Raw genomic sequence first — 54,531 nt, 5'->3', positions numbered from 1 at the left:
TCGCTTTAACGGTAAAAGATGGTTCTTAAATGAGCAGGTTTTTACTCAACCTGCTTGACGTGGGGAGTCATACCAACGCCTCTAACTGGCCTTCACCCGGCATCGGGTCAATCAGTACGACGCCTTTGGCGGTGTTTAACAAACCAATATTGGTCGCATAGGCCGGTGTTACTATATAAGCATCCGCTGAACGTTTAGTAACGCTAATATCTGCCGCTGCGGCAAAACTGAGCGCAGGATAGATTAACGCGATAAAAAATATGATGGTTTTCATTCAGATCCCGTTATTTAAGTAAAAGCTCAGCAACACAACCTAACCTGCTTTGCCTGGTTTGCCAATAACCTGCTATTGGCAAGGCTGCGCTTAAGCATTAACAGCCACGCCGCTTTGGGCTACACTGTCGCCAGTTTATGTTTTGCTAATTTAAGCCTCTAGGGTCAGGTCTTGCCTTTTGCTATCCACCCTAAAACTCAAAAAGACCTGACCCTAAAATTGGTTTTTGTGACCGGAACGAAATTGAGCGCATTGTTAGATGCACTCATTTACTTAGCCAGCCCAGCAAGGCGCCGAAAGCCACACCCAGTAGGCTGAACAAAGGCGATGATAGCCAACGATACTCTCTGTTTTGTTCTATCGTTCGCCGTGCTTCATTGTTTGAAAGATCTGAATTTTGACTGACACCTAATACCGCAATCACGCACTTGTCGCGTGCAGTGCATTGTTATGCGATGGCAAACCGTCACTGACAAGTCTGCCGTACAACGCGGAATCGGAGACAATACCATTAATTTCCCATCGTTGTCTTAGTAAACCCTCTCGATAAAATCCTAGTTTTTCTAATGCTTTTGCTGAGGAGTAATTGTCTGGGTCTATCTCAGCTTCAATTCGTCTTAGACCCAGTGTAACGAACCCATATTGGATCAATGCTTCCCCTGCTTCATTAATATAACCTTTACCCCAGCAAGACCGACCCAAGCCAAAGCCTATCTCAGCTCGCCTGGAATCTTTGTCATAACTGAATAACATGCACTTTCCGGCCAGTTCACCTGTAGACTTCAGATATACACCAAGGACAAGTGATTCCTGCCGCAACATCGCACTGTTGCTGTTATCTACGAAATCATAAGCATCTTGAATCCCCTTCCAGGGCTCTGTATTCCAGTATCTCATCACCTCAGGATCAGAGAATATTTCTAACAAGCTCTTTGAGTCGTCAACCGTTAAAGGTTTCAAAACCAATCTATCAGTCTCTATGACTGGAAAAAACAAACCTTCTGCCATCTATCCTCCATTTTGAAAGGCACAGTGCCGCGCCAACAAACGAGTAGCGCAGGCCACCTAACCTAAAACATTGCGCAGTAATTACTAAAGCTGTATCAAATGCAAAATGCTGAGCGTTAGAACACCCTACTGCAGGTTTTGTTACGTGTTTTCTTTGCTTTAAGCTCCGAGTAACGGGATTTACTGCTTGGGGCTTTGTTACTTGGGCCTAAGAGTTTCAATAAATTGCGCGTCTACCCAGAATATATCAACGTTATCATGGTTGTCTGGGGTCATATTTCGATTGAAAAACAGATACTTCCCATCCGCCGTTACGCTGGCAACGGCTTCCCAGCCGGCGGTGTTTATCTTGTCGCCCAAATTTATCACCTTTCCCCAGGACCCATCTTGCTGTCTATAAGTAATATACAGGTCAGAATCACCATAACCACCGTCTCTTTTACTATCAAATATCAGATAGGATTCGTCTGCGGCGATGAAGGGATGAAAACTTTTTCCACTATTGATCTCTTTCCCCAGCAGCTTGGGTGCTTCATATTTGCCATCTACCCATCGTGAATATCGGATATCACCGGTAAAATCTCGTTTGAATTCATCAAAATAGTAAGTCCCTTTTGCAGATGCCGATAGCCTCATAATAGCCAGGTTATCAAAAGGCGCGCCAAGGCTTTTTATATCCGACCAACCTTGCGCTGTCCGTTCTTTATAGCGTTTACCCAAATGCATAATGCTGCCATCAGGCGAGAAAAGCGGAGTACCTTGCCTGGCTGAAAAAACGGCTTCCTGCCATCTGTTGTCGATACGTTTAAAAACAACAATTTCCTGCTTTTTGTTTTCCTTGCTATTCCGAATAAAATAAAACTCGTTCAGATCAGGCGTGAAGACGCCACTAACCTCCCAACCTGCGGTAGAGACAATACCGGGTGCAAAAACTTCCGGCGTCGAACCGGGTAGTTTTTGCCCAAGGTAAGGGCCGATTAGCGCTGGAGATTCGTTTTCCGCATAACTTTGGCCAACGATAAATAAAGCTGAAAACACCAGAGCCGCTGACATATAAGTTCGCTGCATAATTTATCCTTATTAAAAGCGGGTTGATATAGCATTTAACCTAATCAAACTGGCTCTAAAATACCTGACGTCTTGATGAATTTCGGATGATTTTATGCTGATCGCGGTAACTCAAGCCCCGTATGCTGTTCAAGCAGGGCGATCTCTTCTGCTGTTGCGCTGTTGTTTAATTCGAGCAGATTAAAACCGCCGCGCGAATTGAAGATGGTTGCCTGGTCAGCCTTCTCACTTCTGGTCATGCAGTAGTTAAGAACGGCTTCCTGGGTAAAAGGCCAAAGGGATGTAAACTGACCATCTTTGTGCAATTGGATGTAAGTTTCAAACCAGCGATGCCATTGTTCAAGAAAGTAGCCTTCCGCTACCGGAGCAGTAATGATGTTAAGCAACTCGTCTGTATTCATGTCACATCCAGATTGTAATTAATTATCGGTCAACATGGTCAATTATTGGTTTTTAATTGTACGGCTGATGTCTGATGACTTTAGTCTTCAGGATCACAAGATATTGCGCTAACCGATGCTGAGATTTTTTTTCATTCTGACAGCAATTTGCTCTGTGCTGATTGCTGTATTTGATACTTCGATGTCTGTTACATTTGAAACACAGATCGTACCATCGAACTTTACTTCCCGGTAAATTTCCACTGGTCTGGAACAGACACAATAAGCCAGAAACTCTTCATCGCCATCGGTAACAAAACTGTAGAAGATGGTATCAACGAAGTTGTGAAGCTTTACCGGTTCGTTGGAGTAAAAAGAATCAATATTAACAGTAACGCCGGTTCCGGTGGCATCTTTTACCAGTTGCTTCAGCGCACCGGCATAAAGAAGATCGTCGGGTATTTCAACGTCTTCAATTTTTCCTACACTTACAGTACTTTTCATTGCTTATTCACTTTTAAATGCATTCATACAACAGGCTCTTACCAGAAGGTTGGAACATCTCTGAGTGTATACCGGTCAGGGAGCTCATCGGTAACTACCAGCTGCAATAAAATAGCCATTGCCACCGCTATGATCGCTATGCGCATGGGTGTTGAAAATATAACTGACGGGCTTAGCAAAGATACTATTTACCAGCGTATTTAACGCATCCAGCTGGTGTTCACCCGGCATCGGGTCAATCAGTACCACGCCTTTGGCGGTGTTAAACAAACCAATATTGGTCGCATAGGCTGGTGTTAATTTATAAGCATCTGCTGAGCGTTTAGTAACGCTAATGTCTGCCGTATTGGCAAGGCTGCGCTTAAGCATTAACAGCCACGCCGCTTTGCGCTAAACTGTCGCCAGTTTATGTTTTGCTAATTTAAGGTACACCCAATGAGCTTTCCCAGCATTGAACATCTTGTCGGCCAAACCCGCTTGGTCAAATTGCAGCGGATGGCGGCACATACCAACAGCACTGTACTGTTAAAGCTCGAAGGCGATAATCCGGCGGGTTCAGTAAAAGATAGGCCGGCGCTGAATATGATAGTGCAGGCTGAAAAACGCGGCACGATAAAGCCCGGCGATCGCATTATTGAAGCCACCAGTGGTAATACCGGCATAGCGCTGGCGATGGCAGCAGCGATTAAAGGCTATAAAATGACACTGATTATGCCGGATAACGCTACCGAAGAGCGTAAAAGCGGTATGCGCGCTTATGGTGCTGAGCTTATCTTAGTCACCAAAGAGCAAGGCATGGAAGGCGCGCGTGATTTAGCTTTGCAAATGCAGGCCGACGGCAAAGGCATAGTGCTGGACCAGTTTAACAACCCGGATAACCCGGCGGCGCATTATGCCAGCACCGGGCCGGAGATTTGGCAGCAAAGCCAGCAGCAAATCAGCCATTTTGTTAGCAGCATGGGCACTACCGGCACCATTATGGGTGTATCGCGCTTTTTGAAAGAGCAAAACAGCGCAATTCAGATTATTGGCCTGCAACCGGCTGAAGGCGCCAGCATACCGGGCATCCGCCGCTGGCCCGAGGCTTACCTGCCAGGCTTTTTCGATAAAAGCCGGGTTGATCAGATTATCGATATTGCACAAGACGATGCGCTTACCGCGATGCGCCGTTTAGCCCGTGAAGAAGGCATCTTTGCCGGTGTCAGCTCTGGCGGCGCGGTGCATGCCGCGATTAAACTGGCCGAGCAACATGATAATGCCGTGATCGTGGCGATAATCTGCGACAGAGGCGATCGCTACCTGTCGTCCGGTATTTACTAAGCCCTTGTTTGTCTGCCTGTCTGCCTGCGTAATTTGGCCTTAGCGCCAGATTACGCTATCCTTATAAGCCCTTCTGCTTTAAATCTGATACAAAATAAGGATTTACTATGCTCTCACTTCGCAGTATCAGTCTGATTGCTGCCGTTGGGCTATGGCATTTTTCTGCCCAAGCTACTGAAACCGACGATATTAAACAACAACTGGCGACGCTAAAGGCGCAAATTGCTGCGCTGGAACAACGGCTGGCCGAACAGGAAGCGGTAGTGGCCAAACAAGCGCCGACAGCAGAGCCTGCCACTGAGGCCGGTAGCATTGATAAAGCTGACAAGACTGAAGAGGGTATCCGCTTAGGCGGCGCTATCCGCACCAATTACAGCCATACGTCATACAGCGACGGCAATAAAAACCGTGGCGGCGACTTTGCCTTTGATATTTTCCGCTTGAATTTAAACGGCAGCATTGGTGATGTGCTGCTTAATGCCGAGATCCGCTTTTTTGATTATATGACGGCCGTTAAGTATGCCCATGTTGGCTACCAGTTAAATGATGACTGGCAGGTGCAGGCCGGCATTACCCAGGTGCCTTTTGGTAACTGGCCGTATAACTCGCACAATTGGTTTTTCAGCACCAACTATTATATCGGCCTGGAAGACGACCATGATTTAGGCTTGCTGTTTAAACGCCGGCTGGCAGATAACTGGCAGCTGGATTTGGGCTTTTTTAAAAACGATGAACTGGGCGGCGTCGAGGGCTATGTCAGCAGCCGTGCTGACCGTTACTCTTATGATGTGGTCGGTTTCCGTCAGAGCGACGACGGTATTTATGACGACCCGGCGCAGCCACTGGGCGAATATAACACCCTGGCCGGCCGTTTTGCCTATCAGCTTGAGCACAGCACGGATTTTACAACGGAGCTGGGTGTCTCTGCGCTGGCCGGTGGCCTGCATGATGGCCAGCGCCGTGCCGGCAGTTACAACGCCTGGGCGCTGCATGTAAACAGCCATTATCAGCGCTGGAACCTGCAACTGCAGCATGGTGAATACCATTACGACATCGACGATATCGATCGTATTGCCGTGGGCGCTTACGCCTTTTACGACAGCATAGCGGCCAAAGCGAAAACCAGCACGATTAACCTGGCCTATAGCCTGCCGGTCAGCTTTGGGCCAGTCACCGCGCTGCAGTTTTATAATAACTATGGCCTGGTATACGACAAGTCGGATAACAGCCGCGATACCATGATGAACGTCACTGGGGTATCGGTAGCGGCCGGCGGCTTATTTACCTATTTTGATTTAGTGCATGCGAAGAATCAGCCCTTTGTGGGCGGCAGCGCCGCTGGCGACAGCAGCGAAACCGAGCGCCGCTTTAACATTAATATTGGCTATTACTTTTAACGCTGCTCTGGCTAAGCGGATAAGGATAACAAGATGAGCGCAAACAAAGATCCGATGATCCCCGACGGCGACGTCAACCCGATAGACACCGATTATCAGATTGGCCAGGACAATATCCTGGTCAAGGTCGGCCCCTTTGGCCTGGATATCCATAACCGGGTATTTCTTATCTCAGCATTAGTGGTCATTCTGTTTGTGCTGCTGACGATCAGTTTTCAGCAACAGGCTGAGCCGGTATTCAGCAGTCTGCGGGCCTGGCTTACCGCCAACCTTGACTGGTACTTTATTTCTGCGGCCAATGTGTTTGTGCTGCTGTGCCTGGGGCTGATTATTTCGCCACTGGGCAAGGTGCGCCTTGGCGGCACTGAAGCCACACCGGATTTTAGTTATCTGGGCTGGTTTTCAATGCTGTTCGCCGCCGGCATGGGCATAGGGCTGATGTTTTATGGCGTGTCTGAGCCGCTGTCACACTTTGGTAGCGCCCTCGGCGGCACCAGTGTTACCTATGGCGTGCGCACCGATTGGGCACCGCTGGCAGGTGCGGCCGGTGATGCCGCCGCTGCCGAGCGGCTGGCAATGGCCGCGACTATTTATCACTGGGCGCTGCATCCGTGGGCGATTTACGCCATACTGGCGCTGGGCTTAGCGCTGTTTTCCTTTAACAAAGGCTTACCGCTGACCATCCGCTCAGTGTTTTATCCGCTACTCGGTGAGCGGGTATGGGGCTGGCCCGGCCATATTATTGATATTCTTGCCGTATTTGCCACCTTATTTGGCCTGGCCACCTCGTTAGGTTTAGGTGCCTCGCAGGCGGCGGCCGGTTTGCATTACCTGTTTGCCCTGCCCGAGAGCCTGACCACGCAAATCCTGTTGGTAATTGGTATTACGTTAATTGCGCTGGTGTCAGTGGTCGCCGGGCTGGAAGCCGGCGTAAAACGCTTGTCTGAAATTAATATGCTGCTGGCGGCGCTCTTGCTGCTGTTTGTTATTATTGTCGGGCCAACGCTGGCCATCGCCACCGGCTTTGCCGCTAACCTGGCCGCTTACCTGCAACATTTACCGGCACTGGCTAACCCGCTGGGGCGTGAGGATGCTAATTTTGCCCAAGGCTGGACCGCCTTTTACTGGGCCTGGTGGATCAGCTGGTCGCCTTTTGTTGGCATGTTTATCGCCCGGGTTTCACGCGGGCGCACGGTGCGTGAGTTTTTAATTTCGGTATTACTTATTCCGTCTCTGGCCTGCGTGCTGTGGATGACCGTCTTTGGCGGCACGGCTATCAGTCAGCTGGTGCAACAAGGCTATGAAGCGGCAGCCAATGCTGCGCTGCCGCTACAGCTGTTTAGCATGCTCGACGCCCTGCCCTGGGCTCAGCTAACGTCGTTTATTGCCATCATTCTGGTGGTGGTGTTTTTTGTCACTTCATCCGACTCGGGCTCGCTGGTAATAGATACCATCGCCGCCGGTGGCAAGGTGAACGCCCCGACACCCCAGCGGGTATTCTGGTGTTTATTTGAGGGGCTGGTGGCCATAGCGTTAATTCTGGGAGGCGGCCTGGTGGCGCTGCAGGCGATGGCGGTGTCAACCGGCTTTCCGTTTAGCCTGGTATTGCTGGCAGCCTGTCTGGCGGTAGTAAAAGGCTTAATGTCTGAACCGCGCGCAGTCTGAGTAATACACCGCTATGGACATAGAACAAATTGAAATTCTTGAATTTCTAAAACGCCATCCGCCGTTTGCGCAACTGGACGACAGCCAGCTGACGGTGTTGGCGCAGCGTATCGATGTGGCGTACTTTAAAGCCGGCAGCGAGATCCTGCGCTTTAACGAGCCACTCACTGCACTGTACCTGATCCGCAGCGGTGCAGTAGAAACCTTCCGCCGCAATGGCGACTTATATAACCGCTTAAGTGAGGGCGGTATTTTCGGCGAACAGGGCTTGCTGCGTGGCGGCAAGGTACGTTTTCCCGCTACGGCGCTTGAAGACACGCTGATATATCTGATCCCCGATACCGACTTTCAACAGCTGTTTGACAGCAATGAGTTTTTTGCCGATTACGTTGAAGTGGGTGACACCGAGCGGCGTAAATCAACCAAAGCCGCCAAGCAGGCCGAAGCCGACCTGCACAGCGCCCAAATAAGTACCTTGCTGCAGCGCGAGCCGGTTTGCCTGGCGGCCAGTGCCAATGTCTGGCAGGCCGCGCAAACCATGACAGAACACAGTGTGTCCTGCCTGTTAATCCTGCATGATAACGACGCTGAACCGGGAACCCTGGCCGGTATTATCACAGACCGCGACATCCGATCGCGTCTGGTGGCGCCGGGGCTGAAATCTGAAACCGGCGTCAGTGCTATTATGACGGCAAACCCGGTTACTATTACACCGCAGCAATATCTGTTTGAGGCCATGATGCTGATGCTGCGCCACAATGTGCATCATCTGCCGGTAGTGCGCCAGGGCAAGCCTATTGGCGTACTGGCGCTGTCAGATATTATCCGCTACGAATCGCAAAACAGCCTGTTTGTTGTCAGCAGTATTTTCCGCCAGCAGTCGGTAGCAGAGCTCAGCGCCCTTAGTAAAGATGTTAAGGCCTGCTTTGTACGGATGGTGAACGAAGATGCCAACTCACAGATGATAGGCAGCGCTATGGCCGCCATTGGCCGCAGCTTTAAGCAGCGCCTGCTGGAGCTGGCCGAGCAGCAACTTGGCCCGCCGCCGGTGCCGTATTGCTTTTTAGCGCTGGGCTCAATGGCACGCGACGAGCAGCTTATTGTTACCGATCAGGACAATGCGCTGGTACTGGATAACCGCTTTGACCCCGCGCTGCACGACGGCTATTTTCAGCAGCTGGCGGCCTTTGTTTGCGATGGCCTGGCGCAGTGCGGTTACAGCTACTGCAGTGGCAACATTATGGCGACCAACCCACAGTGGCGCCAGCCGCTAAAGGTATGGCGGCAATACTTTACCGACTGGATAGAGCAGCCCAGCGCCGAGCGCCTGCTGCACGCCAATATCTTTTTTGATCTGGACGCCGTTTGGGGCCAGAGCCAGTGGGCTGACGAGCTTAATCAGCTGATCACCGGCAAAGCCCGCAGCCGGCCACAGTTTCTGGCCTGTATGACCCGTAATGCGTTGCAACGCACGCCACCACTGGGTTTTTTTAAAGACTTTGTGATGGAAAACGATGGCCGGCACAATAACAGCTTGAATATAAAACGCCGCGGCACAGCGCCAATGGCCGATCTGATTCGCGTGCATGCACTGGCGATTGGCTCGACGGCAACCAACTCCTTTGAGCGGCTGCGCGATATTATCGCCGCCAGGGTGCTACCAGCGGGTCGGGGTGAAGATTTACGCGATGCCTTTGAGGTTATCGCCATGAGCCGCATCCGCCAGCAGGCGCTGGCGCTTAGCGGCGGTGAAATACCGGACAACAACCTGATCCCCGAGCGCTTATCCGAATTTGAGCGCAAACATTTAAAAGAAGCGTTTTCGGTGCTGAGCAATGCCCAGAAATTCGCCAAATTTCATTTTCGGGCCTGAATATGCTGTATCTGGGCCCCACGTCATTACAGTCACCGGCCAGGCATCCTGGCGCTGAGCGCATCACAGACTGGCAACAGTATTATCAGCAACAAGCCGCCAGCAGCAGTAACAGCCTGCTGCGGCAGTTTTATCAGGCCGGTATGCTAGCAGGCGATACAGCAATAAAAGATGTACCGCTGCTGGCGCTGGATATTGAGACCACCGGCCTGGACCCCGCCAACAGTGGCATTGTCAGCCTGGGGACAGTGCCGCTTAACCTGCAGCGGATATACAGCTCCCAGGCCCGGCAATGGCTGGTAAAACCGCGGTTTGCCCTTAGCGATGAGTCGGTTACGCTGCACCGCATCACCCATTCCGATATCGCTGGCGCGCCGGATTTGAGCGACATTTTGCCGCAGTTATTACAACAGCTGGCCGGCAAAGTGGTGGTGGTGCACTATCGCGGCATAGAGCGGCCGTTTTTACAGGCTGCCGTTAAAGCACGTTTGGGCGCCGGACTGTTGTTTCCGCTGATCGACACCATGCAGCTAGAGGCACGGCTGCACCGCCAGCAGCCACTCAGTTTCTGGCAAAGGCTGCGCGGCCAGCGGCCGGTGTCTATCCGTCTGGCCGACAGCCGCCTGCGCTACGGCTTGCCGCCTTACCGGCCGCACCATGCCGTCACCGACGCCTTAGCCTGTGCCGAGCTGTTACAGGCTCAGCTAAGCCGCTATTACCGCGCTGACACGCCGCTAAGCCAGCTGTGGTGTTAAGCCCGGCGTCCACTTGCTTTTATGCCTCTGGCTTGGCATAGTGCGCAAAAGCCCAAACAGGTCAGACCACAATGAGCCAACACAAGCCAAATAAATTGCAGCGTATTGTCAACAAATGCTATCAGTTACCGGTATTTATGCAGGCTTTTGCCTTAAGTACGGTATTTGGCCGGGTGATTAAATTCGCCGGTACCGCCGGTGTGGAAGTGCTGGAGCTTAAAGGCGCCCGCTCGGTGTTGCGGCTGAAAAACCGTAAAAAAGCACAAAACCATATCGGTTCAGTACATGCTGCCGCCACTGGTTTGCTGGCTGAATCTGCCACCGGTTTTTTGGTTGGCATTCATCTGCCCGACAACAAGCTGCCGCTGCTAAAACAAATGCAGATTGACTATATCAAACGCTCGAGCGGTGACTTAACGGCAACCGCCACCCTCACCGACGAGCAAATCGCGGCAATGCACAATGAGGATAAAGGTGAAGTTATGGTAGCGGTCACTATTACCGACAGCGCCGGTATTGAGCCGGTCAACGCTAACATGACCTGGGCCTGGGTACCGAAAAAGCGCTGACATTGATATCAGCGCTTAGCAGCCCCCTATTACCAAGCTATTGCCGGTCGGTTAGCTGATAATCAGCCGCCGGGCTAAACACACTATCGTGCACCAGCTCTTCTTTCAGGTAAGTAATGTCGTACAGGTAATGGAATAGCGGCTTTTTACGCCATTCATCCAAAATTTTCTCTTTTTGCTGGTTCACAAAGCCTGACAGCATACTCTTAGCGGCATCGCCCAAACCGCCGGTCAGATCGACGCCGTTATTTTGCGCCGCGCTACTGCGCTTTTCCTGACAGGCCTGAGCATTACGATACCATTCCATTTTGATAGAAAGCGGGTAGCCTTTAATTTTACCCAGCTCTTTTAAAAAGCGGTTGTACTGCTCTTTATCCGTATTTTCAATATCACCGGTTACGGCAGCCACGGCCATATAAGCCTCTTTGCCCAGCAAGCGGATTAACGGATTATCCGTAGCGTTTTGCGCATAGCCGGTTTGAAATTCGCGCTGCACCTGCCATGCCTGCTGCATTTCAGCCTGCGGCGTGGTGGTCCAGAAGGTCATCTGTGCCAGATTGGTGTCTTTTTTCGCGCGGCTATCCTGCATCACGACTTGCCATTTAACCTGGTATTCTTCTGCCAATACGTTGGCGATAGCCCTTTGCTGGCCGGTTTTCTCAACGCTAAAGTCGTTGCTAACCAAATCAACGGTACAGCCAAGAGATTCATAACTTTCGTATTGCTCATCTTGCTCTGATGACGCCTTTAGATCGGCAAAACTAAAGGTGGTACAACCGGAAAGCGGGCATTCGCTGTATTGTTTTTTATCATGATCCAGCAAATAGCTCAGCTGAGTATCAATGCGGGCAATCTGGCCGGTATGGCTATTGGCCCAGCGCATCAAAATATTATTGTACTTGGTATCATGATCCAACCGGCGGCGGTCTGAGCGGGTATACACCGTTTGTTTACCATTAAACTCGGGCAAATATAAGCCATTAATATAGTAATCGGCTTTCATTACCATGGTCGGGTTTTTCGGTGTGCTATCAACCGTTTTAGTGGTAGAGGCACAGCCACCCAGCGCAGCAGTCAGTGCTATGCACAGTAAGCTGGTTTTCATACTCCGTTGCATATTTACATTCCCAGTTCAAAAACAACGCCGAATTATAACAATGCAAAACAATGCTGCAACGGTTAAATATCATATTACTCGCGGTTAGCTGAACCTTTATCACGCTCAAGTATTTTCGGCAGCTTGCGATGCCGCTCTTTAGCGGTATTAATGGCATCACTAAAGGCAGACGCCAAAATACCGGTGGGCACGGCAATAATACAGACACCGGTAATTGCCGTAACACCGGCCAGAAAGCGCCCCAATGCCGTGATCGGGTACACATCGCCGTAACCAACAGTGGTTAGCGTTGCGATAGCCCACCAGGCACTGCGTAAAATAGAGCCAAACGCCTCGGGCTGGTGTGGTCCTTCCACCAAATACAGCAGTGTAGAAGAGATCAGCAGCAGCAGGCCGGCAAAGATGGCGCTGACCAACAATTCATAGCCTCGGCTACGCACCGCTTCGATAATGCATTCCATTGCCATCGAGAAACGGCCCAGTCTGGCCAGTTGTAACACCCTAATCAGCAACAATAAACGCAGTAAAATACCGCCATTGCCCAGATAAACCGAAAAGGCCACCATCACCGCCATCAAATCAGCTATGGCAACCCAGGACAGAACATAGCGCCAGCGACTGCGTACTTTATCATTTTCAACACAGGTCCAAACCCGGGCGCAGTATTCCAGCAAAAATAGACTGCCAAAGGCCAGCTCAGTTAAACGAAACCAATGTTCGTTGCCCTGGTAAATTTTCACCTCGGTTTGCAACACTGCGGTAATAATGCCAACAATAATAACAAAGGTAATCAGAGCATTAAGCGGTGTAAGGCCCTCGCGCGGGTTAAGCTCGGGGTCAAGTTGCAGCGCTAGCTTTTGCCGCCAGCTATGGCGAGTTGTTGTGTCCATCGGTCGTTTTGGCACCCTGATTTATTATCTGGCTTAAGCCTGATGCTGTTTTTATAATACGCTACCCTGATTTGATGAGCTAACGCTTTGTCTTACGAATATCTGGCGCTGGCTGCCGCCGCCTGCTGGGCCTGTGGCAGCCTGATGTCGGCCACCGCCTCTACCCATTTAGGGGCCTTTGCCTTTACCCGCTGGCGTATGCTGTGCGCGGCTATCATGCTGTGGCTGATTGCTGCGGTTAGCGGCGGCTGGGTAACGCTGGCCATCGACAGTCTGGGCTTATTAGTTGTATCCGGCATTATCGGTATTTTTATCGGCGACACCGCCCTGTTTGCCGCGATGAACCGCCTGGGCCCGCGCCGCGCCGGCGTGTTATTTGCCAGCCACAGTCTGTTCTCGGTCATACTGGCCTATATCTTCCTTGGCGAAACCCAATGGGGCTGGACCTTAGCCGGCAGCAGCTTACTGATCAGCGGCGTAATGATTGCCATCTTTTTTGGTAAACGCAAAACCGAGCTACACGCCTGGGAGGCTAACCAAAGCCAGCTAAAAAGTGGCGTCGCGCTCGGCCTGTTGGCCGCACTGTGCCAGGCGGTAGCCACCTTAATGCTAAAGCCGCTGATGGAAACCGAAATTGATGCCGTAGCCGCATCGGCGGTACGGATGAGCACCGCCTTTGTATTGCATCAGCTGATTTTTATGCTCGGCTTTAAAGTGGCCCGCGCTTATTTACCGATGAATAAGAAAGTGTTTTTACTGGTGCTGGCCAATGCCGCCCTGTCGATGGTGCTGGGCATGACCTTAATACTGCAGGCTTTAAAATACGGCGATGCCGGTATGGTGGCGGTGCTATCTTCTGTCAGCCCGGTGCTGGTACTGCCGCTGCTATGGCTGGTATATAAACGCAGCCCGGCTATAGGCGCCTGGCTCGGGGCTGCCCTTACCGTGCTGGGTACCATCCTGATACTTAACTAAGCCGCTACCGCTATTCAATATTTATCATAACTTTATCGGCACGCTTTAGATTGTTGCTACCTATAGTGTTGTCGTAGCCAGAGCTACAATCTTAAGCACAGATAAAGGAATTTAATATGGATGAGTATATTGGTGTCATAAAATTATTCGCTGGTAACTATGCACCTGTTGATTATATGTTTTGTAACGGACAAGAACTGCCTGTTTCACAATACCAGGCGTTATTCTCAATTTTGGGCTTTGCCTTTGGTGGTAATGGCTCAAGTACTTTTAAACTGCCAGATCTGCGTGGCAGAGTACCATTAGGCGCAGGCACCGCGGTTACCGGCACAAACTATGCGCTGGCACAAAATGGCGGCCAGGAGACAGTGGCTTTGAGCCAAAATCAAATACCTGCGCATACGCATACCGCGGTAACCCAACCCATTTCATTTACCGGCTTAACCGCAACAACGACAGTAAATGCAGGCACGGCGGGTAACGCAACTAACGATCCTACCGCGGCTTACTGGGGTAAATCACCTGCTAGTGGGCCAGCGCAGGCGCAAGACTATACCGACAGCAAAAATGTCACTATGGCGTCTGATGCAGTGCAAGTGCAACTTAGTGGAGCACTGGGCACCGCCAACGTTGATGTCGGTGCTACAGGTGGTGGTGCTGCGCACAACAATATGCAGCCCTTTCTGGCATTAAACTACATTATCTGTGTTAACGGAGTATATCCACCGCGCCCTTAATATTACACGCTGAGAGCCGGAAAACTGCGGCTCTTCGCCCTTACTCCGGTGAAACCAACTGAATACAAGCTGAACAGTACTTGCTAAAAGTTTAAATTAAAACAACACTTAGCCAATAAACAAAAAGTTGAATTTTATGCCCCAGCAGTTCCATTTTATTTCCGGTTTGCCTCGTTCAGGTTCAACATTACTTGCTGGCATTCTCAAACAAAACCCGCGCTTTCATGCAGCAATGAGCAGCCCCGTTGCTGGTTTGGTGAATGGCGCTTTAGAACAAATGGGCGCCGCCAGCGAGTCTTACTCATTCTTTACAGCAGCGAAACGTAAGGCGATATGCCGTGCTTTGATCGACGCCTACTACGCCGATACCGAACAGGCCGTCATTTTTGATACTAACCGTAACTGGACCGCCAGGCTGCACCAACTTGTAGAGCTAGTTGATGATTTTAAAATAATTTGTTGTGTGCGCAACCCGGCCTGGATTATGGACAGTTTTGAGGTGATTTACCGTAAAAACCCGTTTGACTACAGCCGGATGTTTACCCCCGCTACGCGGCAAACGGTTTACAGCCGCTGCGAAGCATTAATTAACGCCGCAGGTGCTGTCGGCTCAGCCTGGACCGCATTAAAAGAAGCTTATTATGGCGAATACTCCGATAGATTACTGTTGGTAGATTATGATTTGCTATGTCAGCACCCTGCGCGCTCGCTGGAACTCATCTATCAATTTCTTGGCGAAACACCGTTTAAACATAATTTTGAACAGGTGGATTACGAAGAAAGCGAATTTGACCAAAAGCTGGGCGTTAAAGGGCTGCACACGGTGAGGAAAAAAGTTGATTTTAAACAACGCCGCAGCATTTTACCCCCCGATTTATTTGTGAAATACCAAGATATGGACTTCTGGCAAGACCGGGCCGGCACGGCTGCCAACATTATTGCCGGTAAAAAAACCACTAAGCTCGCCACCGCAGAGACGGGAACATCATCGCTATGAAGAATCTTATACTCACTGGTTTGTCATCCGTACTGCTGCCTTTCGCTGGCTATGCCGCACAATTTACTGGCAGTTACCAGCGCAGCTACCTGAGCGCTGCAGCGCCTGCTGCAAACGATGTGCCTAGCAACGGCATTAGCCAGAAACCGTTGCCTGCTTTAGCGACTAATGTCACAACAGACACTGCTAATATGCAGCTTGAACTGCAGCAAGCCATGCCGGTAGAAGAGCTGTTTGTTGTTGATGCCGCGCTTAATGCCGCTGACAAAGCCATTTTGCGCAGAGCCATTAAACCGGGAGTGGCATGGGTTGAACTGGATCACTCAAGCTCCGGCTTAACGCAGCTGCAACAGGCGCTGGCCGCATATTCTAATTTGGCGACGGTACGTATATTTTCACATGCTACCGCCGGTGCGTTGTCGCTGGGCGGCAGCCACATTGATGCCAACAGCTTAATGCAACACCCCGATACTTTTAAGGCGCTTAATAATGCACTGCGCACAGGTGGTGATTTACTGTTTTACGGTTGTGAACTGGCAAAAGGGGTTGATGGCGAGCAGTTTATTGATCTGATAAAGAACAACACCCATATCGATGTGGCCGCATCCACTAACCTGACCGGTAATGCCGCCTTAGGCGGTGACTGGGAGCTGGAAATTCAAACCGGAGTTATAGATGCCACCCCTTTAGCCAATTCCGTGGCGTTAAAAGATTTTACCAGCATACTGCCATTTACCGGTGTCATAGATTTCAGTCATTATAAAGCCGGCAGCGGTGCCTACAACGACGGTGGTAGTTACCTTGCAGATGCGCAGTTTTATGAAAGTGGGGCTAAAAACTATCTGTTGACCGTCAATGGCGCTGACCGAGGAACTTACCGTTGGCCAGGTGGTTATGTAGTTAACGCTCAGGATTACGAAACAAGCATTACGCTGGAGTTCACCAACAACGAAACTTTTACGCCAACGTCTATTTCGCTTTATAACTTCAGTGGTTCGGCCCGCACCTTCTCTCTCACAACGAGTAAGGGCGGCTCCGTCAGCAGTGGCTCAGTAGGTCATTTGGAATGGAAATCCAATATAGATATATCAAGTTTGCCGGACGATGTGACCTCGGTAACGATCACCGGAAGCGGGCCTTTCTGGCTGGGAATCGATGATTTAGCAGTATCTAATCTTCAAACGCCCGATGCCACCCCACCCGTTGTACAAAGCATTAGCCTGTCTGGTGCACCGGCAGCGGCCGCTACATCAGTTACCTATACAGTTACGTTTAATGAAACGGCCAACAATATCAGCAGCGATGACTTCCAAGTAACCACCGTATCCGGCACAGCGGCAGGCACTGTCAGCGCGGTAAGTGCGTCCAGCGGATCTTCTGTCGATGTTACCGTAACGGGCATTACCGGCACAGGTGCTATCCGGCTGGATTTAAAAGCCAATACCAACATCACGGATAACGCCGGTAACGGTAACAACACCAACGGCTATGTTGCTGCGTTTACTTCAGGTGCTACACACACCGCTGACAGGGATGCACCTGCTGCGCCGTCTACTCCGGATCTCGCGGCAGGTTCTGACAGCGGCAGTTCATCAACCGACAATATTACTAATGACAATACGCCCACCTTTACCGGTACGGCAGAGGCCAATTCGACCGTTAGTGTCATTTCGTCGGTGTCCGGCACTTTAGGCACCACCAGCGCCGATGGTGCTGGCAACTGGTCGTTTACGGCCGGCGCCATGGCCTCAGGGGCTCACACTATTACCGCAACGGCAACAGATGCAGCAACCAATACCAGTGTGGCCTCACCTGGTTTGGCGATTACTATTGATACCACGACACCAGCAGCACCTTCAGCGCCGGATCTTTCTGCTGCCTCCGACAGTGGCAGTTCAAACACCGATAACCTGACCAACAACACAACCCCAAGCTTTACCGGCACCGCCGAAGCCAATTCGACCGTTAGCGTGATGTCATCGCTATCCGGTACACTGGGCAGCACCACAGCGGATGGTTCTGGCAACTGGTCCTTTACCGCAGGTGCGATGAGCGCCGGTACTCATACTATTACCGCAACAGCAACAGATGTATCGGGGAATACCAGTGGGGCATCTTCGGGTTTAGCTATTACTATCGATACGACAGTACCCAGCGTGGCCTCCGTCAGCGTACCGGCAAACGCGACTTACAGTAGTGGCCAAAACCTGGACTTCACTGTTAATAGCAGCGAAAACGTTACGCTAGACACGGGTGGCGGTACACCGCAACTTGCTCTGACCATCGGCGCTACCACGCGCCAGGCAACTTACCTAAGTGGTAGCGGCAGCTCGGCACTGCTGTTTCGTTACACTGTACAGGCCGGCGATAATGATAGCGACGGTATTGCCGTAGCAGGCAGTATTGATACTAACGGTGGCACGGTGCGCGATGCTGCAGGCAATGCTCTGAACACGACACTAAATGCGGTGGGTGCAACGGCTAACGTGTTGGTAGATGCGGTAGCACCGACGGTTTCAAGCGTCAGCGTGCCGGCCAATGCTACCTATAGCAGCGGCCAAAACCTGGATTTCACCGTTAACAGCAGCGAAAACATTACGGTAGACACGGGTGGCGGTACGCCGCAGCTGGCATTAACCATTGGGGCTACCACGCGCCAGGCGACTTACCTAAGCGGTAGCGGCAGCTCGGCACTGGTATTTCGCTACACCGTGCAAGCCGGCGATAGCGATAGCGATGGTATTGCTGTTGCCGCCAGTATTGATACAAATGGCGGCACGATGCGCGATGCTGCAGGCAATGCTCTGAACACGACATTAAATGCGGTGGGCGCTACCACCAGCGTGCTGGTAGATGCCGTTGCGCCAACACTGCAAACGCTTAACCCGGCCGACGGTGCCAGCAATGTGGCTGTCGATGCCAACTTTGTCATGACCTTTAGTGAAAATATCGCCTTAGGTGCTGGCGACATTGTCATTTACGACTCAGCTGACACCCCGGTAGTGAGCATAGACGTGGCTGCCAACGGCGGCCAGCTCAGCATTACTAACAACGAGCTGACCATTAACCCGACGGCAGATCTAAACGAGAACACCAGCTATTACATCCAACTGGCCAATGGTGCCATTACCGATTTAGCCGGTACGCCGTACGCTGGCCTTGCGGACAATACCAGCTGGAACTTTACGGTGGCGGATATTACACCGCCAACGGTCACTGCTATTACGGTTAACGGCGCACCGCTGACAACTGCTGAGAGCATGCAATTCACGGTAACCTTTGATGAGGTGCCCGCGAACGTGACTGTGGCTGACTTTAGCCTGACGCTAAGCGGTGCCACTGTATCAGCGAATATCGCCAGCGTATCTGCGGTAAACGCCAATAGCGTGACCGTAACGATTGACCAGATCAGCGGCACTGGCACCTTACGGTTGGATGTGATTGCCAACTCCGGCATCACCGATGCACTTGGCAACGGCAATGGCACTAATGGCTTTGTACCCGCCTTTAGCAGTGGGGAGCTTCATGCGGTAGACCGCGAGGCACCGGCCGTGCCGGCAAACCTGACACTGGACGCAGCCTCTGACTCCGGCGTGCCGGCAGATGCTATCACCAACGACAACACCCCAACCATCAACGGCACCGCTGATGCCAATGTCACGGTAGCGCTCAGTTCCAGCCTTGATGGTGCCATCGGCAGCACGACCGCCGATGCGAACGGCGACTGGAGCCTGACCCCGGCGATGGCTTTATCAGACGGCAGCCATAATCTGACAGCCGTTGCCTCTGATGCTGCCAATAATACCAGCGCCGCTTCTGCTGCTTTAACCCTAGCAATCGACACTGTTGCCCCCAGCGCAAGCCTGGTTTTTGCAGACAGTTCGCTGGTTGCGGGAGATACCTCTCTGGTCACTATTACCTTTAATGAGGCCGTTACCGGCTTTAGCAACGATGATCTGACGGTCGCCAACGGCAGCCTGAGCCCGGTCAGCTCGTCTGATGGCGGTATTAGCTGGAGCACTACCTTTACCCCGGCGGCTGACACAACCGCCGCTACTAATGTGATCAGCCTGAATATGACGGCTGTCGCAGACATAGCCGGTAATGCAGGCAGCGGTAGTACCAACTCGGCCAACTACAGCATAGACACCCTGCGGCCAACTGCCAGCCTGGTGATGGCCGACACTGAATTACTGGCCGGTGAAACATCACAGCTGACGATTACCTTTAGCGAGGCCGTCAGTGGTTTGACTAACGATGATCTGAGCGTGCTTTTTGGCAGCCTGGATGCCGTTACATCCGCTGATGGTGGTATTACCTGGACCGCAACCTATACGCCGGATGCGGATACCTACGAGTTAAATAATGCCATTACGCTGGACACCAGCGGCGTGACAGATGCGGCCGGTAACACTGGCAGCGGCAACAGCAGCTCGAACGAGTTTACCGTAAGAACGCAAAGCCTTACCCTGCTGGTAACCAGTGATCTCGATATTAATGACGACGAAACCACCGCCGTCACCCTGGTCGATGATGAAGCCGACGGGAACGGGTTGAGTCTGCGTGAAGCCCTGTTCTGGGCGCGTGCCGGCGATACAATCACCTTTGACCTGGACAACAGCACAGCTGGCAAGCAGGGCGGCAACATTAGCCTTAACGGCACTGAACTTGCCATTAACCACAGCGATCTCACGATAAATGGCGACCTGGACACTGACCAACGGCCAGATATCACTATCTCTGCCAACCATAGTAGCAGGGTACTGGCGATTGGCAGTGGCCTGAGCAATATCGACATCAATGGCCTCACGCTGACACAAGGCACGGTTAGTGGTGGTGGTGCAGGCATCGCTATCGGTAATAACGCCAGCGTGACGCTGCGCAACGCCGTGATCTCTGATAACAACGAGACCGCTTTGGGTGGCGGCGGCATTTATGGCGCAAGCGTTAACCTGACACTGGTTAATACCAGCGTCGTTGGTAACAGCAGTACCAGCTTTGGCGGCGGCTTGAGAATCGTCGGTAACGCCAGTAACCTGACTCTGATTAACAGCACAGTGTCTGGCAACACCACCAGCGGCGCCAGTGCACACGGTGGCGGTATCCAGTTTGACAGCACAGAAACCCTGACGCTGGTCAACACCACGATCAGCGGCAATGCCGCACTGGGTGCAGGCGCCGTAGGCGGCGGTCTGCGCGTCACCAGCGGCACGGCGAATCTCTACAACTCAACGCTTGTCGGCAACGCGGCCGCCAGCGCCGGTGGCGGGTTATCCGCCAATGGCACCGATACGGTTATTAACAGCGTTATTGCCGGTAATACTGCCGGGGCCGATGCCGCAGCCGGGGCTGCCGGTTCTGCGCTGGCCAGCGGCGGCGTGCCGGATGATGTTAACGGCACTATTGAGATAGCCAGCCACAGCTTCTTTGGCAGCAACGCCATTATCACAACTGACACCTCAAGCCTGAATAATCAGGGCACCAGCGAGCTGCTGTTAACTGACCTTGCCGATAACGGTGGTGTTGTCCTGACGCACCAGCCATTAGCTGGCAGCGCACTATCTGATGCCGGCAGTACAGCGGCATTACCGGCAGATAGCTACGATATTGACGCGGATAGCAATATAGCTGAAGCCCTGCCTCTGGATGCGGTAGGCGCCGCCCGCATTGCCGGTGCCGCAGTCGACATCGGTGCAGTAGAAGGCAATCGCGCTCCGGTTCTGTCAGACCTGGCCGGGGGGAACACCTTTATTGAGGCAGGCAGCCCGGTCGTAATAGATAACGATATCACCGTAACCGACGACGAGCTGGATATTCTGAACGGTGGTAACGGTAACTACAGCGGTGCGTTTGTGACAATAATGCGCAGCGGCGGTGCCAACAGCACCGACAGCTTCAGTTTTGCTGATGGCAGTGGCATGAGCCTGGTTGCTGGCGAAGTACTGAAAAATGGCCTGGCCATTGCCAGTTTTGATACCTCAAGCGCGGGCCAGTTGCTGTTAACCTTTACCGATGCCAATGGCGAGCTGCCAGAACGTTCTGACGTTAATGCCATCATGCAGCAAATCACCTACACCAACAGCTCAAACGACCCGGATACCAGTGTGGTGCTGGATTGGACTTTTACTGATGAAGCTGGTGCGCCGGTAACGGAAACAGCGTCGGTCAGTATCAGCCTGAAAAATGATGCACCTGTGCTGACGGCAACCGGTGGCGCCGTCACCTTTACCGAAAACGGCGCTGCAGTGGATTTGTTTAACAATCTCAGTATCGACCTGATTGAAGCCGCACAGAGCGTTATTGGCTTGCAGTTGACCGTGACCGGCGTAAACAACGGCAGCGCGGAAATATTAACCATTGATGGCAGCGACATAGCGCTGACTCAGGCTAACTCGCTAACCACCGCCAGTAATGCACTACAGGCCAGCGTTGTGCTGACCGGCAGCACGGCCACCGTCAGTTTAAGTCACGCCACCGGTATCAGTAGTGCCCTGACAGAAGCTATTTTGGACGCGATAACCTATCGTAATAGCAGCCAGGATCCGAACCCGCTTAGTCGCGTTGTGACGTTGAACAGTCTGCAGGATGACGGCGGCACCGCCAACGATGGCGTTGATAGCAGCATGCCTGCTATTGTGACAACGGTGACCATTAGTGCAGTAAATAATGCGCCGACCATTTCCGGCATAGCGGCAACTCTGGTTAATCAGAATACCCTGTATAGCTTTACCCCCTCGGCAGCTGATGTTGACAGTAACTCGCTGACGTTCAGCATCGCTAATCAGCCCGCCTGGGCCAGCTTTAACAGCGCCACAGGCACCTTACGCGGCGTACCTGCGCAAGCCGATGTAGGGGTTAACAGCAATATCGTGATCAGTGTCAGTGACGGTGAGCTAAGTAGCAGTTTGCCAGCATTTAGCCTGACAGTTATTGATGTTAACGATGCGCCAACCATTAGCGGCAGCCCGGCAACCACCGTGGCGCAGGATGCACTTTACAGCTTTACACCAACAGCCAGTGACATCGACACCGGCGATAACCTGACCTTTAGCATCAGCAATAAGCCGGGCTGGGCCAGCTTTAACAGCGCCAACGGTGCCTTAACCGGCACACCGGGCAATAGCGATGTTGGCACAACAGCCGGTATCGTCATTAGTGTCAGCGATGGCAGCCTAAGCGCTACACTGCCAGCGTTCAGCCTGACGGTGACGAATGTTAATGATGCGCCAACCATCAGCGGCTCTCCGGCAACCACCGTTGCGCAGGATGCCCCGTACAGCTTTACGCCAACGGCCAGTGATATTGATACCGGCGATAACCTGACCTTTAGCATTAGCAATAAGCCGGGCTGGGCCAGCTTTAACAGCGCCAGCGGTGCCTTAACCGGCACACCGGGCAATAGCGATGTTGGCAGTACTGCCGGTATTGTCATTAGCGTATCTGATGGCAGCTTAACTGCAGCATTGCCGGCATTCAGCCTGACAGTGACGAATGTCAATGATGCGCCAAGCATCAGTGGCTCACCGGCAACCACCGTATCGCAGGATGCCCAGTACAGCTTTACGCCAACGGCATCTGACCCCGACGACGACACCCTGAGCTTTAGCATTAGCAATAAGCCCAGCTGGGCCAGCTTCGACACCGCCACCGGCGCCTTAACCGGCACCCCGGCAAAAACCGATGTTGGCACCACTACTGGTATTGTTATCAGCGTGTCGGATGGCGAATTTACCGCCAGCCTCGATGCCTTTAACCTGGAAGTCGTTAATGTTAATGCTGCACCACTGGCGGTGGACGATAATTTCACCCTGCTGGTGAGTGACAACCACAGCTATCTGCTGGATGTGCTGCTAAACGATACCGATCCGGACGAAGACAGCCTGACGATTACGACCGCCAAAGCCAGTATTGGCCTGGTCAGTATTCAGGCTAATAAACTGCTGTTCACTGCGCCGGACAACTTCAGCGGCACGGCTTCATTTAGCTATCGTATCAGCGATGGTGAGCTTAGCGATATGGCGCGGGTAACACTGCAAATTGCAGGCAGCAACCAGAATGCACCGGTCATTACCGCACCGAGTGACTTAACCGTGGATGCTACCGGCTTATTTACCAAAGTCGATGTGGGTGTAGCAACGGCGGTTGACAGCACAGGCAACCGGCTGGCGGTATCGCTGGTTAATGGCATACCGCTGTTCTCCACGGGTCGCCACGAGCTGTACTGGCGGGCAACAGATGCCAGCGGCCAGAGCAGCACTGTGACCCAGTTGCTGCAGATAAACCCACTGGTGTCGTTAAGCAAACCACAAACCGTGCTTAACAACAGTACGGTGAGCTTTGACGTCATCCTAAATGGTCCGCCGCCGGCTTATCCGGTTGAAGTTGGCTATGTTGTCACTGGCTCAGCCAGCACGCTCACGGAACATGATCTGGCTGCGGGCTCAGTACAAATCGATTCCGGTCTGCGTGCCAGCATCAGTTTTAATGTGTTTGCGGACTTAACCACTGAGGCAGAGAAACAGATTGTTATTACACTGGATGACAACCTGAATCTGGGCGTCAATGCCAGCACCACTATTACGGTGACCGAAGCAAACCTGGCCCCGGTAATACAGCTGGATGCTCAGCAACAAGGTGAAAACCGGCTAACGCTGAGTAAAACCGCTGGTGTGGTAACGGTGTCCGCTCAGGTCTTTGATGCCAACCCGGCAGACACGGTTTCCCTGCAATGGCAAGCTGATGCTGCACTGCTGAATACCTCGGCAGACACATCTCAGTTTGTCTTTGACCCGGCTGACCTCAGCAGCGGCGTCTACCGTATTGCCGTTACCGCAACAGATGATGCGCCGCAGCCGCTCAGCCGCACAGCTGAGGTGTATCTGCTGGTGCAGGATACCCTGCCTGTACTGGATGACAGTGACAGCAACAACAACCTGATCCCGGATAATGTTGAAGGCTTAGGTGACAGTAATGGCAACGGCATAGCTGACTATCTGGATCCGGGTTTTGACTGCAACGTCATTCCGGAACAGCTGGCGGCGGTAACGCAGTTTGTTGCTGAAGGTGAGCCGGGGATCTGCCTGCGTAAAGGCGCCACTGCCGTACTGAGCAATACCGGCGGCATTCAGTTAACCAGTGCCGATCTGCAATGGCTGGAACCCGATATGCAGGCCAGCAATATCGGCGGTACCTTTGACTTTATCCTGCGCAACCTGCCGGCTACAGGCGCAAGTTACGCCCTGGCACTGCCACAGCGACAACCTGTGCCAGCAAACGCGGTGTACCGCAAGTTCACCCCTGCCAATGGCTGGAATAACTTTGTACAAAATGAGCAGAACCGCTTGTTCAGTGCCCCCGGCGAACCCGGTTTCTGCCCACCGCCCGGTAGCAGCAACTGGCAACCCGGTTTAACCGCAGGCCACTGGTGTGTACAACTGACCATTGAAGATGGTGGCCCGAATGATGCCGATGGCTTAGCCAACGGTGCCATTGTCGACCCGGGTGGTGTCGCGGTTATCCTTAACAACAACCAGTTACCTGTCGCCGCAGACGATAGCTACGCCGTACAGTGGAACCAAAGCCATACACTGGACGTGCTGCAAAATGACACTGACGCCGATGCGGATACGCTGAGCATTAATCAGGCAACGGCCGCTTTCGGTAATGTCAGTATCAGTGATGATGGCCTGACGCTGTTGTACACCCCGTCGCAGGACTTTGTCGGCGAGGATAGCCTCAGCTATGCCATCACTGATGGCAATAACGGCAGTGCCAGCGCTACGGTAACTGTGACGGTGTATTACAACCGTGCTCCGGTGGTGACGAATGCCACCGCCAGTACTGATGACAGAACCAGCCTTGAGCTTGATGTGCTGGCCAACGCCAGCGATCCGGATGGCGATACGCTGGTGATCAGCAGTGCCACAGCCCAGCACGGCAGCGTATCCGTTACTGCAGCGCAAACGCTAAGTTACACGCCGCAACCTGGCTTTGATGGTACCGATACGGTTAGCTTCACGCTAAGTGATCAGCGTGGCGGCAGCGTCAACGGCACCGTAAACATTACTGTCACAGCATATGAGGTGATTACCGTGGTCAACAAATCGTCTGGTGGTGCGCTATATGGCTGGCCACTGTTGTTACTGGCCGCTTTGGCGGTTATGCGCCGGCGTCAAAACGTGCTAAAACCGCTATTAATCCTGGCCGCACTGTTTAGCTTCAATAGCCAGGCTAACTGGTCGGTTGAGGCATTATTCGGCAACAGCACGACCCGGCAGTCAACTGCCGAGGTTAGCCGCCTGCTGCCGGCAGACGCCGAACTGCTGCAATACGATAACAGCGGCAACAGTTGGGCGCTGGGCCTTAGCTATTACTTTACCCCCAGGCTGGCGGTGCAGGCGCATTATGTCGATTTAGGTGATGCCAGTGTCAGCATCCGTGGTGACAGCCTGACACCGGCGCAGTTTCATCAAACCGTGTCTGATATTGGCCCTATGCTGGCCGAAGGGGTGCGTAGCGGTTTGTCATATCACCTATGGCAATATGCCGGTTGGTCAGCGACAGTGCAGGCCGGCGTTTTTGCCTGGGACAGTGAAACTCATAGTCGCGCCGGCAATAACCTGATCCAAAACAAAGCCAGTGACACCGACCTCTACTGGGCGCTGGGAGCCCGTTACGCGCTGGACCAGCACCTTGCCTTACAGGCGATGTTTAACCGCTATCATCTGCAGGGCAATAAAGCGGACAATGTAATGCTGGGCGTCAGTTATCACTTTTAACCGTACTGAAGGCGCCTCTGGGCGCCTTTACTTTATCTGTGCCACGATATCGTTAATACTGACGTCAGCTTAGCCCAGCATACTGTCAGCCGGAGGCACTTATGAATTACCTGAACAAACTCAGCCGGGCACAGCGGCTGCTGGCGCTGCTATTCTGTATAGCGGCACTGGCGGCGGGCATATATTCCGGTGTGTTGCAGCAACGCGCGCTAAATCCATTATTCGCCCCGCTGGATACGCAAGCTCGCCAGGCGCTGCAGCACAGTTTAATGCTAAGCAGTGCGTCTTTTGCCACAGCGCGCTTAATTGACCGTGGCATTGCTTTTGTCTCTGAAGCTGAGGTTGGTGTCGGGGTGGCCAGTGTTAAACCGGGCCAGTTATTAAAACCATTGCAGGATATGGCGGTACGCTATTCAGATCTAATGGTAGTTGCCATGACATCGGTTGGCTTACAGCTGTTTTTGCTCGAATTTGGCAAACTGGCTGCGCTGCCGCTGTTTGGTGGCGGTATTTTGGCCTCTGCTACGCTGTTGTTACTCGGCCCGGCCAGTTGGCGCAGCAACTGCCGTTACCTGTTGCGCAGCTTTATTGCGCTATTGCTGCTTACCCGTATTGGTATACCACTGGCTGCCTATGGCGTCGCTGAATTATCTGACTGGGTGCTCACGCCACAGCGTGAAGCCGCTGAGGCTGCCCTTAATCTGGAAACCGCTGCCTTACAGCAGGTTGAGCAACCGCTGCAGGCAGACAACGACGGTTCACTTAGCTGGCTTAGGCAAATGGCGGCCAAAGCCAGTGATATGTTGGCGGCAATGAAAAGCTTTTCCGATACCATGGTAGAAAAACTTATTCAGCTTATCGTGATATATAGCCTGCAAACCCTGCTGTTTCCGCTGTTATCGCTGTATCTGCTATGGCAGCTAGGCCGCTGGTTTGTGCAGCGGCCACTGCCTGTTAACACTACACCCGAAAGCGCGATACCAGCACGCTAAGCCGCTGTTCCAGCTCGGTCAGCTCGCCGGTCGACTTTGCCAATTCAGACGCATTGTTGGCCGCCTGGTCGGCCAGTTGGGCAATTTCATGAATACTGCGGCTAATGTCTGCTGCGACCGCCGTTTGCTGCTCAGCTGCGGTGGCAATTTGTATATTCATCTGGGTAATGGTGCTGACCGATTTAGTAATAGTTTGCAGTGACTCACTGGCCTGATCGGCCTGCTCTACCGTTTGCAGCGACTGCTCGCGGCCGCGCTGCATCACCTGTACCGCCTCTTTGGTACCCTGCTGGAACACGTCAATCATCTGCTGAATTTCGTTGGTACTTTGCTGGGTGCGGGTGGCCAGAGTACGCACTTCGTCGGCCACTACGGCAAAACCACGACCCTGCTCGCCGGCGCGGGCGGCTTCTATCGCGGCATTCAGTGCCAGCAGGTTGGTTTGCTCGGCAATACCGCGTATTACATTGACCACCGAACCAATCTGGTCGGCATTGGCCCCCAGCTTTTCAATGGTATCGCCGGCTTTATTCACCTCGTCGGCCAGTTTATTAATTGAGGTAATGGTTTGCGCCACGCTGCGCTGGCCACCGGCCGCTTCTTTATCGGCGTCCTGCGCCGCACTGGCCGCTAAGCCGGCACTGGTCGCCACCTCCTGTACGGCGGTAGACATTTGATACACGGCGGCGGCAACCTGAGTGGTCTCGGCCTTTTGTGTGCTGGCATCGTTATCGCTCAACTGCACAATTTGCTGCATCGTCGACGCCGCATGGCTCAGCGCCGTTACTACCTGTTTTACTTCACCTATCAGCTGCTGAATTTTTTGCGCAAAGGCATTAAAACCGCGCGCCACTTCACCAACTTCATCCGCCGTGTCTACCTGCAGCCGCTGGGTGAGATCGCCTTCGCCCTGGCCGATATTTATCAGTGCGGCCGAGGCATTGTGCAGCGGTTTTATAACTAAATTCGCCACAAACAGCGCCAGCACAATCACCAGCCCCAGCAACAACACCGCACTGCCGACAATCATCAGCAAGGTATCGCGAATGCGCGCATCGATCTCGGTTTGCTGCTCTGCCACACGCCGGTCAATGTCATCAATGTAAAAACCCGAGCCTAAGATCCAGCGGTTGTTATACATGGCGGTGGCATAGCCCAGTTTCGGCGTCAAGCCACCACGGGTTTTCTCATCCCACATATATTCAACAAAGCCGCCGCCTTTTTTTCCGGCGTCAATCAGCTCACGAATTAACAGCACGCCATTAGGGTCTTTTACGTCCATCATATTGCGCCCTTCCAGCGCCTGGTTGGAGCCATGTACTATGTTGACCCCCTGTAAGTCGTAAACAAACATATAACCGTCGTCGCTAAACTTCATCGACCTGATGACCGCCTTAGCCGTTGCTAACTGTTCATCGTTAAGTGTTGACTGGCTAAAGTACGGTGCAACGGCGCTCACAGCTATAGTGACGTGATGCTCTAACGCCTCACGTTTTTCCTGCATCATATCGGCGCGAAACTGCACAATTTCCGCCTCCCCCATCGCCCGCATTTGGCTGTACACCAGTAACATCAGTGCCAATACTACCGTCACCATAGGCAGTACGGCTAACAACAGCATTTTATTTTTCAGCGTAAAATTAAACATTGGCACACTCCAACCTGGCGTGATAACTGACTGATCCGTTACAGCATAGTGGAACTGATGGCAAAAGAAAGCCGGATAAGACCATAGTAGATAGCCGCCAACCAAAAGCCGCATACGTATGCAACATAACAATTTGCGCCAGCTGTAATACACTCGGTAACCTGATAACAACAAACACCATCACAGGGTATCGCATGCAAAAAACAGCCATTTTTTTAACCCTGGGCCTGGCCGGCAGCCTGTTGCTGGCGTGCAGTAAGGCACCAGAGCCGCAAAACACAGCGCCAGCAGAACCTGCGCAAGCCACTTCAGCCGATGCAACCACTGAAGGCAAAGTGGTGGTGTACCAGGTATTTACCCGGTTGTTTGGTAACACTAACGCGACGAATATTCCCTGGGGCAGTTTAGAAGAAAACGGTGTCGGTAAATTTGCTGACTTTACGCCTGAAGCACTTAGCGCCATTAAGGCGATGGGCGTCAGCCATATCTGGTATACCGGTGTACCGCACCATGCCTTAGTGCGTGATTACAGCGCCTATGACATCAGCCACGACGACCCGGACGTGATTAAAGGCCGCGCCGGCTCGCCCTATGCGGTAAAAGACTATTACAACGTGAACCCGGACTTGGCCACCGATCCGGCTAACCGCTTAGCCGAATTTGAGCAGTTAATTAGCCGTACCCATCAGCACGGTATGAAAGTACTCATCGACATAGTGCCCAACCATGTCGCGCGCCAGTATCAGTCGTTGTCAAACCCGCCTGGCGTCAGTGACTTTGGCGCCAATGACGATACCAGCGTCGAGTACGCGCGTGATAATAACTTTTACTATGTGCCGGGCCAGGCCTTTAGCGTGCCGCAGTGGCCGGCAGATTATGCGGTGTTAGGGGGGCAAGCGCACCCAGCCGCCGACGGCAAATTCGATGAAAACCCGGCGAAATGGACCGGCAATGGCGCGCGTGCCGCCCAGCCAGCCTTTGATGACTGGTATGAAACGGTAAAAATTAACTATGGCGTAAAACCAGACGGCAGTTACGACTTTGCCAGCCTGCCCGGCGACTACGCTGAAAAAGACTGGCCGGCGCACTATGCCTTTTGGCAGGGCAAGGACGTGCCCGACTCCTGGCTTAAATTCCGCGACATTACCCAGTACTGGCTGGCCAAAGGCGTTGATGGCTTTCGCTACGACATGGCCGAGATGGTACCGGTCGAATTCTGGAGCTATTTAAATTCGCATATTAAACACAGCAACCCTAATGCGTTTTTACTGGCCGAGGTATACCAGCCGCATTTGTACCGCGACTATATCCGCTTAGGCAAAATGGATTATTTGTACGACAAAGTCGAGTTTTACGACAGCTTAAAGCTGGTGATGCAGGGCAAGGGGCCGACGTCGGCACTGATAGAAACTCAGCAGCGGATGGCGGATATTGAGCATCATATGCTGCACTTTTTAGAAAACCACGACGAGCAGCGCATTGCCGCACCAGAGTTTGCCGGTGATGCAAAAAAAGGCCTGCCAGCAATGGTGGTATCAAGCACCATCAGCACCTCGCCAACCATGCTGTACTTTGGCCAGCACGTTGGCGAGCCGGGGGCAGAAGATGCTGGTTTTGGCAAAGCCAGCCGCACTACTATTTTTGATTACTGGGGTGTGCCACAGCATCAAAAATGGATGAATAACGGTAAGTTTGACGGCGGCGCCTTAACTGCTGAGGCCAAAGCGCTGCATGCGTATTACCAAAAGCTGCTTAGCTTTACCGCCGGTGCGCCGGCGCTACTGGGCAAATACACTGAGCTGCACAGCGCTAACCTCTTAGCCGGCACGGCCTATAGCGAGCAGCAACTGGCCTTTGCCCGCTACAGCGACACGCAAAAGCTGCTGATTGTCAGCCACTTTAATAGCGAAGCCGCTGTCAATTTTAACCTCACCATACCGGCAGAGCTTATCCGTCAATGGCAGCTGGCCGATGGTCAGTACCGGCTTAGCGATAGGTTAAACGGCGGCGAAAATAGCCTTACCGTAACCAACGGCGTAGGTAGCGTAGCGCTTAATCTGGCACCACTGGCCTCGGTTATTCTGGAGCTGCAACCATGAAGTTAGTCTTTGCTTTAGTTGCCCTGTGTTTCGCTGCTGTTACCACAGCGGCGCAGTATCAGGCGCATCAGCTTGATGCCAATACGCTGCACATTGAAACTGATGCAGGCAAGCTGAGCCTGCAGTTTTACCAGAACGATGTGGTCGAAGCGTTTTATCAGCCACTTGGCGTAAAGCAGCTGCCGTCATTTTCGATTAGCCAGCAGGCGCAAGCGCTGGCGTTAAACCTGACAGAAGCTGCCGATAGCTTAACGCTGTCCAGCGCATCACTAAGGGTAAAAATTGATAAAGCGCCACTGCGGCTCAGTTATTACCGCGGTGGGCAACTGTTACTGGCTGAACAGCAGGGCTATTTTAGTGAAGATGGCCAGCATGGCTTTCGCTTTGCGCTAAGTAAAGATGAAAAACTGTTGGGCGGTGGTCAGCGCGTGCTGGGCATGGACAGACGTGGCCATAAATTCCCGCTGTATAACAAAGCGCATTATGGCTATAGCACAGAATCGAGCCAGATGTACTTTAGCCTGCCGGCCGTGATGTCGAGCAATAAATACCTGTTGCTGTTTGATAACAGCGCCAAAGGCGAGGCCGATTTAGGCGCCAGCAACGCCGATGTGATGCAGTTTAGCGCTGAAGGTGGGCGCAGCAGCTATCTGGTCGTCGCAGGTGATACTTACCCTGCGCTTATCAGCAACTACACCACCCTAACCGGCCGTCAGCCGTTGCCGGCGCGCTGGACTCTAGGCAACTATGCTTCACGCTTTGGCTACCGCAGCGAAGCCGAAGCGCGCGCCGTAGTGCAAAAATTCCGCGATCTTAAGTTGCCACTGGATGCTTTAGTATTGGATTTATACTGGTTTGGCCCGGATATTAAAGGCCATATGGGCAACCTGGCCTGGGATAAAACGGCCTTTCCCAAGCCGGAAAACATGCTGTCCGATCTTAGCGCTGATGGCGTGAACACCATTTTAGTCACCGAGCCCTTTGTACTTACCAGCTCCAAACGCTGGCAAGAAGCAGTAGACGCCGGCGCTATAGCGCCGGGACTGGATGGCAAGCCAAAAACCTTCGATTTCTATTTTGGTAATACCGGCCTGATTGACGTGTTTAACCCCAAGGCACGTGACTGGTTCTGGCAAATTTATAAGGGCCTGGCAAAACAAGGCGTGGCCGGTGTCTGGGGTGATTTAGGCGAGCCGGAAGTACACCCGGACGATACTGTGCATGCAATAGGTATGGCCAACGAAGTGCATAACGCCTTTGGCCACCAATGGGCTGACATGGTGTACAGCGGCATGCGCCGCGATTTCCCTGAGCAAAGGCCGTTTATTATGATGCGCGCAGGCGCCCCCGGCAGCCAGCGCTTTGGTATGGTGCCCTGGACCGGTGACGTTGAGCGCAGCTGGGGCGGCTTAAAACCGCAAGTCGAGCTGGCGCTTAGCATGGGGCTGTTTGGTTTTGGCTATATTCACTCGGATTTAGGCGGCTTTGCCGGTGGCGAGCAGTTTGATAAAGAGCTGTATATTCGCTGGCTGCAATATGGCGTATTCCAGCCGGTATACCGGCCGCATGCGCAGGAGCATATCGCACCGGAGATGGTGTTTCATGATGACCACACCATCGAAACCTTACGCCCCTGGCTGAATTTACGTTACCAGTTGCTACCCTATAACTATACGCTGGCCTATCAGAATAGCCTGACCGGCATGCCATTAATGCGGCCGCTATTCTTTGCTGATGAAACCAACCAGGCGCTGATGGATGAGAAAAACAGCTACTTCTGGGGCGATGCCTTTTTAGTGGCCCCGGTCACTGAGCCCGGCGTTAAAGCATGGCCGGTACAACTGCCGGGCGGCGTCTGGTTTGATTACTTTAGCGGCAAACGTTATGAGGGCAGTGGCAAGGTAGAGGTGCCGGTTACGCTGGATACCATACCGGTGCTGGTAAAAGCCGGCAGCTTTGTGCCAATGGCCAAGCTGGTGCAAAGCACCCGCGATTACTCAAGTAGACAGCTGACCCTGCATTACTACGCCGATGCCAGCATCGACTGTGCCAAAGGCGAAATGTATGAAGACGACGGCAAAACGCCGGATGCCATTGCCAAAGACCAGTTTGAACTGCTGAACTTTTATTATCTGCAAGATAACGGCGCACAGAAATTTGAACTGCGCCGCAGCGGCGATTACGCCGGCAAGCCAGATAGCCGTGAGTTAACGCTGGTGGTACATAACCAAAACGCCAAGCCTTCGCATATCAGCGTCGATGGCCGTTATATCCAGCTGGTACCACAACAAGCACGCTTTAACCGTATGCAAAATGTGGCCTGGTATGATAAAGCCAACCGTCAGCTTAAGGTAAAACTGGATTGGCAGGTTGATAAGACACAGATATCTGTTCGATAGGCCTCTGCTAATCCGATAGCGAGGACTGGTTTAGTCTAAACCAACCGTTGACGGCATGGATGCCGGAACCGAGCCTACATGGACGTATTCACGGCGTGTTGGTGTGACTGAACCAGTTCGATGCCAACACGCCAATCTAATCTCTGGTATCAACGGCTTTTTCTATTACAATGACTACGTTATCTGACCAAGGATGCCATAAGTGTACACAGCCGATTTTAACCACAAACGCAAATTTATCGTCAAACTGGGCAAGATGCTGCATAAGTACGGCACGCCGGCGTACCGGCTGGAAGCACACCTGGCCGAGCTGACCACGCACCTGGGGTTAAAAGGCTCTTTTATTATTTCGCCGACCTCGATGACCTTTGTGCTGTGGACCGAAGGCCATGAACAGGAATATACCCATGCCTCACGGGTTAACCCCGGCGATCTGGATTTAGGCGCGTTGTCACGTACCGACGAATTGGTCGATCAGGTATTGCAGGGGCATGTCAGCATTAATGAAGCCGATGCGCTGTTAGATGCCATTGATATGCGCCCCAGCTCCTACGGCAAACTGGCGACTGCGGTTGCCATGATGGCCTCCGGTGGCGCCTTTGCCATGCTAATGGCCACCAGCTGGAATGATGTGCTGTGGTCATCCCTGTTATCACTGCTGGTGTATCTGTTTATGCTGTGGGCGGCGCACTCGGTGCGCATCGCGAATATGCTTGAGCCCCTGGTCGCTATGGCAGCCGGTATAGCCGCCTGCGCCATCAGCGCCTATATCGACCCCGGCATTAATATCCGTCTGGCGGTGCTGTCGGCGATTATTTCCTTTATCCCCGGTTTAGCCCTGACTATCGGCTTTGCCGAACTGGCCGCAAGGCATCTGGTGTCGGGCAATGCCCGCATTATGGATGCCTTAATGCTGCTGTTTAAGCTGTATTTTGGCGCCCTGCTCGGCATCGCCATCGGTTTTGCGTTATTTGGTGTGGTCGATTTCGTCAGGCCTGAACCGATATCGCGCCATTTCGCCTGGCTGGCGGTGGGCATACTGGTCGGCTCGCTGGTGGTGCTGTTTAAAAGCCGCGGCAAGTACACGCTGTGGTCAATGGCGGCAGGCTTTATTGCCTACGGCACCAGTTACGCGGGTGCCAGTGTATTTGACGCCACCATTGGTGCCTTTCTCGGCGCTTTTGCCGTTGGCCTTTACAGTAATCTGTTTACCCGGCTGGCCAAGGCGCCGGCGGTTATCGTGGCTATGCACGGCTTAATCGTACTGGTGCCGGGTAGTAAAACCTATATCGGGCTAAACTCGCTGATTTCCGGCCAGGACTTTGTCGTGTCAGACCGGGTGGGCCAGCAAACCTTCTTAATTTTAATGGCGCTGGTAGCCGGGCTTATTTTTGCCAATGTGGCCCTGCCGCCGAGAAAAAGTTTGTAAAAACGACCGGCGGTTGTCGATTTCATCGTTGCTGTAACGACCAGTTATACCTTTTGATGGTAAAACAGGAGCAACATCATGCATAACAGCCAACACGTGCAACACATTACCGATCTGCTTACCGCTTGGGCCAATGCGGTACGCGCCAAAGACGTTAGCAAAATTATGGCGCTGTACCATAACGATATTGTCGCTTTTGATGCGATAGCCCAGTTGCAATTTAAAGGCAAAGCCAACTATCGCGAACACTGGCAACGCTGCATGGAATTTTGCAGCGGCGAATCCATGTTTGAAATCCACCAATTGCAGGTACGGGCGGATCAGCAGCTGGCTTTTAGCCACAGTTTAAACCACTGCGGCGGCACCAACGACAAAGGCGAAATGCAACGCTGCTGGATGCGCGCTACCCAGTGCTGGCAACAGGGCAACGACGGCTGGAAAATAGTACATGAGCACTACTCGATGCCATTTGACATGGAAAGCGGCGCTATTTTGACCAACTTAGCCCCTTAAGGAGCGCAGCGATGAAATATTTGTGTCTGGTGTACAGCGATGAAAACACCCTGCATAGTCTGCCCGACAGCCCACACGACAGCGAGTGCCAGGCCTATGCCGAAAAAGTACAGGGCAGTGGCCGCATGCTGGCGGCCGAAGCGCTGCAGCCGGTGAACACCGCCACGACTATTCGGGTACGCAGCGGTAAAGTCAGCATAACCGACGGCCCTTTTGCTGAAACCAAAGAGCAACTTGCTGGCTTTTATCTGGTAGAGGCGCATGACTTAAACGAAGCCATTCAGATTGCCAGCGGCATACCGGCGGCACGGGTGGGTTCGGTCGAAGTGCGGCCGGTGCGCCAACTTGAGGTATAACCGGTAATGCAGCCGCAGATCAGCGCTGAGCTTAGCACGCTGTATCAGCGTGACTCTCGCAAGGTACTGGCCACGCTGATCCGCCTGCTGGGTGATTTTGACTTAGCCGAAGAGGCGCTGCATGAAGCCTTTCACGCCGCGCTGCAACAATGGCCAAAGGACGGCATACCGGCTAACCCCATCGCCTGGCTGGTGTCGGCCGGGCGCTTTAAAGCTATCGATCAGCTGCGCAAAAGCGCACGGTTAAGCCAGTTACCGGATGAAATCTTACACCAGCTAAGCGCAGAAGACTCACCCGAGCCAGAGCCTATTGCCGACGATCAACTACGGCTAATTTTCACCTGCTGTCACCCCAGTTTAGCCACCGATGCGCAGCTGGCTCTGACACTGCGCGAGGTATGCGGCCTTACTACCGAGCAAATCGCCAGCGCCTTTTTAACCAGCCCCACCACAGTGGCGCAACGCATAGTACGTGCCAAAGGCAAAATCCGCGACGCGCGCATTCCGTACGAAGTGCCACCGCTTGGCGAGCTGCCGCAGCGGCTGGATAATGTGCTGCAGGTGATTTATCTGCTGTTTAATGAAGGGTATTCGGCGTCAATCGGTACACAACTGCTGGATATCAGCTTAAGTGATGAAGCAATACGGCTGGGCCGCTTAATGCTGCAACTGCTGCCCGATGCGGAAACCGCCGGCTTGCTGGCGCTGATGCTGCTACAGCATGCCCGCCGCGCCGCCCGCATCTCCGTCCAGGGCGAACTGGTATTGCTGCCGCAGCAGGATCGCAGTTTATGGCAGCAGGATGAAATCCGCGAAGGCAGTGAATTAGTGCAATGGGCACTGTGCACCCGCCGGATAGGCCCCTACACCCTGCAGGCAGCGATAGCGGCATTGCACTGTGAAGCGCCAACAGCTGCTGACACCGATTGGCACGAAATTAGCGGTTTATATAATTTATTGTTGCAAGCCGAGCCATCGCCGGTTGTCGCCCTTAACCGCGCCGTCGCCATTGCCATGCGCGACGGCCCGGCCGCCGGCCTGGCCCTGCTCTGCGAACTTGAGCAGCAAGGCGAACTTAGCCAGTACCACTTGCTTTATGCCGCTAAAGCCGACTTATTGCGCCAGCTGGGCCACAATGCAGAGGCAATACAGGCTTATCAACAAGCACTGCAGCTGTGTAAGCAAACGCCAGAACAACGTTTTTTACAACAACAAATTCGCCAGCTACTGCGCTAATAACCCGCACGACACACTGCAAACGTATGCAGCTTGCACGCCTCTTGCACCGAAAAGCCGGGCTGGCTAAGGTTTAGCCAGCATCAACGCAGGAGAGACAGATGAACCCTATTTCGGCAGCCTTTACCGCAAGCGCACTACTGGTTCTAGCCAGCAGTCCGCTGCTGGCGCAACAGGTACAGCGGATTGAACCGGCCAACTGGTGGGCGGGCATGCAGCACCCACAGCTGCAACTGATGCTATACGGCGATAAGCTGGCACAGTGCAATGCCAGCCTGAATTATCCCGGCGCTACGCTAACCGGAACCACTACCACCACTAACCCGAATTACCTGTTTATCAACCTGACGCTGGCTAGCGATATTGCCCCCGGTGACTTACCGATTCAGCTTCAATGTGCCGATAAGCGTCAGACCCTGCCATATCCGCTGTTAGCGCGCCGCCCCGGCTCAGCGCAGCGCCAAGGCTTTAACGCTTCTGATGTCATTTACCTGCTAACACCTGACCGTTTTGCCAACGGCGACCCGACTAACGATTCTGTGCCCGGCATGTTAGAGCCTGCTAATCGCAGCGATGACAGCGGCCGTCACGGCGGTGACTTGGCCGGTATGGTCAACGCCCTGCCGTATCTGGCCGATATGGGCTTTAGCGCAATGTGGCCCACGCCACTGACCGAAAATAACCAAAGCGCTTATTCCTACCACGGCTATGCCGCCACCGATTTATACAACATAGACCCGCGCTTTGGCAGCAATGCGCAGTATCGCGACTTAGTCGCCAAGGCCAATAAGCTGGGTATTAAGGTGATCCAGGATATTATTGTTAACCATATTGGCCATCAGCACTGGTGGCTAAGCGACCTGCCCGACACAAACTGGCTAAATAACCAAGCATTTTTAACCGGCGCTGCCTTTGTCGGCACCAACCATAACCGCAGCACCGTGCAAGACCCTTACGCCAGTAACATAGATAGCGCCCAGTTTACCGATGGCTGGTTTGTCGACAGCATGCCAGACTTAAACCAGCGCCACCCGCTGTTAGCCACCTACCTTATTCAAAACAGCATCTGGTGGGTGGAGTACGCTAACTTATCCGGCATTCGCGAAGATACCTACAGCTATGCCGACAAAGCCTTTTTAACCGAGTGGGGCCGCCGCCTGATGCTGGAATACCCCAACTTTAATATTGTCGGTGAAGAGTGGAGCCCCAACCCGCTTATTGTGTCGTACTGGCAGCGCGGCAAACACAATAAAGACGGTTATGTGTCGCACACCCCCAGCATGCTGGATTTTCCGCTGTACGATGCCCTGCTAAAAGCCTTAACCAGTGAAGAGAGCTGGAATGGCGGCTGGATTGACTTATATGAGATGCTCAGCAACGACCATGTGTATGCCGACCCGTTTAACCTGGTGATTTTTGAAGGCAACCACGATACGGCGCGCATTTTCTCTTTGTTAAATGAGGATATGGATTTATACCGCATGGCCATCAGCTACCTGGCCACCATGCGCGGTATACCGCAGCTGTTTTACGGCACTGAAATCGCCATGCAAAGCCCAAAACAGCGCGATGACGGCAAAGTACGCAGCGATTTTCCCGGCGGCTGGGCCGGCGATAAGGTCAACGCCTTTACCGGCAAAGGCTTAAACACCACGCAAAAAAGCGCCCAGCAGCTGGTAAAAACCTTACTGAACTGGCGCAAAACCGCCAGCGCCATTTACAGCGGCAAGCTAATGCACTTCGCCCCCGATAACGGCACCTACACTTACTTCCGTTATAACGATACGCAAACGGTGATGGTGGTGATGAATAAACAAAGCGAGCCGGTAACGCTGGACTTAGCCCGCTTTAATGAAGTGCTACCACTAGGTAAAACTGCCACTGAGGTGATTAGCGGTAAACAGATTAAGCTGGATAAGCAGCTCACCGTACCCGCCCGCGGCACCTTAGTGCTTGATATTCGTTAGTCTAGCGTGGTGTACCTTATGCTATGTGGCCTTTCGCTTGAAACCATGTATAAAGCCACTATATGGTTCAAAATGCTGCGACAATTGCTAATGAATTACTCAACCTCAACAAACTCATCCGGCTTAAAGTTATCTTTGTCAGCCTCATACCGGGCTTTAAAAGCCGCATCTCCTTTTTGATCTGATACCGGCCAGCTGATATCCAGATTTTTTAGAAAGTCATCAAACACTATCCAGCCGACAACATTGATGGAGGCGTCTAACTGCCACTGCTCGCCATCCCATGCGACAACGTCATAAGCGCCAAAGCCGGTTTGATAGCGCACAGCAACCAAATAGATACCTTGTTGTACAGGCTGTTTATCTTCAATCCAGTTAACGGCAAGTTTAGTTTTTGGCATTACATCTTATTCCTGAATGTTTCGGCGTTTTCAGACGCAAATAAACATGAATTTTATGTTTTTATTTTGTTAAATCATAGTTATTTGTGATAGCTTAATTTTGATTTACAAAATTCAGACTTTGCGAAAATAAGAGGTTTTATGTCAATTCTATTATCAAAAGGACAGTTCACTACTGTCGGACCAAACGAAATATGGAAAATTTACAATAACTTGCATGGGATTTTCAGAGGGGGCGGTAATTCAAGTTCTCCTAAGATCGCTCGTGCCGATGGGCCACGGAGGAAAGATTTGGATGTTCGTATTGATCCAGACACCGGCTTAGAGATGGTTTACCCTAACCCTATTAAAGGTTTGTCTTTTTCTGATAGCGTTGAAACTTTGGCAAAGAAGGCTTTGGAAGGCCAGGTGTGGGTAATACCTAAAGGTAGCAAAATTCCGGGTGATCTAGTGTTTAACATAAAGGATAAAGATCATCCCTTGCTAAACGTATCTAAGCCTATGACGGTGCTTGAACTAACGGCATTGCTTACTGAACTTGCCGCATTGATGAAGCCTTGTGATATAAAGATAGACAGGTATGGAAAAATAATTGAGACGTATCCCGGAGCCTTGTCCAAGGTGGTAAATTTATGATTAAGCGTGAAGTAGTAATGCCGGTAGAACTGGTTGAGGAAATTGCTCAAATTGTGCATAAAGAAGGCTACGAAGCGCTGAAAGAAGCTTTCCCTGCCGTTGATACAGTGCCACCGATTTTTTTAAGCGAAGAAGAAGCCGAAGCACTGATTGATTTAGCGGTAATAGAAAAAAAGAAAGCCCGGCTGATGTACCCCTTTTATGACGAAGATCACCCTCTGTTTAATGAGGAACATGAGGCAAAATTTGATGATGTACAGATGGGGATCTATGAGAAAACTATCTACTACGTCGAGTCAGCATTTAGAAAGGGTAGCTTTGATCACGTTATTAAATCAAACAACTGAGGCCATTGTTTCGTAGCCGCCGAGTTTTGCCGATTTGTCTATTATGCAAGACACCGTGCGGCTGGCGATACATCTTGGCCGTAGCAGCTGGACTGGCGGATATTCGTAATGGCAATACGGTAAGTGCAGAACAGGCAAAACAACTGCTGGGTATTAGCTAAGTGCGCGCAGCCTGATCCGCGTCTGGCGCAGTGAACGCCTGCTACACTTACCCGAAACAGTGCACAAGGACCAGCCATGATCGACTTTGATAACAAAACCGTGTTTAAGCTAAAACAAAACCCCGACTATGCCGACAAAGTAGCGGCGCTGTTGCTGCCGGACGAGCAGGTTGTCGACAGCTACAGCTCGCTGCGTGATGGCGTGGTATTTACCAGCAAGCGCATTATTGCGCTAAATGTGCAGGGCTTAACCGGCAGCAAAAAAGACTTCACCTCTATGCCGTATAAAAACATTGTGGCGTATTCGGTAGAAACTTCCGGCACCTTTGATTTGGACTCAGAACTGGAGCTGTACTTTTCATCGCTGGGTAAAGTGCGGTTTGAATTCAGCGGTAAAGCCGCCATTGTTGAGATATCCAGGCATATCTCGCAGCACGCGCTTAACTGATCGGTTTACCCTTTGTCACAGTAAACAAGATATTACCGTGGCACACTTGGCCTACGCCTGACTGAATAAAGGGAAACTTATGTCTGTTATACGTCCACTAGCGCTTGTCGCTGTTTGTAGCCTGCCGCTGTTAAGCACAGCGGCCTTTGCCCAACAACACCGCAGCGCCGAACCACCGCAGGGCTTTTTGTATGGCGTGGGCGTTGGCATAAACCAGGAGATTTACCGCGGTTATAAACGCCGGGTAATACCGTTGCCGCTGCTAGGATATCGTGGCGAGAAGTTATCGGTATACGGCCCTTTTGTTAGCTATGAGTTGGCCAAGGCCAATGACGTCAGCCTAAGCGCCAAACTTTCCCCACGCTTTGCTGGCTATGACGAGGGCGACAGTGATGTGTTTGTTGGCATGAAGCGTAAAAGCTCGCTGGATGCCGGCCTTGGCCTGCAATACCGCATTGATAACTGGACGCTGGACACCGAAGCCTTAACCGATGTGCTGGGCAACTCGAACGGCCAGGAACTGAAGCTCAAATTTAGCTATGGCCTGCGTTTTGGCCCACTGCAAGTTAGCCCGGAGGTGGGGGTAAGTTATTCCTCCAGCAAACTGGTGAATTACTACTACGGCGTGCGCGAAACAGAAGTCACCGCCGAGCGGCCTGCGTACCGGGCTGACTCTGCGGTAAACTACCACACCGGCGTCGCCCTTAGCACCCCGGTGTTTTTTGGCGGCATAACCCGGCTGGGTATACAGTACCACTGGTACGACAACAGCATCGCTAATAGCCCGCTGACCGACCGTGACAGCGGCGTCTCGGCATTTTTAGCCTGGAGCCGCTTTTTTTGAGCAGTGAAGAAAATGCTGTAGATGATTAAGTTGTTTAATTTTCTACTTGCCGCTGTTGGTTGCAACTCCACGCTGTTACCTGCGTTACTAAGAACTGATCAATTTGCAGATATGCGGCAATGTTTTCGGCTTCAACGTTGTAGGTTAACCAATACTTTCCCACATTCAGGTTACGAAAGCAGCTTCGACTACCATTAAAATTATCACTACAGCTTCCCCAGGGAACAAAGTTTTCACCTTCCCTGCGGCTGATATTCCAACTAAACTCGTCAGATGGTGTATCGGTATATAGACTCGCGTCCAGATCTGCTATTGCTCTTACCGCTGATGGATTAACAGTAAAAGCTTTTGCTGGTACCGTTCTGATATTGATGTAAAGCGGCTGTTTAAGCGTGTTGTTATTTAACCAGTTTATTTCGGCGTGATAACCCGGCACATGCCCGGCAACATATTCGGCAGGAAACATTAAGCTGGCGACCTCATACGTGTCCGCTATATCAAAGTTCTGATCTGTGCTCGCCGACACGCCTGGCAGTAGGAACTCTGCTGGCGGGCAAAGCTTCTGCGCAGGTGTAGCGTGCGAATCGATAAAAAACAGCAAGCCTGTTAACAGTAAGCCGGTGATAATTAATATTGGCTTCATTGAGATACCCCATTACGGCCGTCACTGCTGTCACAATCGTGGCAATAAAGGTGACCGTAAGTTTCAAACTGCAGATCATCAGGAATTGCGCTAAACCTATTCAATACTGATTGAGCGAAGCCATTGCTGTACGCCAACTTCATCGAAATTGCCAATTAAGCGGTAAAGATTGTTGCTATCGCCAACGATAATAAAAACTGTATTGTCAGCAGCGCCCTCATTTAACCGTATATATGCTACTATATTGTGTTTGTTAAATTGCATAAGCTTGGTATTAGCCTCAATACCAAATACCTGTAACAGTACCTGTTGTTTGGCTGTCAGATTTGAGCTATCAGGCCAGGAAAACAAGGTGTCTAACGCCTGACTGGCATTTGCTGCATCTAAGTGAGCAGGTAGGCCAGACAATGCTTTATCGGCAGATTCATAGCTAAGCGCATCAAAGCGATTGTCGCCTTGTTCAAATACCATAGTTGGTATTACACCTGCTAACACCGCGACTTTGCTGTTGGTTGTGGTATTAGTGCAAATATGTAGATCAACAAAAGTAATGGTGACATCGCCACTGTTGCAATTAAATGCTGGCCAGTTTGTAACAGATGGCTGCGCATGTAAACTGCAAGCAGACAGGGTAAGCAGAGAGAGCAATAATAGTTGTTTAATCATGTATCCGCCTTAGTTAGTAGGCCAATCCGGCCGCTGCCATCTCCAATGATGTTTTATGCTGCAGTATACGAGCACGCATGCAGGTTACTGATTGCTTCTGTTTTAGCTCTGCCATTACGCTTTTCGTTATGTTTTTAGCTAGCCACAAAATACTGGCTTTACCGCCGGTCGGCCTAGGCACCCAACGAAACGCATCTGAGCAGGTTCCGATCTCCGTCAATAGCTGACCAACAACTGCTGCAACATCTTCATTTATCTCACCCCGGAATTGGGCTTTAACTCCGGCACGGTGATAAAGCGTATTAATCAGTTCCCGTACATGTTGCTTTTGCTGTGGCGTTGCCATAGGTAATTCCTTATGCAATCAGTTTGAAGTCTAACCATAACCAAGCACAAATATAACACATTTAATTAACTAAATATAAATTCAAAATAAACCAATCACTTTCTTAACAAGAGCTAAGTTAAGATTTCAACATAATTTCCAAAAACTAGCCTACGGATTGCCTTAACTGGGCTATTGCACGGGCGCTAGCTTTCTACTGGTCGTACTTGACAGTTTCACCACCATAGGTAACCATTAGGTTACTTATTGGAGGTATTGTGAACGAGCAACAACTTGATACGGTATTTCTGGCGCTGGCAAACAGCAGCCGTCGGCAGCTGCTGGACCTTATCGCCGCCCGGCCCGGCTGTACGCTAAGCCAGTTACTCAGCGAGTTCGACATCAGCCGTATTGGCCTGATGAAGCATTTGCAGGTACTGCTGGATGCCGATCTGGTGATTGCACACAGGCAGGGCCGCGAGCGGCCGCTTTACTTAAACGCCGTGCCACTACAATTAATTCACGAGCGCTGGAGCGAGCAGTACCGCGACTTTTGGGCCAGCCAGCTTACCCGGTTGAAATACGCGGTAGAAAACCAGACTGCAGCAGAAAAAGTAACAACAAGAACAAAGGATAAGGTATGACGGATAGCAACAGGTTGGTCTCAAAAATAGTCATAAACGGTACGCTGGAAGCCATCTGGCGCGAGCTGACGAAAAGTGACGAGCCACAAGCGGCGGTGTTTAATGCCTGGCTGCATACCCAGGCGCTGGTGCCCGGCGCCAGCCTGCAAATGCGCACCGGTGATGGCCGCAACGTGCTAGTTATTGGCAAGGTGGTCGAATTTGAGCCGCCGCACCGCTTTGTGCATACCTTCCGCTTTACCCAATATGACGATCCGGAATGCACAGTAGCTTATCAGCTAAAGCAGCTAGAGCAAGGTGTTGAAGTAAGCCTGATTGTTGACAATCTGCCGGTCGGCAGCCGCACCGCCAAAGATATGAAAGGCGGCAGCACTATGATCCTGAACACGCTAAAAGCCGTGGTTGAAACCGGTAAGCCGACACTGGGCACACGCATTATGTATGCCCTGTTTAGCAAGCTGGGCTTTATTTTACCCAAACGCACCCGCGCCGAACACTGGCCACTATAAGTTAAGGAGAACCATATGACCGACGTAACAGCAGCTGAACAAAGCCAGTGGCGTAATCTGGAGCAAACTAGCGGCAAAAACCAGGCAGAGTGGCTGGCGCTGGCCAGCAGCCAAAACTTCAGCAAACACAGTGAACTGGTAAACTGGCTGAAAAGCGAATTTGGCCTTGGCCATGGCAATGCCAATCTGATTGCCCACCGCGCCAAACAAGCCGTGGCCGGTGGTGAACCGGCGGCAGAGGATCTGCTGGCTGCGCAATACAGCGGCGCTAAAGCGGGGTTAAAACCGCTGTACGACGAACTGATAAGTTTTGTGCAAAGCTTAGGTGATGATGTCGAGCTTAGCCCGAAGAAAGCTTATGTTAGCTTGCGGCGCAATAAGCAATTTGCTTTGCTACAGCCTTCAACAGCCAGCCGGCTCGATTTAGGCCTGAATTTAAAAGGCCTTGAGCCAACCGGAAAACTGGAAGCCTCCGGCAGTTTTAACGCCATGTGCAGCCACCGCATCCGCCTTAGCAGCGCGGCCGATATCGATGACAGCGTAAAACACTGGCTGGCAGAAGCCTATAACCGCGGCTAGACTGGATAAAAACGTTAACAAGGACGCGGTTATGCAACTGGGTGCCTTTTCGGTCAGTTTAGCGGTAAAGGATATTGCCGCCTCCAAAGCCTTTTATGAAAAACTCGGCTTTACTGCCATGGGTGGTGAGCAAAGCCAGGGCTGGCTAATTTTAAAAAACGGCGACACGATAATTGGTTTATTTCAGGGCATGTTTGACAAAAACATCCTGACCTTTAATCCGGGCTGGGATCAAAACGCACAAAACCTGGCTGAATTTACCGATGTGCGCACTATTCAACAGCACTTGCTGACACAGGGTATTACCCTGCTGCAAAGGGCCGATGACAGCACAACAGGGCCGGCGCATATCGTACTGGAAGATCCCGACGGCAATCAGATTATGCTGGATCAGCACCGCTGAAACAACGAAGGCACCTGCTCTGGTGCCTTCATTTCAACTGCTCTGACCCCTTGAACGGTTTAGCTGGTGCTTGTGACTTCCTGCTCTTTAACCAGCCATACCGACAAGGCACCCAGTACCATGGCAGCGCCCGCCAGCATCACGATATACACCGCATGGTTGTCAAATACGCTGCCTAATATCCAGCCGGCAATTAAGCCTGAGACAATTTGTGGTGCGGCGATGGTAAAGTTAAAAATCCCCATATAAACACCGGTTTTCTCCGGCGGTAACGCACCGGCCAGTATCGCATAGGGCATGGCTAAAATGGCTGCCCATGCAATACCGACACCGACCATCGGTAGCATCAGCCCCAGCGCGCCTTTAGGAATTTCTACCTGGGTAATTAACAGGTTTACATGCGTCATGCTGGGGTCAGTAAACAGCACAAAGCTTAAATAGCCCAGGCCACCGGCTAATAGTGAAAATGAGTAGACAAATTTGCGGCCAAACAGGTTAGCTAATTTCGCCATGACCAGTGAGAACATCACCGCAAACAGCGAGTAGCCGGCGTATAAAATACCCACCCAGTCACCGGCCGCGCCTTTGGCCGCGGCGATATGCGCCGGTACGCCGCCCATTTGCTTAATATAATCGCCGTTATACCACTCTACCCCGACACCCCAGGTGTTTTGCGCAATGGCCGCCGGGAAGTAAGTCCACATAATAAACAGCGCAAACCAGCTGAAAAACTGCACCAGTGCCAGTTGTTTCATAATCTTTGGCATGCTGAGCATAGTTTGCCAGAAGTCGCTTAACTTCTCGCCCAGGCTACGGGATTTACGCACCTGTTCGGCCAGTGCCTGTGCTTCGCTGTCCAGGCCTTTGTAGGCATAGTATTGCTCTGGCGCGTACTCTTTGGTGCGAAACACTGTCCACAATACGCTGCCCAGCAATACCGTTGCACCAATATAGAAAGCCCAGATTACGGAAGGCGCTACTTCGCCGGCTTTAGAAGCGTTATCCAGCCCGACTACGTTAGTAAGCACGAACGGCAAAATTGAGCCAAACACGGCGCCGATATTAATCAGCAGGGTTTGCACCGAATAGCCCAGGTTACGCTGCTCTGGTGGCACCATGTCCGATACCAGGGAGCGAAACGGCTGAAACGTGACGTTAAAAGCGGCATCCTTGATGGCGAAAATCAGCAAGCCAAATAACATCGGCGGAATAAAGGCCACCACCATCGACGAGTTTGGCAGTAACACCATCGCTGCTGCCGCAATCACAGCACCGCCAAGCATAAAGGGTAAGCGCCGGCCGAGTTTATTCCAGGTGCGATCAGAAGCAGCACCAACAATTGGCTGCACCAGCAGGCCCATTATCGGCGCCGCCAGCCAGAATAACGATAGCGACGATAAATCGGCGCCTAAATCTGACAAAATGCGGCTAACGTTGCCGTTTTGCAGCGCAAAACCAATTTGCACCCCTAAAAAGCCGAAGCTGAGGTTCCAAATCTGCCAGAAAGATAACTTAGGTTGTTTCATATCCGCTCCCCGGATGGATGTATTATTATCTGTGTAAGCGCAACAGATCGGTCTAAGCTACACGATAGCAGCCATTTTGCGCAAAATTGTGCATACGTATTCATCTTGTTGTTGCACTATTTTGGCGTTATTACCAAGGCTTAATCAGCATAGCAGTGCATCGGCGCTTTAAGCCGGTGCAGCAGAAAAACGCACGGGGACCCTATGAAACGCTTTAACCTAAGCGCACTGGCGCTGTCTTTATTACTGGCTGGCTGCCAACCCGAAACCAGTCAAACGCAAACCACTACCGCAGCAGCTGAATCACAGCAAGTGGCCAGCGACATACCCCGTGTTAGTGCCAGCCCCTGGTGGCAGGAGGCGGTGTTTTATCAAATTTGGCCGCGCAGCTTTTATGACACCAACGCCGATGGCCATGGCGATTTTAACGGCATGACCGCCAAGCTGCCCTATTTGCAGGATTTGGGCGTAACGGCGCTGTGGCTAACGCCGATGTTTGAAGCGCCCTCATACCACGGTTACGACTTTACTGAGTTTTATCAGGTAGAGAGCGACTATGGCAGCATGGAAGAATTCGAAGCCTTTATCCAAGCCGCCGACGCCAAGGGCATGAAGGTGATTCTGGATTTGGTGATTAACCATATCTCCAGCGAGCATGACTGGTTTAAACGCTCAGCTGCAGGTGAGGCGCCATACAAAGATTATTTTATCTGGCGTGACACTATGCCTGCAGCCGGCAGCGGCTGGGGCCATGCCTGGAGCGATAACGACCAGCCCGAGGCGGTGTGGCATTACAATGCGCAGCGCAACGCTTATTACTATGCTGCCTTTGGTGCCAGCCAGCCAGACCTTAACCTGCACCATCCCGATGTGGTCGCCGAAATGAAAAAGATGGCCAAATTCTGGCTGGATAAAGGCGTGGCCGGTTTTCGTTTAGATGCGGTGCGCTTTGCCATGGAAGGTGGCCCGGATGCACAGGCCGACACCTTAGATACCATCGGCTACTGGCAAGACTTTAACCAGTACGTGAAAAGCGTTAATCCAGAAGCCTATTTAGTCGGCGAAGCCTGGGTGGATATTCCCATTGCAGCGCGCTATTTCGGCGAGGGTAAAGGCTTAGATCAGGGCTTTGATTTTGAAGTCGGCTATAACATTCTTGGCCTGCTAAAGCCCGATGCCAGTGGCGAAGCCCAGTTTGGCACCATGAATTCAAACACCGCCAAAGTAGCCGATGCCGGCATTTTGCAGCGCAATGTTAAGCAGCGTGCCGACTCAGTGGCACCACTGAGCTTTTTTGCGCCGTTTTTAACCAACCACGATCAGGAGCGGATTGCTTATCAGCTGCAGCAACATGATGCCAAAGCCAAGCTGGCGGCGGCCATGCTGTTTAGCTCGCCCGGTACACCCTACATTTATTACGGTGAAGAAATTGGCTTAACCCAGGGCGGCACCGGCCATGATGTGTATAAACGTGCGCCTATGCTATGGGATAACAACCCGCAAGCCGGTTTTACGCAAAACGACAATAGCTGGGTAGAACAGCTGGAACTGTTTGGCAATAACTTCCCGAACTGGTACCCGGATTTTCTTAGCGCACAACTAAGCGCAGCCGATCGCAGTGTGGCGGCGCAGCAAGCGCAAGCGGATTCTGTCTGGCAGCTGTATAAGCTACTTATTGCACAGAAAAAACAACGGCCAGAGCTTAGCACCGATGGCAGTTACAATGTGCAGCAATTGGAAAATGGCCTGGTGCAAATTACGCGCGAGCTAAACGGTAGTAAAACGCTGTTTGTGCTTAACCTGAGCGACGCAGCAGCCGATATCAGCGCTATTGAGCAAAGCGGTTTAAGCGCCAGTTGGGCCTATGATCTTGATGGCAACACTTTGGCTGCGCATGGTTTGCTGATCTTAAACAGCACGCGTTAAGTTGTCATACTATACAGAAAACCGCCGGCTGGCTTAGCGGCGGTTTTTTATTTGCTTTCAGACTAATAGCGCATACTCAGCTGCATCACACTTTGCTAAACTAACAGCACCTGTTCTGCTGTAGCGGAGTTGTGGTGTCAGACCGTTCCCATCTGTTTTCCCTGCGCCTTGGCCATGCGCTGCGTGACGTGCTGGCCGAAGGCTATAACCTGAATAAACTGGGCAAAGATCTGCTGGCCGGTGTCACCGTCGGCATTATTGCCATACCACTGGCAATGGCACTGGCGATTGCCTCGGGCGTAGCGCCGCAATATGGTTTATACACAGCGATTATTGCTGGCTTCGTTATTGCCCTTAGCGGCGGCTCGCGGTACAGCATCAGCGGCCCGACCGCGGCTTTTGTCGTTATTCTGTACCCGGTGGCGCTGAAATACGGCTTAAGCGGCTTACTCATCGCCACGGTGTTATCCGGATTCTTGCTGCTGCTGATGGCCATGTTTCGGCTGGGCCGTTTAATTGAGTATATTCCTGAATCCGTTACGCTGGGCTTTACCGCTGGCATTGCTGTGGTGATCGCTACGTTACAAATTAACGACTTTTTTGGCCTCGCCATTAGCCATATGCCAGAGCACTATGTTGAGAAAGTCGCGCTACTGGCCCGGCAGTTACCGCTGCTGTCTGTTCCCAGCCTGATTGTCGCAACCAGTACTCTGCTGGTCATGCTGCTATGGCCAAAATTAAAAACCGTGATACCGGCCCATTTGCCGGCACTGTTTGTTGGCACCCTGCTGGCACTACTGTTAATTAGCAGCGGTGTTGAGCTGGACACCATAGGCTCGCGTTTTAGTTACACCGCTGAAGATGGCAGCAGCGGCGATGGTATTCCGCCCTATTTACCCTATTTTGACTGGCCCTGGTTACGCCCGGGGCCAGACGGTCAAATGCTGACGTTTAGCTGGCAACTGGTAAAAGACTTACTGGCGGCCGCTTTTGCCATAGCGATGCTAGGCGCGATTGAATCCCTGTTATGTGCCGTCGTGCTGGATGGCATGTCGGGCCGGCGCCACAGCGCCAACAGCGAGTTATTCGGCCAGGGTATTGGCAATATTATCACGCCGTTTTTCGGCGGCATTACCGCTACCGCCGCACTGGCGCGTTCGTCGGCTAACTATAAAGCCGGTGCCCAGTCGCCCATTGCGGCCATGGTACATGCCATGGTAGTGCTGCTGGGCTTAGTCTTATTAGCGCAGCTGCTGTCTTATGTGCCCATGGCGGCACTGGCGGCTTTGCTGGTGATGGTGGCCTGGAATATGAGTGAAGCGCCTAAAGCCTTACACTTGCTAAAAACAGCACCAAAAAGTGATATCTGGGTGTTTATCACCTGCTTTAGCCTGACCGTGCTGTTTGATATGGTGATTGCCATTACCGCTGGCATTCTTTTGGCCGCGCTGCTGTTTGTCAAAGAAATTGCCGAAATGAGCAAAGTCACCGACATCAGCAACAACCGTAAACAGGTAGAGCAGCCGGTTCCCGAGGGCTGGCAGGTATTGAAGATCAGCGGGCCACTGTTTTTTGCTGCCGCCGACCGTATTTTTGCTGACATAGCCCGCTTAACTGACCACAGCAAAGGCATAGTGCTGTATATGGATGGCGTACCGCTGTTAGACGCCGGCGGTCTGGCGGCACTGAATAAGCTGATTAGCAAATGCCAGAGAAACCATACCGAGTTAATGATTGCTGATTTGCAATTTCAGCCACTAAAAACGCTGGCCCGTGCTGGCATTCAACCGATAACGGCAGTGCTGAGTTTTTATCCCACGCTGCGAGAAGCGTTGGATCAGCTTGATGCTCGGGCGCCGCAAGACTGACGAATAACCAGCCTGGGTTCGATCTGATTTTCCGTAATAGGCTGATTATTAATAAGTTGTAGTAGGTTATGTACCAACAGTTCACCGGCTTTGCGGGTATCTTGCTGGATGGTGCTTAACGGTGGCGACGCGAAAGAGGCCACCGGAATATCATCAAAGCCCATCACAGCGATATCTTCCGGAATACGCAATCCGGAGCGCTTAATCGCTTGCATCACGCCAATGGCGATTAGATCACTGGCGCAGAAAATGGCATCAATGTCTTTATAATGCTGCAACAACCATTGCGCTGCGCTATCCCCGGCGCTTTCGGTATAGTTCGCATCAACATGGGGTACATCACCAGAGCGAATGCCAGCGGCTTGCAATGCATCAATAAAGCCTTGATAACGTTCTGAAAATTCCGGGCTTCCCTCACACGCATTGCCAATAAAAGCAAATTTTTTGTGGCCGGTCGCCAGCAAATGTTCACCGGCTAAACGGCCGCCTTCAAAGTTATTGCTACGCAAGGTAAACTCCGGATGGCCCAATACCTCAGCGCCCCAGCAGACAAAATGCGTTTCCTGCGCCAGCAGTTTAGCTAACTTTTCTTCGTAATCTTTGTAATCACCATAGCCGAGCAAAATAATGCCATCGGCTTTATTGCTGTCTTCGTAATCGGCATGCCAGTCGTCACTCAGCTGTTGAAATGACACCAGTAGGTCCTGGCCGCGTTTGGCGCAGGCGCGGGTAATGCTGCCCAGCATGGATAAAAAAAACGGGTTAATTAACGACTCGTCAGTGGTAGGGTCTTCAAATAACAATAACGCCAGGGTGCTACTGCGCTGCTGGCGCAGATTACTGGCGTTTTTATCGACTTTATAATTTAGCTGCCGCGCTATGGCCTGGACCTTTTCACGGGTAGCTTTATTAACCTGCGGGCTATTGCGCAGCGCACGTGACACGGTGGACTGCGATACGCCGGCCATATAAGCAATATCGAATGAAGTAGCTTTGTCTTTCATCTGAGTGCTCTGCTGTGGCAGCGGAATTACTGCGCCTGTCAGTGCCTGTCACGACAGACTGCGGACCGGCACTTTATTATTATTGTGGCCTTATCATAGAGGGTATTGGCAGGGGTTTCAATTTTGTTCTGCCAACCAGATTGTACTTTGGACCGGCCACAACCAGCAGCAGCTTAGCAGGCTGAAATGGTTACCTGCTCCTGCACCAGCAGCGGCTTATCTACCCGCGGAAATAGCACCAGCATCCACGGCTGCAACACCACTGCCGGTGCCGGACAGTTGGCGCCGGCATAGTGGGTAGACAACAGTATTTCTACCTGAGTGTTCTGCCCCTGAAAAGCCAGCACGTCCTGTTTTAACATCTGCTGCGCCGAGCCGGGCATCACCAATAGCAACTGGTACCGCGAAAAGTCGATGGTTTCTGGTGCGCCACTACGGTTAAGTAGCTGATAAAATACGTCATCATAGCTGCTTTGGCTGCTAATCACCTGAATGCGTTTTTCACCGCTTTGGGCCGAATCACCGCGCGCCAGGTACTCAAATGCGCGGGTGTCATCTGCGGTTAAATCTTCGACACAGCCGCCCAATAGCCCTAACCAGGGCAAAAGCCCGAGCATTAATTTCAGTTTCATAAGCCCCCCTTTCGTTGTACTGTTGCCAGTCTAGACAGGGCTCAGCTTGCTTACTGTGACTAATCACAGCAAATTGTGAAACATTGTTATACCGTCTTATCTCTGGCATCACATCTTGCTAGACTTGCAAAGCTGAAGGTTTGTCTGACGAAAAGGTGAAATTTGCGCTATTGGTTACTCCTGCTTTGCCTGCTGACTGGCACCGCTAAGGCTGAAACGCCCTTGTCTTGTGACGAGGGGCCACCTTGCGTGACAGAGCAAAAGCTTTACCTGAGCTGGGCACTGGGCTATGGCCAGCGCAGTAATCCGCTGCACGGCGGCGAGGAACTGCCACTGGTAGTGCTGCCGGATATTTATTACTACGCCGAGCACTGGTTTTTTGACAACGGTAAATTGGGTACCAGTTGGGCCTTATCGGAACAGTGGCGTCTGAGCTTACTGGGCCAGTTTAACCAGGAAAAGGGCTACTTCCAAAAATGGTTTGGCGGTAATGCCTTTCAGTTTAACAGCAGCAGCGTCAGTCCTTCGGGCGGCCCCTCTCCCTCTTTTAGCATTGATCGTGTTGGCCCACTGCAGGCCTCGGTGCGCGAAATCAGCAAACGCCCCACCGCCTTCGATTTAGGCCTGCAACTGGATTGGTTTGACGCCAACTGGCAGTTTCAGGCGCTGCTCTGGCAAGATGTCAGCAACACCTATCAGGGGCAGCATGCCAGCATTGGTGCAGCCAGACAGTGGCAAAACCGCGCTGGCCAGTGGCAACTTAGCAGCAGATTGCACTGGAAAAGCGCCAAACTGATTGATACTTACTACGGTATTGACAATAATGAACCGTTTTATTTACCACGCTATAACGGTAAGCCAAGCTGGCAGCCTGAATTACGCCTGGGCTGGCAACGGCCACTATCAGAGCGGCTTGCCTTGCTGGCTTTTGTCCGCTACTTACATCTGGATGATGCCATGACAAAGAGCCCGCTGGTGCGAGCCGACAATGTAACTACCTGGTTTTTTGGCGTTAGTTACCGGATGTACTGATGCAGGGAATTTGGTTGTTATTGGCATTGAACGGACTCAACCCAACGCCCTCAGCATCCGCTGACTGTGCCGCCAGCTTATGCTGGCAGGTTAGCCCGCAGGTGTGTGTAACCGAGCAGCAACAGCAAAGCTGTCAGGCACAACTGCAACTGCAATGGCATAGCAAAACCGCACAGGATCTGTGCCTGTTTCTGGCCGGGCAAAGATTGCATTGCTGGTACCAAAGCGCCCAGGGGCAATGGCAGCAGCAGCTACAATGGCAAAACGCCGATTTAACCCTACGCAACACGGATAATCAGGTGCTATTGCAAACCGAGTTACAGGTGCAAAGCCGTAAGCCGGCCCGCCGACGTCTAAGCAGTCCATGGAGTATATTCTGATGGCTAAAATCTTGCTGGTGGAGGACGATCTGCGTCTGGCCACACTGGTACAGAACTTTTTAATTCAACACGGTTTTATTGTCGAACAACAAAGCCAGGGCGACGCTGTTGCCGAGCACTGCCGGCAGTTTCAGCCGGATCTGATCGTACTGGATCTGATGCTGCCGGGTTTGGATGGCTTTGGCGTATGCCGGCAGATCCGGCCCTGGTATAAGGGCCCGGTGTTAATGCTGACAGCTAAACAAAGTGATATTGATCAGGTGCTGGGGCTGGAACTGGGCGCCGATGACTATGTGGTTAAACCGGTTGAACCCCGGGTGCTGGTGGCCCGCATTAATGCGCTGCTACGCCGCAGTCAAACCAACCTGAAAGCGGAACAGCAAGAATTGCAGTTTGGTTGCCTGCTGCTAAAACAGCGCGCCCGCGAAGCCTGGTACCAGAGTGAACGGATTGAACTGACCAGCTATGAATTTGATTTACTCTGGATGTTGGCTCGCCACGCTGGCCAGACGGTAAAACGTGAAGCCATTCATCAACAAATTATTGGCCGTGAATATGATGGTCTGGATCGCACCGTAGATGTGCGTATTTCGCACCTGCGCCGTAAGCTG

At 52.1% G+C, this 54,531-nt stretch carries 47 protein-coding genes (1 of these 47 running past the window's edge); 31 read left to right on the top strand and 16 right to left on the bottom strand.

What is annotated here, in order from left to right; genetic code table 11:
• Positions 1-67: 67 nt before the first annotated feature.
• The 6 genes from EYB30_RS09065 to EYB30_RS09040 all read right to left on the bottom strand — a co-directional run bounded on the left by EYB30_RS09065 (position 68) and on the right by EYB30_RS09040 (position 3,603).
• Positions 68-274 carry a hypothetical protein gene (locus EYB30_RS09065; RefSeq protein ID WP_166838592.1) on the bottom strand — a complete coding sequence of 69 codons (207 nt, stop codon included), beginning with the start codon at positions 272-274 and terminating at the stop codon, positions 68-70.
• 420 nt (positions 275-694) lie between these two features.
• A complete protein-coding gene (locus EYB30_RS09060; protein ID WP_166838591.1) occupies positions 695-1,282 on the bottom strand; it encodes a GNAT family N-acetyltransferase in 588 nt (195 codons plus the stop codon).
• A gap of 198 nt (positions 1,283-1,480) precedes the next feature.
• Complete coding sequence (locus EYB30_RS09055) at positions 1,481-2,350, bottom strand: hypothetical protein (protein ID WP_166838590.1); 870 nt, start codon at positions 2,348-2,350, stop codon at positions 1,481-1,483.
• 92 nt (positions 2,351-2,442) lie between these two features.
• A complete protein-coding gene (locus EYB30_RS09050) occupies positions 2,443-2,751 on the bottom strand; it encodes a hypothetical protein (protein WP_166838589.1) in 309 nt (102 codons plus the stop codon).
• 108 nt (positions 2,752-2,859) lie between these two features.
• A complete protein-coding gene (locus EYB30_RS09045; RefSeq protein WP_166838588.1) occupies positions 2,860-3,234 on the bottom strand; it encodes a hypothetical protein in 375 nt (124 codons plus the stop codon).
• 84 nt (positions 3,235-3,318) lie between these two features.
• Positions 3,319-3,603 carry an MBL fold metallo-hydrolase gene (locus tag EYB30_RS09040; protein WP_166838587.1) on the bottom strand — a complete coding sequence of 95 codons (285 nt, stop codon included), beginning with the start codon at positions 3,601-3,603 and terminating at the stop codon, positions 3,319-3,321.
• Positions 3,604-3,669: 66 nt separating this feature from the next.
• Here EYB30_RS09040 and cysM point away from each other — a divergent pair, with 66 nt between their 5' ends.
• From cysM to EYB30_RS09010, 6 genes are all read left to right on the top strand, one after another.
• Positions 3,670-4,554 (top strand): cysteine synthase CysM, encoded by an 885-nt coding sequence (cysM, locus tag EYB30_RS09035; protein WP_166838586.1) that lies wholly within the window; start codon positions 3,670-3,672, stop codon positions 4,552-4,554.
• 107 nt (positions 4,555-4,661) lie between these two features.
• Positions 4,662-5,951 carry a porin family protein gene (locus EYB30_RS09030; RefSeq protein WP_166838585.1) on the top strand — a complete coding sequence of 430 codons (1,290 nt, stop codon included), beginning with the start codon at positions 4,662-4,664 and terminating at the stop codon, positions 5,949-5,951.
• 33 nt (positions 5,952-5,984) lie between these two features.
• Entirely contained in the window at positions 5,985-7,616 is a 1,632-nt protein-coding gene (locus tag EYB30_RS09025; protein WP_166838584.1) for a BCCT family transporter, read from the top strand.
• A 13-nt stretch (positions 7,617-7,629) separates the two neighbouring features.
• Positions 7,630-9,489: a DUF294 nucleotidyltransferase-like domain-containing protein gene (locus EYB30_RS09020; protein ID WP_166838583.1), complete on the top strand. Its 1,860-nt coding sequence runs from the start codon at positions 7,630-7,632 to the stop codon at positions 9,487-9,489.
• A gap of 2 nt (positions 9,490-9,491) precedes the next feature.
• The gene (locus EYB30_RS09015) at positions 9,492-10,244 is read left to right on the top strand and encodes a 3'-5' exonuclease (RefSeq protein ID WP_166838582.1); all 753 of its coding nucleotides are present in this window, start codon (positions 9,492-9,494) and stop codon (positions 10,242-10,244) included.
• A 71-nt stretch (positions 10,245-10,315) separates the two neighbouring features.
• Complete coding sequence (locus EYB30_RS09010; protein ID WP_166838581.1) at positions 10,316-10,813, top strand: DUF4442 domain-containing protein; 498 nt, start codon at positions 10,316-10,318, stop codon at positions 10,811-10,813.
• 37 nt (positions 10,814-10,850) lie between these two features.
• On the opposite strand, the gene EYB30_RS09005 is transcribed toward EYB30_RS09010, so the two are convergent.
• Together EYB30_RS09005 and EYB30_RS09000 are read right to left on the bottom strand one after the other, a co-directional pair.
• Complete coding sequence (locus EYB30_RS09005) at positions 10,851-11,918, bottom strand: hypothetical protein (protein WP_166838580.1); 1,068 nt, start codon at positions 11,916-11,918, stop codon at positions 10,851-10,853.
• 86 nt (positions 11,919-12,004) lie between these two features.
• Entirely contained in the window at positions 12,005-12,820 is an 816-nt protein-coding gene (locus EYB30_RS09000; RefSeq protein ID WP_166838579.1) for a potassium channel family protein, read from the bottom strand.
• An 87-nt stretch (positions 12,821-12,907) separates the two neighbouring features.
• On the opposite strand from EYB30_RS09000, the gene EYB30_RS08995 reads away from it, so the two are divergent.
• The 5 genes from EYB30_RS08995 (at position 12,908) to EYB30_RS08975 (ending at position 27,299) form a co-directional block, all read left to right on the top strand.
• A complete protein-coding gene (locus tag EYB30_RS08995) occupies positions 12,908-13,795 on the top strand; it encodes a DMT family transporter (RefSeq protein WP_166838578.1) in 888 nt (295 codons plus the stop codon).
• 116 nt (positions 13,796-13,911) lie between these two features.
• Positions 13,912-14,532, top strand: a complete 621-nt coding sequence (locus tag EYB30_RS08990) for a phage tail protein (RefSeq protein ID WP_166838577.1) — start codon at positions 13,912-13,914, stop codon at positions 14,530-14,532.
• A gap of 136 nt (positions 14,533-14,668) precedes the next feature.
• On the top strand, positions 14,669-15,529 hold the full coding sequence (locus EYB30_RS08985; protein ID WP_166838576.1) for a sulfotransferase: 861 nt from the start codon (positions 14,669-14,671) through the stop codon (positions 15,527-15,529).
• Positions 15,526-26,307 (top strand): Ig-like domain-containing protein, encoded by a 10,782-nt coding sequence (locus EYB30_RS08980; RefSeq protein ID WP_166838575.1) that lies wholly within the window; start codon positions 15,526-15,528, stop codon positions 26,305-26,307. Before EYB30_RS08985 ends, EYB30_RS08980 begins: the two co-directional genes overlap by 4 nt.
• A gap of 101 nt (positions 26,308-26,408) precedes the next feature.
• The gene (locus EYB30_RS08975) at positions 26,409-27,299 is read left to right on the top strand and encodes a hypothetical protein (protein ID WP_166838574.1); all 891 of its coding nucleotides are present in this window, start codon (positions 26,409-26,411) and stop codon (positions 27,297-27,299) included.
• Here EYB30_RS08975 and EYB30_RS08970 read toward each other — a convergent pair.
• Positions 27,268-28,947, bottom strand: a complete 1,680-nt coding sequence (locus EYB30_RS08970; RefSeq protein ID WP_166838573.1) for a methyl-accepting chemotaxis protein — start codon at positions 28,945-28,947, stop codon at positions 27,268-27,270. The two genes, EYB30_RS08975 and EYB30_RS08970, sit on opposite strands and share 32 nt — an antisense overlap.
• 194 nt (positions 28,948-29,141) lie before the next feature.
• Here EYB30_RS08970 and EYB30_RS08965 point away from each other — a divergent pair, with 194 nt between their 5' ends.
• From EYB30_RS08965 to EYB30_RS08935, 7 genes are all read left to right on the top strand, one after another.
• Complete coding sequence (locus EYB30_RS08965) at positions 29,142-31,046, top strand: alpha-amylase family protein (RefSeq protein WP_166838572.1); 1,905 nt, start codon at positions 29,142-29,144, stop codon at positions 31,044-31,046.
• Positions 31,043-33,445, top strand: coding sequence for a glycoside hydrolase family 31 protein (locus tag EYB30_RS08960; protein WP_166838571.1), 2,403 nt, complete (start codon positions 31,043-31,045; stop codon positions 33,443-33,445). Before EYB30_RS08965 ends, EYB30_RS08960 begins: the two co-directional genes overlap by 4 nt.
• A 202-nt stretch (positions 33,446-33,647) precedes the next feature.
• Positions 33,648-34,874, top strand: a complete 1,227-nt coding sequence (locus EYB30_RS08955; protein WP_166838570.1) for a threonine/serine exporter family protein — start codon at positions 33,648-33,650, stop codon at positions 34,872-34,874.
• Positions 34,875-34,952: 78 nt separating this feature from the next.
• On the top strand, positions 34,953-35,387 hold the full coding sequence (locus EYB30_RS08950) for a YybH family protein (protein WP_166838569.1): 435 nt from the start codon (positions 34,953-34,955) through the stop codon (positions 35,385-35,387).
• Positions 35,388-35,398: 11 nt separating this feature from the next.
• Positions 35,399-35,743 carry a YciI family protein gene (locus EYB30_RS08945; RefSeq protein ID WP_166838568.1) on the top strand — a complete coding sequence of 115 codons (345 nt, stop codon included), beginning with the start codon at positions 35,399-35,401 and terminating at the stop codon, positions 35,741-35,743.
• Between the two features lie 6 nt (positions 35,744-35,749).
• Positions 35,750-36,979, top strand: a complete 1,230-nt coding sequence (locus tag EYB30_RS08940) for an RNA polymerase sigma factor (protein WP_166838567.1) — start codon at positions 35,750-35,752, stop codon at positions 36,977-36,979.
• 101 nt (positions 36,980-37,080) lie between these two features.
• Positions 37,081-38,946: a glycoside hydrolase family 13 protein gene (locus EYB30_RS08935; RefSeq protein WP_166838566.1), complete on the top strand. Its 1,866-nt coding sequence runs from the start codon at positions 37,081-37,083 to the stop codon at positions 38,944-38,946.
• Positions 38,947-39,041: 95 nt separating this feature from the next.
• On the opposite strand, the gene EYB30_RS18500 is transcribed toward EYB30_RS08935, so the two are convergent.
• Positions 39,042-39,347 (bottom strand): hypothetical protein, encoded by a 306-nt coding sequence (locus tag EYB30_RS18500; protein WP_174978740.1) that lies wholly within the window; start codon positions 39,345-39,347, stop codon positions 39,042-39,044.
• Between the two features lie 141 nt (positions 39,348-39,488).
• Here EYB30_RS18500 and EYB30_RS08925 point away from each other — a divergent pair, with 141 nt between their 5' ends.
• The 4 genes from EYB30_RS08925 (at position 39,489) to EYB30_RS08910 (ending at position 41,783) form a co-directional block, all read left to right on the top strand.
• The gene (locus EYB30_RS08925) at positions 39,489-39,983 is read left to right on the top strand and encodes a Tse2 family ADP-ribosyltransferase toxin (protein ID WP_166838565.1); all 495 of its coding nucleotides are present in this window, start codon (positions 39,489-39,491) and stop codon (positions 39,981-39,983) included.
• On the top strand, positions 39,980-40,330 hold the full coding sequence (locus EYB30_RS08920) for a hypothetical protein (RefSeq protein WP_166838564.1): 351 nt from the start codon (positions 39,980-39,982) through the stop codon (positions 40,328-40,330). Before EYB30_RS08925 ends, EYB30_RS08920 begins: the two co-directional genes overlap by 4 nt.
• A gap of 237 nt (positions 40,331-40,567) precedes the next feature.
• A complete protein-coding gene (locus EYB30_RS08915) occupies positions 40,568-40,939 on the top strand; it encodes a PH domain-containing protein (RefSeq protein ID WP_166838563.1) in 372 nt (123 codons plus the stop codon).
• A 79-nt stretch (positions 40,940-41,018) separates the two neighbouring features.
• The gene (locus tag EYB30_RS08910; protein ID WP_166838562.1) at positions 41,019-41,783 is read left to right on the top strand and encodes a MipA/OmpV family protein; all 765 of its coding nucleotides are present in this window, start codon (positions 41,019-41,021) and stop codon (positions 41,781-41,783) included.
• A 34-nt stretch (positions 41,784-41,817) separates the two neighbouring features.
• Here EYB30_RS08910 and EYB30_RS08905 read toward each other — a convergent pair whose 3' ends face one another.
• From EYB30_RS08905 to EYB30_RS08895, 3 genes are all read right to left on the bottom strand, one after another.
• Positions 41,818-42,426, bottom strand: a complete 609-nt coding sequence (locus EYB30_RS08905; RefSeq protein WP_206674602.1) for a hypothetical protein — start codon at positions 42,424-42,426, stop codon at positions 41,818-41,820.
• Positions 42,427-42,522: 96 nt separating this feature from the next.
• Positions 42,523-43,092, bottom strand: coding sequence for a hypothetical protein (locus EYB30_RS08900; protein WP_166838560.1), 570 nt, complete (start codon positions 43,090-43,092; stop codon positions 42,523-42,525).
• Positions 43,093-43,105: 13 nt separating this feature from the next.
• Positions 43,106-43,438: a hypothetical protein gene (locus EYB30_RS08895; protein WP_166838559.1), complete on the bottom strand. Its 333-nt coding sequence runs from the start codon at positions 43,436-43,438 to the stop codon at positions 43,106-43,108.
• Positions 43,439-43,695: 257 nt separating this feature from the next.
• Between EYB30_RS08895 and EYB30_RS08890 the strand changes: the two genes are divergently transcribed.
• The 4 genes from EYB30_RS08890 to EYB30_RS08875 are packed head-to-tail and all read left to right on the top strand — an operon-like array spanning position 43,696 to position 45,552.
• Positions 43,696-44,061 carry an ArsR/SmtB family transcription factor gene (locus EYB30_RS08890; RefSeq protein ID WP_166838558.1) on the top strand — a complete coding sequence of 122 codons (366 nt, stop codon included), beginning with the start codon at positions 43,696-43,698 and terminating at the stop codon, positions 44,059-44,061.
• Entirely contained in the window at positions 44,058-44,570 is a 513-nt protein-coding gene (locus EYB30_RS08885; protein WP_166838557.1) for an SRPBCC domain-containing protein, read from the top strand. The genes EYB30_RS08890 and EYB30_RS08885 overlap by 4 nt, the downstream gene beginning before the upstream one ends.
• A gap of 15 nt (positions 44,571-44,585) precedes the next feature.
• Positions 44,586-45,149: a DUF5655 domain-containing protein gene (locus tag EYB30_RS08880; protein ID WP_166838556.1), complete on the top strand. Its 564-nt coding sequence runs from the start codon at positions 44,586-44,588 to the stop codon at positions 45,147-45,149.
• A 31-nt stretch (positions 45,150-45,180) separates the two neighbouring features.
• The gene (locus tag EYB30_RS08875) at positions 45,181-45,552 is read left to right on the top strand and encodes a VOC family protein (RefSeq protein WP_166838555.1); all 372 of its coding nucleotides are present in this window, start codon (positions 45,181-45,183) and stop codon (positions 45,550-45,552) included.
• Positions 45,553-45,611: 59 nt separating this feature from the next.
• On the opposite strand, the gene EYB30_RS08870 is transcribed toward EYB30_RS08875, so the two are convergent.
• A complete protein-coding gene (locus EYB30_RS08870) occupies positions 45,612-47,078 on the bottom strand; it encodes an MFS transporter (protein ID WP_166838554.1) in 1,467 nt (488 codons plus the stop codon).
• 204 nt (positions 47,079-47,282) lie between these two features.
• Between EYB30_RS08870 and EYB30_RS08865 the strand changes: the two genes are divergently transcribed.
• Positions 47,283-49,004, top strand: a complete 1,722-nt coding sequence (locus EYB30_RS08865; protein WP_166838553.1) for an alpha-amylase family glycosyl hydrolase — start codon at positions 47,283-47,285, stop codon at positions 49,002-49,004.
• Between the two features lie 134 nt (positions 49,005-49,138).
• Entirely contained in the window at positions 49,139-50,872 is a 1,734-nt protein-coding gene (gene dauA / locus EYB30_RS08860; RefSeq protein ID WP_166838552.1) for a C4-dicarboxylic acid transporter DauA, read from the top strand.
• Here dauA and EYB30_RS08855 read toward each other — a convergent pair.
• Together EYB30_RS08855 and EYB30_RS08850 are read right to left on the bottom strand one after the other, a co-directional pair.
• Positions 50,842-51,876, bottom strand: coding sequence for a LacI family DNA-binding transcriptional regulator (locus tag EYB30_RS08855; protein WP_166838551.1), 1,035 nt, complete (start codon positions 51,874-51,876; stop codon positions 50,842-50,844). The two genes, dauA and EYB30_RS08855, sit on opposite strands and share 31 nt — an antisense overlap.
• 173 nt (positions 51,877-52,049) lie before the next feature.
• The gene (locus tag EYB30_RS08850) at positions 52,050-52,508 is read right to left on the bottom strand and encodes a hypothetical protein (protein ID WP_166838550.1); all 459 of its coding nucleotides are present in this window, start codon (positions 52,506-52,508) and stop codon (positions 52,050-52,052) included.
• A gap of 249 nt (positions 52,509-52,757) precedes the next feature.
• Between EYB30_RS08850 and EYB30_RS08845 the strand changes: the two genes are divergently transcribed.
• The 3 genes in view from EYB30_RS08845 to EYB30_RS08835 are tightly spaced (each overlapping or abutting the next) and all read left to right on the top strand, a layout consistent with a single transcriptional unit that may run on beyond the window.
• Entirely contained in the window at positions 52,758-53,540 is a 783-nt protein-coding gene (locus EYB30_RS08845) for a MipA/OmpV family protein (protein ID WP_241698000.1), read from the top strand.
• Positions 53,540-53,920 carry a DUF3019 domain-containing protein gene (locus EYB30_RS08840; RefSeq protein WP_166838548.1) on the top strand — a complete coding sequence of 127 codons (381 nt, stop codon included), beginning with the start codon at positions 53,540-53,542 and terminating at the stop codon, positions 53,918-53,920. The genes EYB30_RS08845 and EYB30_RS08840 overlap by 1 nt, the downstream gene beginning before the upstream one ends.
• A protein-coding gene (locus EYB30_RS08835) for a response regulator (RefSeq protein ID WP_166838547.1) crosses the window boundary here: on the top strand, positions 53,920-54,531 show its 5' portion. The gene runs 81 nt beyond the window's last position; the window shows 612 of its 693 coding nt (coding positions 1-612); its start codon is at positions 53,920-53,922; its stop codon lies beyond the right edge, outside the window. Before EYB30_RS08840 ends, EYB30_RS08835 begins: the two co-directional genes overlap by 1 nt.

Origin of the sequence: Rheinheimera pleomorphica, from assembly GCF_011634895.1 — a bacterium.
Taxonomy (GTDB): domain Bacteria; phylum Pseudomonadota; class Gammaproteobacteria; order Enterobacterales; family Alteromonadaceae; genus Alishewanella; species Alishewanella pleomorphica.
Note: the sequence above shows the minus strand (reverse complement) of the source record. Positions and strands in the feature narration are given on the sequence as shown.

Coding starts and splice junctions, on each gene's coding strand:
- cysM (WP_166838586.1), top strand. CDS start 3,670: ATGAGCTTTCCCAGCATTGAACATCTTGTCGGCCAAACCCGCTTGGTC.
- EYB30_RS08980 (WP_166838575.1), top strand. CDS start 15,526: ATGAAGAATCTTATACTCACTGGTTTGTCATCCGTACTGCTGCCTTTC.
- EYB30_RS09025 (WP_166838584.1), top strand. CDS start 5,985: ATGAGCGCAAACAAAGATCCGATGATCCCCGACGGCGACGTCAACCCG.
- EYB30_RS08935 (WP_166838566.1), top strand. CDS start 37,081: ATGAACCCTATTTCGGCAGCCTTTACCGCAAGCGCACTACTGGTTCTA.
- EYB30_RS08945 (WP_166838568.1), top strand. CDS start 35,399: ATGAAATATTTGTGTCTGGTGTACAGCGATGAAAACACCCTGCATAGT.
- EYB30_RS09050 (WP_166838589.1), bottom strand. CDS start 2,751: ATGAATACAGACGAGTTGCTTAACATCATTACTGCTCCGGTAGCGGAA.
- EYB30_RS08865 (WP_166838553.1), top strand. CDS start 47,283: ATGAAACGCTTTAACCTAAGCGCACTGGCGCTGTCTTTATTACTGGCT.
- EYB30_RS09045 (WP_166838588.1), bottom strand. CDS start 3,234: ATGAAAAGTACTGTAAGTGTAGGAAAAATTGAAGACGTTGAAATACCC.
- EYB30_RS09015 (WP_166838582.1), top strand. CDS start 9,492: ATGCTGTATCTGGGCCCCACGTCATTACAGTCACCGGCCAGGCATCCT.
- EYB30_RS08905 (WP_206674602.1), bottom strand. CDS start 42,426: ATGAAGCCAATATTAATTATCACCGGCTTACTGTTAACAGGCTTGCTG.
- EYB30_RS08840 (WP_166838548.1), top strand. CDS start 53,540: ATGCAGGGAATTTGGTTGTTATTGGCATTGAACGGACTCAACCCAACG.
- EYB30_RS09040 (WP_166838587.1), bottom strand. CDS start 3,603: ATGCTTAAGCGCAGCCTTGCCAATACGGCAGACATTAGCGTTACTAAA.
- EYB30_RS08895 (WP_166838559.1), bottom strand. CDS start 43,438: ATGGCAACGCCACAGCAAAAGCAACATGTACGGGAACTGATTAATACG.
- EYB30_RS08950 (WP_166838569.1), top strand. CDS start 34,953: ATGCATAACAGCCAACACGTGCAACACATTACCGATCTGCTTACCGCT.
- EYB30_RS08975 (WP_166838574.1), top strand. CDS start 26,409: ATGAATTACCTGAACAAACTCAGCCGGGCACAGCGGCTGCTGGCGCTG.
- EYB30_RS08925 (WP_166838565.1), top strand. CDS start 39,489: ATGTCAATTCTATTATCAAAAGGACAGTTCACTACTGTCGGACCAAAC.
- EYB30_RS09020 (WP_166838583.1), top strand. CDS start 7,630: ATGGACATAGAACAAATTGAAATTCTTGAATTTCTAAAACGCCATCCG.
- EYB30_RS08985 (WP_166838576.1), top strand. CDS start 14,669: ATGCCCCAGCAGTTCCATTTTATTTCCGGTTTGCCTCGTTCAGGTTCA.
- EYB30_RS08940 (WP_166838567.1), top strand. CDS start 35,750: ATGCAGCCGCAGATCAGCGCTGAGCTTAGCACGCTGTATCAGCGTGAC.
- EYB30_RS09055 (WP_166838590.1), bottom strand. CDS start 2,350: ATGCAGCGAACTTATATGTCAGCGGCTCTGGTGTTTTCAGCTTTATTT.
- EYB30_RS09060 (WP_166838591.1), bottom strand. CDS start 1,282: ATGGCAGAAGGTTTGTTTTTTCCAGTCATAGAGACTGATAGATTGGTT.
- EYB30_RS09065 (WP_166838592.1), bottom strand. CDS start 274: ATGAAAACCATCATATTTTTTATCGCGTTAATCTATCCTGCGCTCAGT.
- EYB30_RS08970 (WP_166838573.1), bottom strand. CDS start 28,947: ATGTTTAATTTTACGCTGAAAAATAAAATGCTGTTGTTAGCCGTACTG.
- EYB30_RS08960 (WP_166838571.1), top strand. CDS start 31,043: ATGAAGTTAGTCTTTGCTTTAGTTGCCCTGTGTTTCGCTGCTGTTACC.
- EYB30_RS08880 (WP_166838556.1), top strand. CDS start 44,586: ATGACCGACGTAACAGCAGCTGAACAAAGCCAGTGGCGTAATCTGGAG.
- EYB30_RS08850 (WP_166838550.1), bottom strand. CDS start 52,508: ATGAAACTGAAATTAATGCTCGGGCTTTTGCCCTGGTTAGGGCTATTG.
- EYB30_RS09005 (WP_166838580.1), bottom strand. CDS start 11,918: ATGAAAACCAGCTTACTGTGCATAGCACTGACTGCTGCGCTGGGTGGC.
- EYB30_RS08855 (WP_166838551.1), bottom strand. CDS start 51,876: ATGAAAGACAAAGCTACTTCATTCGATATTGCTTATATGGCCGGCGTA.
- EYB30_RS08900 (WP_166838560.1), bottom strand. CDS start 43,092: ATGATTAAACAACTATTATTGCTCTCTCTGCTTACCCTGTCTGCTTGC.
- EYB30_RS09030 (WP_166838585.1), top strand. CDS start 4,662: ATGCTCTCACTTCGCAGTATCAGTCTGATTGCTGCCGTTGGGCTATGG.
- EYB30_RS08965 (WP_166838572.1), top strand. CDS start 29,142: ATGCAAAAAACAGCCATTTTTTTAACCCTGGGCCTGGCCGGCAGCCTG.
- EYB30_RS09010 (WP_166838581.1), top strand. CDS start 10,316: ATGAGCCAACACAAGCCAAATAAATTGCAGCGTATTGTCAACAAATGC.
- EYB30_RS08915 (WP_166838563.1), top strand. CDS start 40,568: ATGATCGACTTTGATAACAAAACCGTGTTTAAGCTAAAACAAAACCCC.
- EYB30_RS08920 (WP_166838564.1), top strand. CDS start 39,980: ATGATTAAGCGTGAAGTAGTAATGCCGGTAGAACTGGTTGAGGAAATT.
- EYB30_RS08885 (WP_166838557.1), top strand. CDS start 44,058: ATGACGGATAGCAACAGGTTGGTCTCAAAAATAGTCATAAACGGTACG.
- EYB30_RS08910 (WP_166838562.1), top strand. CDS start 41,019: ATGTCTGTTATACGTCCACTAGCGCTTGTCGCTGTTTGTAGCCTGCCG.
- EYB30_RS09000 (WP_166838579.1), bottom strand. CDS start 12,820: ATGGACACAACAACTCGCCATAGCTGGCGGCAAAAGCTAGCGCTGCAA.
- EYB30_RS08990 (WP_166838577.1), top strand. CDS start 13,912: ATGGATGAGTATATTGGTGTCATAAAATTATTCGCTGGTAACTATGCA.
- EYB30_RS08870 (WP_166838554.1), bottom strand. CDS start 47,078: ATGAAACAACCTAAGTTATCTTTCTGGCAGATTTGGAACCTCAGCTTC.
- EYB30_RS08875 (WP_166838555.1), top strand. CDS start 45,181: ATGCAACTGGGTGCCTTTTCGGTCAGTTTAGCGGTAAAGGATATTGCC.
- EYB30_RS18500 (WP_174978740.1), bottom strand. CDS start 39,347: ATGCCAAAAACTAAACTTGCCGTTAACTGGATTGAAGATAAACAGCCT.